57 protein-coding genes, 1 tRNA gene and 1 pseudogene (2 of these 59 cut by a window edge) are annotated in these 54,137 nt (G+C 70.2%); 28 read left to right on the top strand and 31 right to left on the bottom strand.

The genetic code is table 11. The features are described 5' to 3' along the window. The 7 genes from ACZ7NC_RS21635 to ACZ7NC_RS21605 form a co-directional block, all read left to right on the top strand. Positions 1-409 carry the final stretch of an alpha/beta hydrolase gene (locus ACZ7NC_RS21635; protein WP_471490443.1) on the top strand. 482 nt of this gene lie to the left of the window's left edge, so 409 of the gene's 891 nt are visible here — the last part of the coding sequence; the start codon falls outside the window, past its left edge; the stop codon is at positions 407-409. 24 nt (positions 410-433) lie between these two features. Beyond that, positions 434-1,711, top strand: a complete 1,278-nt coding sequence (locus ACZ7NC_RS21630; RefSeq protein ID WP_471490441.1) for an MFS transporter — start codon at positions 434-436, stop codon at positions 1,709-1,711. Next, positions 1,708-2,046 (top strand): phosphopantetheine-binding protein, encoded by a 339-nt coding sequence (locus tag ACZ7NC_RS21625; RefSeq protein ID WP_471490439.1) that lies wholly within the window; start codon positions 1,708-1,710, stop codon positions 2,044-2,046. Before ACZ7NC_RS21630 ends, ACZ7NC_RS21625 begins: the two co-directional genes overlap by 4 nt. Further along, positions 2,043-2,891 carry a 4'-phosphopantetheinyl transferase family protein gene (locus ACZ7NC_RS21620; RefSeq protein ID WP_471490438.1) on the top strand — a complete coding sequence of 283 codons (849 nt, stop codon included), beginning with the start codon at positions 2,043-2,045 and terminating at the stop codon, positions 2,889-2,891. Before ACZ7NC_RS21625 ends, ACZ7NC_RS21620 begins: the two co-directional genes overlap by 4 nt. Positions 2,892-2,896: 5 nt before the next feature. Beyond that, entirely contained in the window at positions 2,897-4,456 is a 1,560-nt protein-coding gene (locus ACZ7NC_RS21615) for an acyl-CoA carboxylase subunit beta (protein ID WP_471490437.1), read from the top strand. A 14-nt stretch (positions 4,457-4,470) separates the two neighbouring features. Beyond that, the gene (locus tag ACZ7NC_RS21610; RefSeq protein WP_471490436.1) at positions 4,471-4,692 is read left to right on the top strand and encodes an acyl-CoA carboxylase subunit epsilon; all 222 of its coding nucleotides are present in this window, start codon (positions 4,471-4,473) and stop codon (positions 4,690-4,692) included. 84 nt (positions 4,693-4,776) lie between these two features. After that, positions 4,777-5,262, top strand: coding sequence for a nuclear transport factor 2 family protein (locus ACZ7NC_RS21605; protein WP_471490435.1), 486 nt, complete (start codon positions 4,777-4,779; stop codon positions 5,260-5,262). 21 nt (positions 5,263-5,283) lie between these two features. Here the strand turns inward: ACZ7NC_RS21605 and ACZ7NC_RS21600 are convergent, their stop codons facing one another. Further along, entirely contained in the window at positions 5,284-5,943 is a 660-nt protein-coding gene (locus ACZ7NC_RS21600) for a TetR/AcrR family transcriptional regulator (RefSeq protein WP_471490434.1), read from the bottom strand. A 67-nt stretch (positions 5,944-6,010) separates the two neighbouring features. Between ACZ7NC_RS21600 and ACZ7NC_RS21595 the strand changes: the two genes are divergently transcribed. The 7 genes and pseudogenes from ACZ7NC_RS21595 to ACZ7NC_RS21565 all read left to right on the top strand — a co-directional run bounded on the left by ACZ7NC_RS21595 (position 6,011) and on the right by ACZ7NC_RS21565 (position 11,181). Beyond that, positions 6,011-7,552: an MFS transporter gene (locus tag ACZ7NC_RS21595; RefSeq protein WP_471490433.1), complete on the top strand. Its 1,542-nt coding sequence runs from the start codon at positions 6,011-6,013 to the stop codon at positions 7,550-7,552. A 5-nt stretch (positions 7,553-7,557) separates the two neighbouring features. Continuing rightward, on the top strand, positions 7,558-8,475 hold the full coding sequence (locus tag ACZ7NC_RS21590) for an aldo/keto reductase (RefSeq protein ID WP_471490432.1): 918 nt from the start codon (positions 7,558-7,560) through the stop codon (positions 8,473-8,475). A 96-nt stretch (positions 8,476-8,571) separates the two neighbouring features. After that, complete coding sequence (locus ACZ7NC_RS21585; RefSeq protein WP_471490431.1) at positions 8,572-9,177, top strand: NADPH-dependent FMN reductase; 606 nt, start codon at positions 8,572-8,574, stop codon at positions 9,175-9,177. A 106-nt stretch (positions 9,178-9,283) separates the two neighbouring features. Continuing rightward, entirely contained in the window at positions 9,284-9,634 is a 351-nt protein-coding gene (locus ACZ7NC_RS21580) for a DoxX family protein (RefSeq protein ID WP_471490429.1), read from the top strand. Between the two features lie 11 nt (positions 9,635-9,645). Continuing rightward, entirely contained in the window at positions 9,646-10,557 is a 912-nt protein-coding gene (gene metF / locus ACZ7NC_RS21575; protein WP_471490427.1) for a methylenetetrahydrofolate reductase [NAD(P)H], read from the top strand. Continuing rightward, positions 10,538-10,879 (top strand): annotated as a pseudogene (locus tag ACZ7NC_RS21570) (hypothetical protein); the annotation flags it as partial. The gene metF and the pseudogene ACZ7NC_RS21570, both read left to right, overlap by 20 nt. A gap of 80 nt (positions 10,880-10,959) precedes the next feature. Further along, positions 10,960-11,181, top strand: coding sequence for a hypothetical protein (locus tag ACZ7NC_RS21565; RefSeq protein WP_471490425.1), 222 nt, complete (start codon positions 10,960-10,962; stop codon positions 11,179-11,181). On the opposite strand, the gene ACZ7NC_RS21560 is transcribed toward ACZ7NC_RS21565, so the two are convergent. From ACZ7NC_RS21560 to ACZ7NC_RS21545, 4 genes are all read right to left on the bottom strand, one after another. After that, positions 11,123-11,560: an enoyl-CoA hydratase-related protein gene (locus ACZ7NC_RS21560; protein ID WP_471490424.1), complete on the bottom strand. Its 438-nt coding sequence runs from the start codon at positions 11,558-11,560 to the stop codon at positions 11,123-11,125. The genes ACZ7NC_RS21565 and ACZ7NC_RS21560 overlap by 59 nt on opposite strands. Before the next feature lie 51 nt (positions 11,561-11,611). Further along, on the bottom strand, positions 11,612-12,070 hold the full coding sequence (locus tag ACZ7NC_RS21555; protein ID WP_471490422.1) for a PIN domain-containing protein: 459 nt from the start codon (positions 12,068-12,070) through the stop codon (positions 11,612-11,614). Continuing rightward, entirely contained in the window at positions 12,060-12,329 is a 270-nt protein-coding gene (locus tag ACZ7NC_RS21550; RefSeq protein WP_471490420.1) for a type II toxin-antitoxin system Phd/YefM family antitoxin, read from the bottom strand. The genes ACZ7NC_RS21555 and ACZ7NC_RS21550 overlap by 11 nt, the downstream gene beginning before the upstream one ends. Before the next feature lie 203 nt (positions 12,330-12,532). Beyond that, positions 12,533-12,605, bottom strand: a tRNA-Arg gene (locus ACZ7NC_RS21545). A 320-nt stretch (positions 12,606-12,925) separates the two neighbouring features. On the opposite strand from ACZ7NC_RS21545, the gene ACZ7NC_RS21540 reads away from it, so the two are divergent. The 4 genes from ACZ7NC_RS21540 to ACZ7NC_RS21525 all read left to right on the top strand — a co-directional run bounded on the left by ACZ7NC_RS21540 (position 12,926) and on the right by ACZ7NC_RS21525 (position 19,286). Beyond that, a complete protein-coding gene (locus tag ACZ7NC_RS21540; protein WP_471490418.1) occupies positions 12,926-14,533 on the top strand; it encodes a dynamin family protein in 1,608 nt (535 codons plus the stop codon). 3 nt (positions 14,534-14,536) lie between these two features. Continuing rightward, the gene (locus ACZ7NC_RS21535) at positions 14,537-16,861 is read left to right on the top strand and encodes a YfjP family GTPase (protein WP_471490417.1); all 2,325 of its coding nucleotides are present in this window, start codon (positions 14,537-14,539) and stop codon (positions 16,859-16,861) included. Between the two features lie 265 nt (positions 16,862-17,126). Beyond that, a complete protein-coding gene (locus ACZ7NC_RS21530) occupies positions 17,127-17,588 on the top strand; it encodes a single-stranded DNA-binding protein (RefSeq protein WP_471490415.1) in 462 nt (153 codons plus the stop codon). Positions 17,589-17,849: 261 nt separating this feature from the next. Next, on the top strand, positions 17,850-19,286 hold the full coding sequence (locus tag ACZ7NC_RS21525) for a Cys-Gln thioester bond-forming surface protein (protein ID WP_471490414.1): 1,437 nt from the start codon (positions 17,850-17,852) through the stop codon (positions 19,284-19,286). Between the two features lie 272 nt (positions 19,287-19,558). On the opposite strand, the gene ACZ7NC_RS21520 is transcribed toward ACZ7NC_RS21525, so the two are convergent. The 12 genes from ACZ7NC_RS21520 to ACZ7NC_RS21465 form a co-directional block, all read right to left on the bottom strand. Next, a complete protein-coding gene (locus tag ACZ7NC_RS21520; RefSeq protein ID WP_471490412.1) occupies positions 19,559-19,858 on the bottom strand; it encodes a hypothetical protein in 300 nt (99 codons plus the stop codon). 340 nt (positions 19,859-20,198) lie between these two features. After that, positions 20,199-21,479 (bottom strand): tyrosine-type recombinase/integrase, encoded by a 1,281-nt coding sequence (locus ACZ7NC_RS21515; RefSeq protein WP_471490410.1) that lies wholly within the window; start codon positions 21,477-21,479, stop codon positions 20,199-20,201. Next, positions 21,479-21,676: a helix-turn-helix transcriptional regulator gene (locus tag ACZ7NC_RS21510; RefSeq protein WP_354714792.1), complete on the bottom strand. Its 198-nt coding sequence runs from the start codon at positions 21,674-21,676 to the stop codon at positions 21,479-21,481. Before ACZ7NC_RS21510 ends, ACZ7NC_RS21515 begins: the two co-directional genes overlap by 1 nt. Positions 21,677-21,678: 2 nt before the next feature. Next, positions 21,679-23,055, bottom strand: coding sequence for a replication initiator protein RepSA (repSA, locus tag ACZ7NC_RS21505; protein ID WP_471490408.1), 1,377 nt, complete (start codon positions 23,053-23,055; stop codon positions 21,679-21,681). Then, positions 23,048-23,242, bottom strand: coding sequence for a hypothetical protein (locus ACZ7NC_RS21500; protein WP_471490407.1), 195 nt, complete (start codon positions 23,240-23,242; stop codon positions 23,048-23,050). The genes repSA and ACZ7NC_RS21500 overlap by 8 nt, the downstream gene beginning before the upstream one ends. Before the next feature lie 89 nt (positions 23,243-23,331). Next, entirely contained in the window at positions 23,332-23,649 is a 318-nt protein-coding gene (locus ACZ7NC_RS21495) for a SpdD-like protein (protein ID WP_471490405.1), read from the bottom strand. A 24-nt stretch (positions 23,650-23,673) separates the two neighbouring features. Continuing rightward, positions 23,674-23,829: a hypothetical protein gene (locus ACZ7NC_RS21490; protein WP_354714796.1), complete on the bottom strand. Its 156-nt coding sequence runs from the start codon at positions 23,827-23,829 to the stop codon at positions 23,674-23,676. 13 nt (positions 23,830-23,842) lie between these two features. Further along, positions 23,843-24,034 carry a mobile element transfer protein gene (locus ACZ7NC_RS21485; protein WP_384156426.1) on the bottom strand — a complete coding sequence of 64 codons (192 nt, stop codon included), beginning with the start codon at positions 24,032-24,034 and terminating at the stop codon, positions 23,843-23,845. Positions 24,035-24,052: 18 nt separating this feature from the next. Then, the gene (locus ACZ7NC_RS21480; RefSeq protein ID WP_471490403.1) at positions 24,053-24,709 is read right to left on the bottom strand and encodes a DUF2637 domain-containing protein; all 657 of its coding nucleotides are present in this window, start codon (positions 24,707-24,709) and stop codon (positions 24,053-24,055) included. A 24-nt stretch (positions 24,710-24,733) separates the two neighbouring features. Continuing rightward, positions 24,734-25,195 (bottom strand): hypothetical protein, encoded by a 462-nt coding sequence (locus tag ACZ7NC_RS21475; RefSeq protein WP_471490401.1) that lies wholly within the window; start codon positions 25,193-25,195, stop codon positions 24,734-24,736. An 81-nt stretch (positions 25,196-25,276) separates the two neighbouring features. Next, entirely contained in the window at positions 25,277-26,632 is a 1,356-nt protein-coding gene (locus tag ACZ7NC_RS21470) for an FtsK/SpoIIIE domain-containing protein (RefSeq protein WP_471490399.1), read from the bottom strand. Positions 26,633-26,635: 3 nt separating this feature from the next. Continuing rightward, a complete protein-coding gene (locus ACZ7NC_RS21465) occupies positions 26,636-26,992 on the bottom strand; it encodes an SCO3933 family regulatory protein (protein WP_471490397.1) in 357 nt (118 codons plus the stop codon). 152 nt (positions 26,993-27,144) lie between these two features. Between ACZ7NC_RS21465 and ACZ7NC_RS21460 the strand changes: the two genes are divergently transcribed. The 5 genes from ACZ7NC_RS21460 (at position 27,145) to ACZ7NC_RS21440 (ending at position 31,451) form a co-directional block, all read left to right on the top strand. After that, the gene (locus ACZ7NC_RS21460; protein WP_471490395.1) at positions 27,145-27,516 is read left to right on the top strand and encodes a winged helix-turn-helix domain-containing protein; all 372 of its coding nucleotides are present in this window, start codon (positions 27,145-27,147) and stop codon (positions 27,514-27,516) included. 234 nt (positions 27,517-27,750) lie between these two features. After that, positions 27,751-28,965 carry a helix-turn-helix domain-containing protein gene (locus ACZ7NC_RS21455; RefSeq protein ID WP_471490393.1) on the top strand — a complete coding sequence of 405 codons (1,215 nt, stop codon included), beginning with the start codon at positions 27,751-27,753 and terminating at the stop codon, positions 28,963-28,965. A 19-nt stretch (positions 28,966-28,984) separates the two neighbouring features. Beyond that, entirely contained in the window at positions 28,985-29,473 is a 489-nt protein-coding gene (locus tag ACZ7NC_RS21450; RefSeq protein WP_471490391.1) for an NUDIX domain-containing protein, read from the top strand. A 440-nt stretch (positions 29,474-29,913) separates the two neighbouring features. Continuing rightward, the gene (locus tag ACZ7NC_RS21445; protein WP_471490390.1) at positions 29,914-30,840 is read left to right on the top strand and encodes a DUF4231 domain-containing protein; all 927 of its coding nucleotides are present in this window, start codon (positions 29,914-29,916) and stop codon (positions 30,838-30,840) included. Beyond that, positions 30,837-31,451: a TIR domain-containing protein gene (locus ACZ7NC_RS21440; RefSeq protein ID WP_471490388.1), complete on the top strand. Its 615-nt coding sequence runs from the start codon at positions 30,837-30,839 to the stop codon at positions 31,449-31,451. The genes ACZ7NC_RS21445 and ACZ7NC_RS21440 overlap by 4 nt, the downstream gene beginning before the upstream one ends. A 163-nt stretch (positions 31,452-31,614) precedes the next feature. Here ACZ7NC_RS21440 and ACZ7NC_RS21435 read toward each other — a convergent pair whose 3' ends face one another. Beyond that, positions 31,615-32,580 carry a toll/interleukin-1 receptor domain-containing protein gene (locus tag ACZ7NC_RS21435; RefSeq protein WP_471490387.1) on the bottom strand — a complete coding sequence of 322 codons (966 nt, stop codon included), beginning with the start codon at positions 32,578-32,580 and terminating at the stop codon, positions 31,615-31,617. A gap of 463 nt (positions 32,581-33,043) precedes the next feature. Here ACZ7NC_RS21435 and ACZ7NC_RS21430 point away from each other — a divergent pair, with 463 nt between their 5' ends. The 4 genes from ACZ7NC_RS21430 to ACZ7NC_RS21415 all read left to right on the top strand — a co-directional run bounded on the left by ACZ7NC_RS21430 (position 33,044) and on the right by ACZ7NC_RS21415 (position 36,669). After that, entirely contained in the window at positions 33,044-33,670 is a 627-nt protein-coding gene (locus ACZ7NC_RS21430; RefSeq protein WP_471490385.1) for a hypothetical protein, read from the top strand. A gap of 210 nt (positions 33,671-33,880) precedes the next feature. Beyond that, on the top strand, positions 33,881-35,545 hold the full coding sequence (gene ettA, locus ACZ7NC_RS21425; RefSeq protein ID WP_471490383.1) for an energy-dependent translational throttle protein EttA: 1,665 nt from the start codon (positions 33,881-33,883) through the stop codon (positions 35,543-35,545). Positions 35,546-35,551: 6 nt separating this feature from the next. Beyond that, complete coding sequence (locus ACZ7NC_RS21420; RefSeq protein ID WP_471490382.1) at positions 35,552-35,980, top strand: acyl-CoA thioesterase; 429 nt, start codon at positions 35,552-35,554, stop codon at positions 35,978-35,980. After that, a complete protein-coding gene (locus ACZ7NC_RS21415) occupies positions 35,977-36,669 on the top strand; it encodes a DUF8185 domain-containing protein (RefSeq protein ID WP_471490381.1) in 693 nt (230 codons plus the stop codon). The genes ACZ7NC_RS21420 and ACZ7NC_RS21415 overlap by 4 nt, the downstream gene beginning before the upstream one ends. 23 nt (positions 36,670-36,692) lie before the next feature. Here the strand turns inward: ACZ7NC_RS21415 and ACZ7NC_RS21410 are convergent, their stop codons facing one another. Next, a complete protein-coding gene (locus tag ACZ7NC_RS21410; RefSeq protein ID WP_471490379.1) occupies positions 36,693-37,106 on the bottom strand; it encodes a globin in 414 nt (137 codons plus the stop codon). 136 nt (positions 37,107-37,242) lie between these two features. Here ACZ7NC_RS21410 and ACZ7NC_RS21405 point away from each other — a divergent pair, with 136 nt between their 5' ends. Then, the gene (locus tag ACZ7NC_RS21405; RefSeq protein WP_471490377.1) at positions 37,243-38,229 is read left to right on the top strand and encodes a methyltransferase domain-containing protein; all 987 of its coding nucleotides are present in this window, start codon (positions 37,243-37,245) and stop codon (positions 38,227-38,229) included. Between the two features lie 69 nt (positions 38,230-38,298). Here the strand turns inward: ACZ7NC_RS21405 and ACZ7NC_RS21400 are convergent, their stop codons facing one another. The 12 genes from ACZ7NC_RS21400 to ACZ7NC_RS21345 form a co-directional block, all read right to left on the bottom strand. Further along, positions 38,299-39,798 carry an FHA domain-containing protein gene (locus ACZ7NC_RS21400; RefSeq protein WP_471490376.1) on the bottom strand — a complete coding sequence of 500 codons (1,500 nt, stop codon included), beginning with the start codon at positions 39,796-39,798 and terminating at the stop codon, positions 38,299-38,301. A 103-nt stretch (positions 39,799-39,901) separates the two neighbouring features. After that, the gene (locus ACZ7NC_RS21395; protein WP_471490374.1) at positions 39,902-41,248 is read right to left on the bottom strand and encodes a vWA domain-containing protein; all 1,347 of its coding nucleotides are present in this window, start codon (positions 41,246-41,248) and stop codon (positions 39,902-39,904) included. A 96-nt stretch (positions 41,249-41,344) separates the two neighbouring features. Then, complete coding sequence (locus ACZ7NC_RS21390) at positions 41,345-42,736, bottom strand: PP2C family serine/threonine-protein phosphatase (protein WP_471490373.1); 1,392 nt, start codon at positions 42,734-42,736, stop codon at positions 41,345-41,347. Between the two features lie 3 nt (positions 42,737-42,739). Continuing rightward, complete coding sequence (locus ACZ7NC_RS21385) at positions 42,740-45,250, bottom strand: serine/threonine-protein kinase (RefSeq protein ID WP_471490371.1); 2,511 nt, start codon at positions 45,248-45,250, stop codon at positions 42,740-42,742. Positions 45,251-45,272: 22 nt separating this feature from the next. Next, a complete protein-coding gene (locus ACZ7NC_RS21380) occupies positions 45,273-46,607 on the bottom strand; it encodes a hypothetical protein (protein ID WP_471490369.1) in 1,335 nt (444 codons plus the stop codon). Positions 46,608-46,712: 105 nt separating this feature from the next. Further along, positions 46,713-47,690 (bottom strand): glutamate ABC transporter substrate-binding protein, encoded by a 978-nt coding sequence (locus tag ACZ7NC_RS21375; RefSeq protein ID WP_471490473.1) that lies wholly within the window; start codon positions 47,688-47,690, stop codon positions 46,713-46,715. A gap of 122 nt (positions 47,691-47,812) precedes the next feature. Next, positions 47,813-49,273, bottom strand: a complete 1,461-nt coding sequence (locus tag ACZ7NC_RS21370; protein WP_471490367.1) for a hypothetical protein — start codon at positions 49,271-49,273, stop codon at positions 47,813-47,815. Positions 49,274-49,843: 570 nt separating this feature from the next. After that, positions 49,844-50,815, bottom strand: coding sequence for an N-acetylglucosamine kinase (locus ACZ7NC_RS21365; protein WP_471490365.1), 972 nt, complete (start codon positions 50,813-50,815; stop codon positions 49,844-49,846). Beyond that, positions 50,806-52,071 (bottom strand): 6-phospho-beta-glucosidase, encoded by a 1,266-nt coding sequence (locus ACZ7NC_RS21360; protein ID WP_471490364.1) that lies wholly within the window; start codon positions 52,069-52,071, stop codon positions 50,806-50,808. The genes ACZ7NC_RS21365 and ACZ7NC_RS21360 overlap by 10 nt, the downstream gene beginning before the upstream one ends. A gap of 7 nt (positions 52,072-52,078) precedes the next feature. Further along, a complete protein-coding gene (locus tag ACZ7NC_RS21355) occupies positions 52,079-52,969 on the bottom strand; it encodes a carbohydrate ABC transporter permease (protein ID WP_471490362.1) in 891 nt (296 codons plus the stop codon). A gap of 2 nt (positions 52,970-52,971) precedes the next feature. Then, positions 52,972-53,913 (bottom strand): carbohydrate ABC transporter permease, encoded by a 942-nt coding sequence (locus ACZ7NC_RS21350; RefSeq protein WP_471490361.1) that lies wholly within the window; start codon positions 53,911-53,913, stop codon positions 52,972-52,974. An 8-nt stretch (positions 53,914-53,921) separates the two neighbouring features. After that, positions 53,922-54,137: the final stretch of an ABC transporter substrate-binding protein gene (locus tag ACZ7NC_RS21345; protein ID WP_471490359.1), read on the bottom strand. The gene runs 1,146 nt beyond the window's last position; only the last 216 of its 1,362 coding nucleotides appear in the window; its start codon lies beyond the right edge, outside the window; its stop codon occupies positions 53,922-53,924.

Raw genomic sequence — 54,137 nt, 5'->3', positions numbered from 1 at the left:
ACTGCCCGACGAGCGCGGGCACGGCCACTGGACCCGCAACTGGGGCAAGCTGCGCCTGTATCCGCCGGGCACCTTCCGGCACAGCGACACAGTGGTCGCCCCCATGCCGGTACGGGAGCGGGAGGAGGCGGCGCGCTGGCCGGAGCGCTTCGCGTCGCTGGCCGGGCGGATCCGCGTCCCGGTGCGGCTCACCTTCGCCGAGTACGAGGCGTGGTGGCTGCACGACGACGACACCCTCGCGGCGCTGCGGGCCGAGTTCGGCGGGGCGCCGCGCGTGGTGGTCGACCGGCTGCCCGGCGCCGGGCACAACATCAGCCTCGGCTGGGCCGCCCGCTCGTACCATCTGCGCGCCCTCGGCTTCCTGGAGGAGTGTCTCGCCCTGCGCGAGTGCGCCCCCGGCGGGCGCTGACCCGCGGTGCCCACCATGGTCGGCATGACTCTCGCCAGCGGCTTCCGCTCCCTGTCGGTGCGCAACTTCCGTCTCTTCGCGGCCGGTCAGCTCGTCTCCGTGGCGGGCACCTGGATGATGGTCGTGGCGCAGGACTGGCTGGTGCTGTCCCTCACCGGCGACTCCGCCGCGGCCCTCGCCACCGTGACGGCACTGCAGTTCACACCGCTGATGCTGTTCACCCTGTACGGCGGCCGGCTCGCCGACCGGCACGACAAACGGCGGCTGCTGGCGTGGGCCAACACCCTCTCCGGCGCCCTGGCCCTGGCGCTGGCCCTCCTCGACCTGACCGGCACGGCCCGGCTGTGGCACGTGTACCTCTTCGCGCTCGCCCTCGGCAGCGTCAACGCGGTCGAGGTGCCCGCCCGGATGTCCTTCGTCAGCGAACTCGTCGGCGCGGAGCTGCTGCCCAACGCCTCCGCGCTCAGCGCCGCGTACTTCAACGTCGCCCGGGTCGGGGGCCCTGCCCTCGCCGGGCTGCTGATCGGGGCGTTCGGCACCGGGTGGGTGATGCTGCTGAACGCGGCGAGCTACGCCGGGACCGTGGTGGGGCTGCGCATGATGCGGACGGCGGAGCTGCACCGGTCGGGGCGGGCGGCCGGACGGGGCGGGGTGGTCGACGGGCTGCGGTACGTCACGACGCGTCCGGACCTGCTCCTGCCGGTCGCGCTGATCGCGGTCATCGGGCTGTTCGGCCTCAACTTCCAGCTCATCCTGCCCCTGCTCGCCAAGACCGTCTTCCACGCCGACGCGGCCTCCTTCGGCCTGCTCACGACGTCGTTCGCGGCCGGTTCACTGCTGGCCGCGCTGGTGGGCACCGGACGCCGCTCCCGCCCGCCGGCCCGTACGGTCGTCCTCGCCGCGCTCGCCTTCGGAGCCCTGGAGACGACGGCCGCGTGGGCCCCCGACTTCGGGTCGGCCCTGGTCCTGCTGGCCATGACCGGCTTCGCCTCCCTGTACTTCGCACAGGCCGCCAACCACCGCATCCAGCTGGGCAGCGACCCCGACTACCGGGGCCGGGTGATGGCTCTCTACACCCTGATCCTCCAGGGCTCGACGCCCCTGGGCGCGCTGCTCGTCGGCTGGCTCGCCCAGCAACTGGGGGCGCGCGCCGGGCTGTTGGCCGGAGGGCTGGTGTCGGTGGGGGCGGCGGTGGTGGCGCTGGTGGTGGAGCGGCGGGGGAGTGGCGAGGGCGTCCGGCCCACGGCGCAGGAGCGGCCGTCGCGCGAGCACAAGCACTCCACGAAAGGCGGTACGCCATGACACCCCGACCCGCCGGTACGGCCCCGGAACGCCCCCGGTACCTGCCCGCCACCGCCGCCCTGCGCGCCATGCCCGCCGACGCCCGCGTGCGCACCCTGGAGGCCTCTCTGCGCCGGGAACTGGAACTCCGCCTCCGCGTCCCACCCGCCCACCGCCTCAGCACCGACCGCCCCCTGCGCCGCCAGGGCGTCCACCCCCTGCTGGCTCTCCAGCTCACGCTCGCCCTGAAGCGTGAGCTGGACGTCGAGATACCGGCCGACCTGCTGTGCGAGGGGACGCTCGGCGAGGTCGCGGCACTCGCGGCGGCGGGGCTCGACGCAGGCGGCAGCTCATGAGCGTCCGGTCCCGCGCCCTCCCGCCGGCCGTCCCCCGACTCTCCCTCGCCCCCGGCGAACTGCACCTGTGGGCCCTGCGCCCGCCCGCCGACGCCGAGGAACCGCGGGCCGTCGCTGAGCTCGACGGCGAGGAGCGCCGCCGGGCCGCCGGTTTCCTGCGGCCCGACGCACGGTCCGCCTACCTGCACGCGCACATCGGGCTGCGCCGGCTGCTGTCGGCGTACACCGGCGTCGCCCCCGGACTGCTCCGGCTGCGCAGGGCCCCGTGCCCGTACTGCGGCGGCGCGCACGGCCGTCCCGTCCTGCCGGGCTCGCTGCACTTCTCCCTGTCCCACAGCCACGGCCTCGTCCTGTACGGCGTCGCGGGCAGCCCGGTCGGCGTGGATGTGCAACGGGTGCCGGACGCCTCGACGGTGGAACTGTGCCTGCCCCGGCTGCACCCGGCGGAGCGGCGGGAAGTGCTGCGGGCGCCGGACGAGCGCCGGCCGAGGGTCTTCGCGGAGCTGTGGAGCCGCAAGGAGGCGTACCTCAAGGGCGTCGGCACGGGACTGAGCCATGGCGTCGGCGACGACTACCTCGGCGTCCACGCGAGCGCCGGAGGGCACCGCGCACCGGACGGCTGGCTCGTGACCGACCTGCACGGCTGCCCGGAGCATGTGGCCGCGGTCGCGGTCGCGGCGACGACGCCCCACCGGGCCGTACTCCACGAACTCCCGGACCGGATCACGTGGTTGCCGCAGCGGGAGGCCGCCGAGCGGATCGCCGCCATGGAGCCGGTCCTGTCCATGGTCCTGCCCGCGCCGCCCCCACCGACAGCGACACCGACACCGACACACGAGGAGTGAGGGACATGGGGGAGACCACCACACCCCGCCGCGTCGAGGAACTCGGCCACATCAAGGAGGAGGCCCGCCAGGGAGCCGACCCGAAGGCCACCGAACGGCAGCACGCCAAGGGCAAGCTGACCGCCCGCGAACGCATCGGACTCCTGCTGGACAAGGGCAGTTTCACCGAGGTCGAGCCACTGCGCCGGCATCGCGCCGTCGGCTTCGGGCTGGAGGCCAAACGGCCGTACACGGACGGAGTGGTGACCGGCTGGGGCACCGTCGACGGCCGTACCGTCTTCGTCTACGCCCATGACTTCCGCATCTTCGGCGGCGCCCTCGGCGAGGCCCACGCGCAGAAGATCCACAAGCTGATGGACATGGCCCTGGCCGCCGGCGCCCCGCTGGTCTCCCTCAACGACGGCGCCGGCGCCCGCATCCAGGAGGGCGTGTCCGCGCTCGCCGGCTACGGCGGCATCTTCCGCCGCAACACCAAGGCCTCCGGCGTCATCCCGCAGATCTCCGTCATGCTCGGCCCCTGCGCGGGCGGCGCCGCCTACTCGCCCGCGCTGACCGACTTCGTCTTCGCCGTACGGGACATCTCCCAGATGTTCATCACCGGCCCCGACGTCGTCCAGGCCGTCACCGGCGAGCAGGTCTCGCAGAACGAACTCGGCGGCGCCGATGTGCACGGCGGTGTCTCCGGCGTCGCGCACTTCGTCTACGACGACGAGGAGACCTGCCTCGCCGAGGTGCGCTACCTGCTGTCCCTGCTGCCCGCCAACAACCGCGAACTGCCGCCCACGGTGCGCGGCGCCGACCCCGCCGACCGCTCCGGTGACAGCCTGCTCGACCTGGTCCCCGCGGACGGCAACCGCTCGTACGACATCCGCTCGGTGATCGAGGAACTCGTCGACGACGGCGAGTACATGGAGATCCACGCCACCTGGGCGACCAACCTCGTCTGCGCGCTGGCCCGCCTCGACGGCCATGTCGTCGGCATCGTCGCCAACCAGCCCGCCTCGATGGCCGGAGTGCTGGACATCAGGGCCAGCGAGAAGGGCGCGCGGTTCGTGCAGTTCTGCGACTCCTTCAACATCCCGCTGGTCACCCTGGTCGATGTGCCGGGCTTCCTGCCGGGCGTCGACCAGGAGCACGACGGCATCATCCGGCGCGGCGCCAAGCTGCTGTACGCGTACTGCAACGCCACCGTCCCCCGGGTCTCGGTGGTGCTGCGCAAGGCCTACGGCGGGGCGTACATCGTGATGGACTCCCGGTCCATCGGCGCGGACATCGCGCTGGCCTGGCCCACCAACGAGATCGCGGTGATGGGTGCCGAGGGCGCCGCGGGCGTCGTCTTCCGCCGCGAGATCGCCGCGGCCGAGGACCCCGAGGAGATGCGCCGCCGGAAGATCGAGGAGTACCGGACCGAGCTGGTCCACCCGTACTACGCCGCCGAACGCGGCCTGGTCGACGACGTGATCGACCCCCGCGAGACCCGCTCGGTGCTCTGCCGTGCCCTCGCCATGCTGGCCGGCAAGGACGCCGACCTGCCCCGCCGCAAGCACGGAAACCCGCCGCAGTGACAGGGGACGCAGCCATGAGCCGTACCACTCCCGCCCAGCTGTTCCGCGTCGAGAAGGGCAGCCCCGGCCCCGAGGAGCTGGCCGCGCTCACCGCGGTCCTGCTCTCCCGTACGGCCGCCGTCGGCGCCGAGCCCGACGACCTGTCCCGCCGCCACCGCGCCGTCGCCCGCTGGCGTCGGCTGGAGCGCGCCCAGGTCTTCGACGGCCCGCGCAGCTGGCGCGGCGCCGGCCGCTGAACCACCGCCCGTTCGAGCCGTTCCAGCCATTCGAGCCATTCGAGCTGTTCAAGGCATTCAAGGCATTCGAGAAGAGGAGCAGTCATGACCACCACCCACGACGAGTTGGCGGACCTCCGCGCCCAGGTGCGCACCCTCGCCGACCGCGCCGCGATCACCGAGCTGTGCGACCGCTACGTCCACCACCTGGACGCCGACCGGCACAACGACACCTGGTTCGACTCGGTGTTCACCCAGGACGTCCAACTCACCTTCCCCTTCGGCGAGTACAAGGGCTTCGAGGGCCTCGCGGGCTTCCAGCAGATGGCCCGTACGACCTTCGAGCGCACCCATCACCTCGCCGGGAACTACACGGTCGACCTCTACCCCGAGGGGGACGAGGACAGCGCTCGTGTGCGTGCCCACCTGATGGCGGTGCACGTACGGCAGCGCGAGGAGCCGGCCGCGCACTTCGACATCGGCGGTCACTACGAGGCCGAGCTGGCCCGCACCCCGGCGGGCTGGCGGATCCGGCGGTTCGTCTTCGACCTGGTGTGGAACGCGGGGCAGGGCCCCGACGCCGGGCACTGAGCGGGCGGTTGGGCCGTGGGCTCAGCCTCGAGGTAGATAGCCGTACAGGAAGGCGTGGACGCCGGCCGCCGCGATCTCGTGCGTGTCGGCGTCCGACAGCGCGTCCACGCCCGCCCGGTCCCGGCCCCAGGTGTTGGTGACCAGGACCACGAAGTGCTGGGCGGCCAGCTCGGAGTCCTGGACCTGCAGCAGTCCGCGCTCGGCGAGCCGTGCCATGCGGGCGGCGAGCGTGCGCTGCACTCGCAGCGGGCCGGCCTTCTGCCAGGCGTCGTGCAGATCGCCGGGGAAGTTCTCGCCCTCGGCGTTGATCCGGGCGACGATCGCGAAGTGGTCGGTGAACTCCGGGCGCGGCCGCACCCAGTCCTTGGCGAGGGCGATCAGATCGGCCTCCAGGCCGGCCGCGCTCGACGTGCCGCCGAGACATCGCTCGATCATCGCCTCGTGGGCCGCTGCGACCTGCTCCGAGCTCTCGATCAGCACCGTGGAGAACAGCTGTTCCTTGTTCTCGAAGTGGTTGTAGATCGTGCGCGTCGACACCGACGCCTCGGTGGCGATCATGTCGATGCTCGCGCCCTGGTAGCCGACCCGGCCGAACACCTTCCGGGAGGCGTCCAGGATGGCCCGCCGCTTCTCCGGGAACCCCTTGCGCGGCCTGTTCTGCCCGCTGTCTGCGCTGGCCATCGTGGCACCTCCTGGTCGATTACAACGACCACTTTACACAGTGCAATGCACGTTGTACTTTACCTTCATGAGCGCTTCCCAAGAGCTCGACCAGGCAGGGGTGCCGTCCGGTGCCGAGTCCCCTCCGGATTCCGGGGGCCGTGTCCGGGCCGCGCTGACCCTGGGGTCGGTGCTCCTCGGCTATCTGATCGTTCCGATGGCGATGTCCGGCACGAGCATCGCGCTCCCGCGCATCGCCGCCGACCTGGGCGGCAGCGGCGGGGCCCTGCAGTGGGTGGTCACCGGCTACTTCCTGGCCGCCTCCTGTCTGATGCTGGTGGCGGGCTCGCTCGGCGACCTCTTCGGCCGGCGCCGGATCTTCGCCGTCGGGGCCGTGCTCTACGTCGCCAGTACGGCCGCCGCCGCGTTCGCCCCGCATGTGCTGGTGCTGGACGCGGCCCGGACCCTGTCCGGCGTGGGCGCGGCCGGGGTGATGGCCGGCGGCGGCGCGATCCTGGGCAGCAGCTTCGAGGGGCCCGCCCGCACCCGTGCCTTCGCCATGGTCGGCACCACGGTCGGCGTCGGCCTCGCCTTCGGCCCGACCTTCGCGGGCTGGCTGGTCAGCGCCCTCGGCTGGCGCGCGATGTTCGGCGCCTTCGCGGTCGCGGGGCTCCTACTGGTGGCCGGCACGCTGGTCCTGAAGGAGTCCGCCGCCGAGCACCGGCCGAAGTTCGACCTGCCGGGCACCGTCACCTTCGTCCTCGGCATCATCGGCCTGATGTACGGCACCAACCAGGTGGCGTCGGCGGGCTGGACCAGCCCCAGGGTGCTCGGCTTCCTGGGCGCGGGTCTGCTCATGCTGGTGGTCTTCGTCGCCCTGGAACGGCGCACCGAGCACCCCGTCCTGGACCTCGCGCTGCTGCGCGGCGGCCCCTTCACCGGCTGGCTGCTCGCCGCCCTGACCACGGCCGTCGGCACCGTCGGCGTCCTGGTCTACCTGCCGACGTACCTCCAGGGCGCCGGCGACTTCTCCGCCGGTGACGCGGGCACCCTGATGCTGGCGATGACCCTGCCGGTCCTTGCGGTGCCCCCGCTGACCGGAAAGCTGGTGAACCAGGGCGTGTCCGCCCGGCTCCTCATCACCCTGGCCATCGCCCTGATCGCCGGCGGCAACGCCTGGATGACCGTGCTCACCCCGGGCTCGGGCGCCGTACAGCTCATCGGCCCGCTGCTGCTGATCGGCGTCGGCAACGGCCTGGCGGCGGCGCTCGTCGACGCCCAGGCGATGGAGCACGTCGCCCCGGACCGCATCGGCATGGCCTCCGGCCTGCTCAACACCGCGCGCGGCGGCGCCAACGCGCTCGTCCTCGCGGTCTTCGGCGCCGCCCTGATCACCCTGATGCAGTCCGACGTCGGCGGCCGTGAGCAGGCCGGCCGGATCGCCGCGGGCGACCTCGACGGCGAGTCCCACGCCTTCCTGGCCGAGCAGTACACCGACGCCTGGCATGTCGTGCTGTGGGCGGTGGCGGGCCTGTGCGCCCTGTCCGCCCTGGTGATCAACCGCCTCGTCGGCAAGACCGCCCGGGCCGCGGCACGCCCCGCCGAGGCCGCCGTAGCGGACAAGGGATGACAGGGATGCGTACGACACTCCCGACCACGCCGATGGGCGGCACCGGCCTGGTGGTCCCCGTCCAGGGACTGGGCTGCATGCGGATGACCGAACCGGCCACGCTCACCGGCCCGTCCGAGGCGGCCGCCGTCATCAACCACGCGCTCGACCTCGGCGCCACGATGATCGACACCTCCGACATGTACGGCCGCGGCCGCAACGAGGAGATGGTCGGCCGCGCCGTCCGCCACCGCCGCGACGAGGCCGTGCTGTGCACCAGGTTCGGGGTGGTCTTCGGCCCCGGCGACAGCTGGTCGATGCGCGGCGACGCCCCCTTCGTACGGGCGTCCTGCGAGGCGAGTCTCAAGCGCCTGGGCACCGACGTCATAGACCTCTACTACCTGGCCCGTCCGCAGGTGAACGTGCCGCTGGAGGAGACCATCGGCGCCATGTCCGACCTGGTCGCCGAGGGCAAGGTGCGCCACATCGGGCTCAGCGAGGTCAGCGGCGAGGAACTGCGCCGCGCCCACGCCGTGCACCCCGTCTCCGCCGTGCAGTCGGAGTGGTCGCTGGGCGCCCGGCGGATCGAGGCGATGGTGCCGGTCTGCGCCGAACTCGGCGTCGGCGTGGTGCCGTTCTCGCCGAACGGGCGCGGGCTGCTCAGCGCCCGGGGCGACCACTCGGCACAGCTCGCCCGCACCTTTCCGGGCCGGGAGGACCTGCCCGGCGTACTGCGCGACATCGCGGCCGGGCACGGTGCGCGCCCCGGTCAGATCGCGCTGGCCTGGGTGCACCACCGGGCCCGGGTCTGGGGGATCCCCGTCACCCCGATCCCCGGCACCCGGCGCCTGGACCACCTGGAGGAGAACGTCGCCGCGGCGGACATCGCGCTCACCGACGGCGAACTGGCCCGGCTCGACGCGGCATCCTTGGCGGGCGCGTGAGCCGAGGCCGACCGCTGAACCCCTGTCATCCCTGTCACCCCTGTCACCTCTGCTACCCCTTTCCGTCCTTTCTGCCGTTATGAAGGAGCACTCAGCATGTCCACGGAAACCCTGAAGCTCGCCGTCATCCTCGGATCGGTCCGCGAGGGCCGGTTCGGTGAGGTCGTGACCAACTGGTTCGCCGGGCTGGCCAAGGAGCACAGTGCCTTCGACGTCGAGGTCGTCGACCTCTCCGAGACGGTGCTGCCGCTCGCCCTTCCGGCCACGCCGCCCGCCATGGCGACCGAGGAGGTGCGGCCGGCCGAGATGCTCCCGCTCTCCGCGAAGCTGGCCGCGGCCGACGCCTTCGTCGTGGTGACGCCGGAGTACAACCACAGCTTCCCGGCCTCCCTGAAGGCGCTCGTCGACTGGCACTTCACCGAGTGGCAGGCCAAGCCGGTCGGCTTCGTCTCCTACGGCGCCCAGAGCGGCGGCCTGCGCGCCGTCGAGCAGCTGCGCCAGGTCTTCGCCGAGATGCACGCCGTCACCATCCGCGACGGGGTGGCCTTCCCGTTCTACTGGGAGGCGTTCGGCGAGGACGGCGCGCCGACCGACACCGAGGGCACGACCGGCGCCGTCAAGGTGATGCTCGACGAGCTCGCCTGGTGGGGCACCGCGCTGCACGAGGCCCGCGCCAAGTCCCCCTACAACCCGCAGGCCTGACGCCGGCGAGGGGCGGGGGCCGGTCCGGCGCCCCAGGCGATGGCCGTCCCCCGCCCTTCCCCGAACTCCCTTCCGCCGCTCACCACTTCAACTCCTCGGAGAAGTCATGTTCATCGCATACATCGTGCTGGCCGTGCTGGTGTCGTTCCTGCTGGTGTTCTCGGGCCGCAGCATGCTGGTCAAGGACAAGGACATCGTGGAGACGCTGACCCGGCTCGGCGTCCCGAGCAGCTGGTACACCATGCTGGCGCTGCTGAAGTTCGCCGGCGCCGCGGGCCTGCTGATCGGCATCTTCTACCGGCCGCTGGGCATCGCCGCCGCCATCGGCGTGGTGCTCTTCTTCATCGGCGCGGTCATCTCCCACCTGCGCGTCAAGGACGTCAAGGGAGCCCCGGTGCCCTTCGTCCTGGTGCTGGTCTCGGCCGCCCCGCTGGTGCTGGGCCTCGCCACGCTGTGACGGGCAGACGCATGACGACGACTCTGCGCGAGGTGCTGGCCCGCGACCTCGCGACCGGCACCCCCACCTTCTCCTTCGAGTTCTTCGCGCCGAAGACCGACTCCGGCACCCGCAACCTGTGGGACGCCGTACGCCGGATCGAGCCGCTGTCGCCGACGTTCGTGTCGGTCACGTACGGGGCGGGAGGGTCCTCGAAGGACCGTACGGTCGAGGTGACGAAGCGGATAGCGACCCAGACCACGCTGCGACCGGTCGCCCATCTGACCGCCGTGGGCCACAGCGTGGCCGAACTGCGCCACATCATCGGTCAGTACGCGGACGCCGGGGTCCATGACGTCCTCGCCCTGCGCGGTGACCCGCCGGGCGACCCGAACGGCCCCTGGATCCCGCACCCCGAGGGCTTCACCCACGCCCACGAACTCGTCTCCCTGGTACGGGACATCAGCGACTTCAGCATCGGCGTGGCGGCCTTCCCCGAACGGCACCCGCGCTCACCGGACTGGGAGAGCGACATCCGGCACTTCGTGGCCAAGTGCCGGGCGGGGGCGGACTACGCGATCACGCAGATGTTCTTCCACGCCGAGGACTACCTACGGCTGCGTGACCGGGTGACGGCGGCGGGCTGCACCACCCCCGTCATCCCGGAGATCATGCCGGCCACCGACGTCCGCCAGATCCACCGCTTCGCCCAACTCAGCCACGCCTCCTTCCCCGAGGACCTGGCCCACCGCCTGGAAGCCGCCCGCGACAACCCGGCCGAGGGCCACCGCATCGGCGTCGCCCACGCCACGCAGATGGCCGCCCGCCTGCTGTCGGAGGGCGCCCCGGGCCTGCACTACATCACCCTGAACCGCTCACCGGCGACATACGAGATCCACCGGAACCTGGGGCTGACACGGAGGCCTGCGGCGGTGGCGGCGTAGGCGTAGGGCGGGGGGGAGAGGGGGCGGGGCGGCGACGACGAAGGCCGTCACACAAGCGAGCGCTCCGCACCGGACCGGTCTGCCGGAACGTCACGTCCGCCGGCTCGTCAGAACGTGCTTCGCCATCGTCGGCGCCGCCGGATTCTCCCTGGCCGCCTCGCTGGCGGCGCTCGCCGCGTTCGCCGTCGGCGCCCTGCTGGGCGGCCGCTTCGCGCACCGCGCCCGTCACCGCGGGCGTCTGCTGCACCAGGCGCTGCTGCTGGAGACCCTCCTCATTCTGGTCGCGTACGTCATCGCCGAGACCGTCGCCGCCCCGTATGCGGGCGCCGTCCGCTACTGGCTGATCGCGCTCCTCGGACTGGGCCTCGGCGTCCAGAACGCCGGAGCCTCACCATCACCGGCATGGCCTCCGACAGCCGAGCCGCCGGGGGCAGCGGCGGCAGGGCCGGACGGCGCACCCTCTCCGTGGCGGCCATGTTCGCCGGCGGCCTCGTCGGCGCCACCGCCGCCCTGCACGGCGCCCCGGCCCCGCCCCTGCTGCTCGCCGTCGTGCTCCTCGTGACCGTCACCATCGCCGCCTTCGCACTGACCCGAACCGACAGCACGTGGACCGCTCCGGTGTGAAGAGACCCGGTGCGGATACGTACGTCAGGCCGGCGGCGATACGGTCACCCGCTTGACGTCCTGAACGGCCGGCGGCGGATTCCCCGCGATCTCCGCGGCCGTGCGGCGCGCGGCCGGCAACCAGCGCCTCGCGGTGGGGAAGTACTTGGCTGACGAGGCCGATCCGCAGGGCGGTAGCCGCGTCGAAGTCACGGCCGGGCAGGGCAAGTTCGCGCAGCTGCCCCTCGCCGACCACACCGACGAGACGCCGCAGGCCGCCTGCATCGGCCACGATGGCCAGGCGGACCTCGCGCATGCTGAAGCAGGCGTCCGCGCTCGCGAGCCGTACGCCCGCCGCGCTGATGAGCTCCACGCCGCCGCCCACGCACCACCCGGCCACCACGAAGTCCTCGCCGAAGGCATCGCTCGCCGGCGTCGGGCGGGCGCGGTACTACCGGCCGTGCAGGATCTCGGGCCGCGTCACGGGCACGATGGTGATCAGGTCGCCGAGGCCCTTGAAGTCATCGGGGTTGGTGGTGAAGAGGGGGAGTTCCTCGGCGGCCGCGATGGCGGCGATCATCAGGTCGGCCACACGGCGACGGGGCTTATGGCCTGCGGAGACGACGGCGGCGCAGACTCTGCCGTACATGCGGGCCGCTTCCACGTCGAAGGGGATGGGGTCGAACTCATTCTCGGCGCGCTGCAGGACGTCCATACGGCGGGCCCGCTCGGCGTGTTCGTCGTAGTCGCTCTGCTCGTCGCTGCCGCGTACCTGGTGGGGGCCTGCCGAGAGTTCCGCGAGGGTGATGGTGCTGATGGCCATCTCGGCGGGCAGCTCGTCGGCGTCGATCCACTTGCGCAAGATCATGATGTTGGTGTCGAGCAGGCCTTGCTCGTGCTCAACGGGCATACGGGTCGTCCAACTCCTGCTCGACGACGGCGTCCTGGTCGTCGCGGAAGGCGTCCACCGAGATGTCGGGGGCGGCGCGTGACATGGCCGCGAACTCGGCACGAGGAACGAAGCGGCGACGGCGGCGGAGCGGGATCAGCTCGCCGACACGGTGCCCGTCGCGGGTGACGGTGAACGCCTGTCCTCCCTGGACGGCATCCATGATCTCTTTGGAACGGGTCCGCAGATCGCGCTGAGTGATCTCGGGCTGCGCTGTCATGGAACCCACGATAGCGAAGGTGTGCTACCTGGTGCTACATCGTGCTCCGGGTGTGGATTCGCCGACGAGGGTTGCTGCCGCCGCGGCGCGGGGCCTGTCTCTGCCCGCGATCGTGTACAGGGCGAGGCGCTTGCTCACAGAGCGATGTGCGCGCCGTAAACGAAAGAGCCCCTCACGCGTATCCGCAGGTGAGAGGCTGTGTGCGCCCCCGGCAGGACTCGAACCTGCGGCCAAGCGCTTAGAAGGCGCCTGCTCTATCCACTGAGCTACGGGGGCCGGTTGTGTGGCCTCGTTCGTGGTGCCCGGGTGTGGGCCGATCCGTGACGTTGCCGGGGACAAGGATAGGGCTCCCGCGTCCGTGTCCCTGTTGCTTCGCCTCCGTGGCTCGATGTGGAGGTTCGGTGAAGCGGTCCTGATAATCGCAGGCAGGTACGAATCGTGCACCGCTTTTGGCCTCTCGGGCACCGGGTGTTGTGCACTCGTTATGCCTGGACTGTGCCTGTGTCCCAGTCGCCCCTTCCGTCCCTTGTGTCCTATCGGCGCGCAGACATGCTCATATGCTTCAGAATTCCCCTAAAATTGGGCATTCTTCGCATGTGGTGACCTTGGACGTACGGCCTCAGCTGCTCGACGCACTCTCCGCCCTGCGCGACCGTGTCGCGGCCGCACGCTTCCCGCTGCCCCTGGCGGGGGCGCCACGCGCGCGTGCCAACCGCGACGAACTGCTCGCGCAGCTCGACGACTATTTGGTGCCCCGCCTGAAAGAGCCCGAAGCGCCGTTGCTGGCAGTCGTGGGAGGATCCACCGGCGCCGGCAAGTCGACGCTCGTCAACTCTCTCGTGGGTCGGCGCGTGACGGAGGCGGGCGTACTGCGACCGACGACGCGAAACCCGGTACTGGTCTGTCATCCGGAGGACCATCACTGGTTCAGCGGAATGCGCGTACTGCCCGACCTCACGCGCGTGTGGGTACCCGAACACGACCCGGGCGAGGAACTGATGCTCCCCGGCGAGGACGCCGACCGCGTGCTGCGGATCGAGACCGCCGACTCACTGCCGGCCGGGATCGCCCTCCTCGACGCGCCCGACATCGACTCCCTGGTCGCCGACAACCGTGCCCTCGCCGCCCAGCTGATCTGCGCGGCCGACATCTGGATCATGGTGACGACGGCCGCCCGGTACGCCGACGCCGTCCCCTGGCATCTGCTGCGCACCGCCAAGGAGTACGACGCCACCCTCGTGACCGTTCTGGACCGGGTGCCGCACCAGGTCGTCTCCGAGGTCTCGCGGCAGTACGGCGCACTGCTCACCAAGGCCGGCCTCGGCGACGTACCCCGCTTCACCGTGCCCGAGCTGCCCGAGTCGGCCTGGGGCGGCGGGCTGCTGCCGGCCACCGCGGTGGCCCCGCTGCGCACCTGGCTCGTCCATCAGGCCCAGGAGCCCGCGGCCCGCGAACACGCCATGGCCCGCACGGCGTACGGCCTGCTCGACTCCCTCAAGGCCCGCATTCCCGAGCTCGCCGGTGCCGCAGCCGCCCAGTACGCGGCGGCCCTACGGCTCACCGCCGCCGTGGACAGCGCCTACGACAGCGAGTACGCACGCGTGCGTGCCCGGCTCCAGGCCGGCGCCGTGCTCGCCGGCGACGCCCTGAAGCGCTGGCGCGCCTTCCCGCTCGACTGCTCCGCAGGTGAGCTCCTCGACTCGCTGGTGGACAGCCTGAGCACCCTCCTGCTGTGCGCCGTCACCGCCGCCGACGAGCGCGTCGACGACGCCTGGCGGCGCGAACCGGCGGCCACCGCCCCGGAGCTGACGGACCGTGATCCGAAGGCGGCGAGCCTCGAACACCGCATCGGCATGGCCGTACGGCGCTGGCGGCGCGAGCTCGAGGAGTACGCCGAGGACGAGGTGAGCTACCTCGACCGCAGCGTCGCGCCGGACTCGGAGGTCGTCACCGCCCTCGTCGCCACCGCGCTGCTGGGCAGCCGCCGGGCGCGGTCAGCGGGGGAGGGGCTCGCCGAGCGGATCGGGGCGCACGGGGCGCTGCGGCTGCGCGACCGGGCCGCTCGGCTGCTCACCGAGCACCTGGACCGGGTCATGCACAACGAACGCGAGCGGCGGCTGGCCCCGCTCGACGCCCTGGAGGTCCACCCCGATCCCCAGGCCGAACTCATCGCCGCGCTGTCCGTACTGCAGAAGGAGAGGTGACCGGTGACCGCCGTCACTGACCAGGACCACACGGAACACGCCGATCAGCAGCAGGAGGACCGCCGCGTCAGCAAGGACGACGATCGCGTGAACGACATCCCTGTGCCGGGCGCCGCCGAGAACGGCCTCCCTTCGGCCGACGAACGCGCGCCGGGCGAGCAGCACGGCGAGAGCGAGGGCCCCATGGCCGCCGACGAGCCGGACAAGCGCAAGATCTGGAGAAAACTGCCGAAGTGGGAGAGCCGGGAAATCGACGACCACGCGCGCGTCGAGCCGCCCTCCGGTATCGGCGACCCACCCGCGCGCGAGGACGCCCCCGCCGCGGACGACAGCCGTCAGGGTGACGGCGACGGAGCCGCACGCGCGGGCGTGCCCGACCCGGGCGGTCGTAACTCCGACAACGGCAGCGGCAGGGACGGGGCCGAGCCCGCGCGGGGGAGCGTCCCCGACCTCGGTGGCCGTAAGGAGAGCGCCCCCTCCCGTCGTACGGCACCGCCCTCTCGTACGACACCTACCTCCCGTACGACACCTACCTCCCGTACGGAGTCCCCCTCCCGCGCCGAGCCGTCCTCCCGCGCGGACGCCTCGTCCCGGAAGGACTCCCCCTCCGGTGCCGACCCGGCGACTCCCTGGGACGACGGCCTGATCGCGCGGCGGGTGAACGACAGCGCCGCTGCCGAGCCGCCTGCCCATGTGGAGCCCCGAGCCTCCGCGGGGCCGCAGGCGGTGACGCCGCTCGCGTACGACGGGGCGCTGCGGTCGCGGCTCGACGCGTTGCGCGAACTGGTCGGGCTCTCGCGCACCCGGCTCGACGGCAGGACGCTCGGCGAGGCGGGCCGGGTGCTCGACGAGGCGGCGGCGCGGCGCAGGCTCTCCGGGCAGCACACGGTCGTCGCCATCGCGGGCGCCACGGGCAGCGGCAAGTCGCAGCTGTTCAACGCGCTCGCCGGAGTGACCATCTCGGAGACGGGCGTACGACGGCCGACGACCGCCTCGCCCCTCGCGTGCAGTTGGAGCGACGGCGCGGCGGGACTCATCGACCGGCTCGGCATCCCACCCCGGCTGCGGCGGCGCCCCGCGCAGAACGCGGCCGCCGACGGACAGCTGCGCGGACTCGTCCTGGTCGACCTGCCCGACCACGACTCGGCGGCCGTACAGCACCGTGAGCAGGTCGACCGTGTGCTGGCGCTCGTGGACGCGGTCATCTGGGTCGTCGACCCCGAGAAGTACGCCGACGCGGTCCTGCACGAGCGCTATCTGCGGCCCATGGCGGGGCACGCCGAGATCATGTTCGTCGTCCTCAACCAGACCGACCGGCTGCCCGGGGAGGCCACCGACCAGGTTCTCGACGACCTGCGGCGGCTGCTCGACGAGGACGGCATCGCGCTCGGCGAGCACGGTGAACCGGGCGCCGTCGTGCTCGCGCTGTCCGCGCTCACCGGGGACGGCGTCGGCGATCTGCGCGAGGCGCTCGGCGAGTTCGTCGCGGAACGCGGGGCGGCGGCGCGCCGGATCTCGGCCGATGTGGACGCCGCCGGGCTGGGGCTGCGGCCGGTGTACGCCGCGCGACGGCGGACCGGTCTCAGCGAGGAGGCGCGGGACGAGTTCTCCGCCCGGCTCGCGGACGCCATCGGCGCCACCGCCGCGGGCGAGGCCGCCGAGCGGGCGTGGCTGCGCAACGCCAACCGCGCGTGCGGGACGCCCTGGCTGCGGCTGTATCGCTGGTACCAGGACCGGAGCGAACCACCGACGGGACGGCTGTCCCTGCGGACCCAGACGGACGAGGAGGCCACCGCGCGCCAGCGTGTGGAACAGGCGGTGCGGACGGTCTCCGAGCAGGCGTCGGCGGGGCTGCCCACGCCTTGGGCACAGGCGGTGCGCGAGGCAGCCGTACGGGGGGCCCAGGGGCTGCCCGAGGCGCTGGACGAGCTGGCCGCGCGGGCCGGGCTGCCGCCGGGGCGGCCGCCGCGTCCGGGCTGGTGGCCGGCGGCCGTCCTGGTGCAGGCCGCCATGACGATCCTTCAGATCGTCGGCGGACTCTGGCTGGTGGGACAGATCATCGGGGTCATGGAGCCCAACCTGGGCGTGCCGGTGCTGCTGATGGCGGCCGGCATCGTCGGGGGCCCGCTCGTCGAATGGGGCTGCCGGATGGCGGCACGGGGGCCGGCCCGGCGGTACGGCACGGAAGCGGAACGACGGCTTCGGGAAGCGGCGGCCGGATGCGGGCGGGCCCGGGTGCTGGATCCGGTGGCGGCGGAGCTGCTGCGGTACCGGGAGGTCCGGGAGCAGTACGGCCGGGTGATGGGGGTGGGGGCCACGGGGAGGTGAGCTGAGGCACCGCCCGGGACGTTGAACTCACCCTTGTGGGTGGCGGAGATATCCACGGGCGGGCGGTGATCCACAGGGCTCTGCGGGCTCGGCCCGGCGGAGGCAGTCTGGCTTCGCGGCGATCGCGACGGACGCGGTCGATCGCGGTGACGGCGGCGCACCCGGAGGTGTCCGGGACGCGGCCGTCAGGTCGGACGCAGCCGTACGGGAAGGGCCCGTACGCATATCCGCCCGGCGCGAGCGGCCGGGCCAGGGAGGGTTCGAGATGAACGAGACGATCATCTGCGCGGTGGGCAATGTGGCGACCCAGCCGGTGTTCCGGGAACTGGCGACGGGACCGTCCGCCCGCTTCCGGCTGGCGGTGACCTCGCGCTATCTGGACCGGGGGAAGAACGAGTGGACCGACGGCCACACCAACTTCTTCACGGTGTGGGCCAATCGCCAACTCGCCACGAACGCCGCCGCGTCGCTGAACGTGGGCGATCCGGTCGTGGTGCAGGGCAGGCTCAAGGTGCGCTCGGACGTGCGGGAGGGGCAGAGCTGGACGTCGGCGGACATCGACGCGCTGGCGATCGGTCACGACCTCGCGCGCGGCACATCGGCCTTCCGACGCGCACCGAGGCCGGAGACGGTGCCCGCCGCACCCGCACAGCCCGAGCCCGACTGGGAGACACCGCCCGCCGACTCCGACCGCCAACAGGCCCCGGAACCAATGGCGGTGACGTGACGTCAGTCACTGGTGAGGACTGACCGAACTGCGGCTTATCGACGAATGCGCACCGAACGACCCCGGTGGATTTGTCGATAAGCCCTGCTCGCAAGGGATCTTGGCGATAACGATTCCGAGTCGGATCGGCCCTCCGACCAGATCACGGGGAAGCGTGCTGCGCCGCGTCCCTAGGATGCCGGGCATAGCTCTCGGAGCTTCAAGAAGCTGCTGGTGGGACCGTCCCCCCACATCAACGGGTCCTGCTCGAAGGGGAATTCTGTGTTTGCTGCGTTCTCAGCGTCGGCGCTGTCGGCGCGCGGGCGAGGGGCGGCACGCCTCGCCGCCGCGACCCTGGCGTCCGGGCTCGTCGCCGCCACCGTGCTGGCGGGCGCCGGCACGGCCGCGGCCGCGCCCGAGGCCGAAGGGACGGCGCCGGGCCAGGGCGGGGCGACCGCCACCATAGGCGGCCTGAAGACGTACGGCGCCGCGGTCGTCCACACCGACTCCGGCGATCAGGAGATCTCGGCCGGCCTGTTCGAGATGTCCGTCGACGGCGGTGGCATGCTCCAGACGTACTGCGTCGACATCCACAACCCCACCCAGCGCGACGCCAAGTACCACGAGACGCCCTGGAGCGGCACCTCGCTGGGCGCCAACAAGGACGCGGGCAGGATCCGCTGGATCCTGGAGAACTCCTACCCGCAGGTGAACGACCTCGCCGCGCTGGCCGAGAAGGCGGGCTTCAAGGGCGGCCTCACCGAGCAGGACGCGGCGGCCGGCACCCAGGTGGCCATCTGGCGCTACTCGGACGGCGTGCGGGTCGACGCCGCCGACCCGCAGGCCGAGAAGCTCGCGGACTATCTGGAGAAGAGCGCGCGGGACGTTGCCGAGCCCCAGGCGTCGCTGACCCTGGACCCGCCCGCGGTCTCCGGCCACGCCGGTGAGCGGCTCGGTCCGGTGACGGTGCGCACCAACGCGGACAGCGTGACGCTGACCCCGCCCGCGGACGCCGCCACCAGCGGGGTGCGGATCGTGGACAAGGACGGCAAGCCCGTCACGACCGCAGCGGACGGCGGCCAGGTGTTCTTCGACGTGCCCGAGGACACCCCGGACGGTCAGGCCGAGCTGACCGTGCAGGCTTCGACGACCGTGCCGGTGGGGCGTGCCTTCGCCGCCGAGAGCCGCAGCCAGACACAGATCCTGGCCGGCTCCAGCGAGTCGACGGTCTCGGCGACCGCGAGCGCGAGCTGGGCGGAGACCGGTGCGATACCCGCGCTGTCGGCGGCGGAGAACTGCGACAAGGGCGGTGTCGACATCACCGCGGCCAACCAGGGCGACGCGCCCTTCACCTTCGAACTGCTCGGGATCGAGTACAGCATCCCCGCGGGCGCCTCGCGCACGGTGACGGTCCCGCTCCAGGAGGACCAGGCCTACGACTTCACCATCGAGGGGCCGGGCGGCTTCCAGAAGCGGTTCACCGGTGTGCTGGACTGCATGACGCAGGCCGGCGAGGCCGACCAGGCCGGCACTGTCAGCCAGACCCTCAGCGAGCCGAGCCCCGCGACCGTCGGCACCACGTCCGACGACACCAACCTCGCCGCGACCGGCGGCTCCACGATGACCCCCCTGATCGCCGGCATCGCCATCGGCCTGGTCGTGATCGGCGGCGCGGCCCTGGTCGTCGTACGGAAGAGGGAAGCGTCGGCACAGAAGTAGGGGGACCCGGGCCCTCGCTCCCCTTCCTTCGGAACATCGATCAGGGCCCGATCCATGAAGACGGATCGGGCCCTGATCTTCCGGGGCGCCGGTGCGGCTCGGCCGGCCTCGGTGCGCCTTCTTCGGCGGAACAACCCATGGGCCGCCCGTCACGGCCCGTACTCCACCGGTAGGTCTCGCCTGGGGTGCACCGCTGCCGTGCCGCCCCACATCTCACGCCGCGATCATCACGGCATGAGACGTGTGCCGGCATCCCCGTTCTGAGCCGTGGCTCAGAAGCCGCTGTTGTTGCAGCCCATGGTCGAACCGATGTGGGTGGCCTGCGCACCGGGGTCGCCCTCGCCGTTGAGCGCGCTGCCGAGCGCGCCGTTGAGGATGCCGACCTGGCCAAGGACGTCGACGTTCAGGTCGTGCGACTTGCAGTTGGAGCTCTGCAGCACGCTGACCTTGTCCCCGCCCTTGCCCTTGTCGCCGTGCCCGTCGAGGCCCTGGGCCGTGGCGGTGCCGGTGCCCAGCAGACCGACGCTGCCAAGGGCGACGACCACGACGGCAGCCCTCTGAAGCTTGTGCATGTCATCTCCGATGGAGTGAGGTGGGTGCGATCTGTGAGAGATCGACTTCGTACAGTGACTAGAGGTTAATGTGAAAAATTAGGACATGTCCGCACGGCGCGCCGGGAATTCTGTCGCTCCTGTCCGAACGCGAGCCCACCCAAGTCCCCCGGGGTCGCCCGTCATCGACGGCGGCGCTGGCCGGGCCCACTGCCGCCGGTGACGAAGCCGCAGGTCAGGGGTCTTCTGGGATATGGGTTTCCGTCGTGGGCTGGACGTCGGGCAAGATGGGGTGTTACTTGCCGCGAGAGGGCATGAAAAGGCCCCTCACCAGCAGGTTTCCTGCCGATGAGGGGCCGTGTCAGGCAGCCTGGGCCGTCTCTGGGCCGTCGTGCGGCGTTGGGCCTTCATGAGTGTGACCGGCGGCCCGGTACATCGCGGTGATGGCGTTTCGAGTCCGGGTCTCGCTGGACGGCATGAGGTGCGTGTACACGCGGAGCGTGAATCCCGGGTCGCTGTGGCCGAGGTAGAGGCTCAGGGCCTTGATGTTCTCTCCGGCGTCCAGGAGGACCGAGGCGTAGAAGTGGCGTAGGGCGTGCATGCCGTGCTCGCGAGCCGCTGCGTACCGCTGGCCCTTCTTGGGAGCCGGGATGATGCCGGCGGATGCCAGCGCGGGCTTCCAGGACTGGTCGTTGAACCCCTGGCTCCAGATAGCGGAGTCGACGCCGCTCGTGAAGACGAGCCGGTGTGTCACCTTCGGGCCGTCCGGCCTGAGCCACGGCAAGGTCACCTCGACGGGCGGGAACCGCTTCATGTGCTCGTTCAGCGCGGTCGACACCTCGGCGTCGAGGGGGACGTCACGGAGCTTGCCCCGCTTGGGTGGGGCGAAGACGAGCGACCCGCGCACCTTCTTGACCTGCTGGCGGACGTAGAGCCAGCCGAGGTCCCCGATGTTGTCGACGGCCAGGCCGAAGATCTCGCCCTGTCGCAGGCCGCACCCGGCGCCGACATCGACCATGGCGCGGTAGCGCTCCGACAGGCCAGCGCGTACGCCGAACACCTGCTCAGCGGACCACGGATGGACGCGTGTCGGGACAGGGCGAGGTGCCTTGACCGATCGGGCACGGCAGGGGTTCGAGGCCAACAGGCGGTCATCCACAGCCGCGTTGAGCACAGAGGAGACCGCGTCGAAGATGAGGCGCCGGTACTGAGCCGACGCGACGGCCTCTTCGAGCTGGCGGTTCCAGTCGCGGATGTGCTCGGGCTGGAACGAGCCGATGGGGCGGGTGCCGAGGTACGGCAGGGCATGAAGGCGCAGCCTGCCTTCCACGGCGGCCCGGCTGGTGAGGTCGGTCGTGAGCGCGGCGAGCCAGCGTTCCGCGTACTCCCGAAAGGTGACACGGGCCGCTCTCGGGTCGATGTACTGCCCGCGCGCCATGTCAGCTTCGATGTTGGTCAGCCAGGTGTCGGCCAGCCGCTTCTGTTTGTCCGGGAAGCTCTTTGACTTCTCGGTGCCGTCGGGACCGATGTAGCGGGCGCGGTAGCGCATGCCCACGCCGTGGCGCTCGGTCTTGACCTTGCGGGGCTTGCCGCTCGGGCCGGTCTCGGTCCTGTACCAGCGGTCTTGGACGTGTCCGGCCATCAGGCGGCCTCCCCGAGCTGGGAGTCGACCCAGGCCCGTACGTCGGTCGGGTCGAAGCGGAGGTGCCGGCCGACGCGGAAGCCGCGGGGACCGGTGCGCTTGCGGCGCCACTGGTAGACCGTCTCGACGCTGGGCAGCTCGAACATCTCCACCAGGTCCTCGGGGGTCAGGAAGCGGTGCGGCAGTGCTGTCGCCATACTCAGCACCTCCTTTCGTCGGCGAGTTGGTCACGCAGGGCTTCGCGGGCGGTTTCGCGGTTGACCTGTAGGTCGCGGGCGATGGTGGCGGCGAGGGCGGATTCGCCGGGGGTGTGCCCGTGTCCGGCGTACTGCCAGTCGGCCAGGACCAGGACGGTGTCCGGCTCGCGATCGTCCAGGCTGAGAGCGGCTTGCTCCTGCGCAGCGCGGAAGTCGGCGCGGGCCTGGCGGAGGGCGCCGAGCGTGGTCGAGTAGCGGCGGGACTTGGAGGAGAAGTGTCCGCGGAAGCCAAGCATGTGAGCCCAGGCCCAGAGCCGCCGGTCTGGGTACAGCTCGTCGAGGTCCCGGCAAGCGGTGATCAGGCGGCGGGCGTGGTCGGGGACGCCGTGGCGGTCGAGTTCGGCGAGTTCGCCGATGCGTCGGTCGAGGGTGCCGGTGTTTTCGGCGGCCTTGGTGGCGTACTTGGCGACGTAGGAGGCGACGGCCTGTTCGGTGATGTCCGAGCCGTCGCCGAAGGCCTTCACGGGGCGGACGTCGAGCTGTCGGCCCCACTGGAAGGTGCGGGCGGGCTGGTCCCCGGCGGCTGGGATGCTCACGCTGCTGTAGGCGTGAGTGGCAGCTGCGCGGATCGCGTCTTCCAGGAGTGCGACCCTGGCCCATGACGGCGCCGGAGAGTTGGGCCCGTCCGGGCCGTCCAGGCGGATGACGGCATGGAAGTGGACGGCACCGCGCTTCTGGAACTCGGCGACCTTGCCGTACGAGACCCGGCAGACCTCCTTGAGTTCGCGCTGGGTGAGCCCGGCACGGGCGGCGATCTCGCGGCGGAGCCGGTTGACGAAGCGCACCCACAGCTCCCCCGCATGGTTGTTGAAGAGCACGGCGCCCGCGTAGTCGTACGTGGCCGGGTCCAGAGCCGTTCCGAGGGCGGGGTCATCCGGGGTGTGCCGTACGCCGCAGCGGCAGGTGCCGCGGTCGGGGCGGTTGTGGACCGGGCCGAAGGAGGGTGCTGTGAAGGTGGCGAAGACCCGCGGGTGATCGCGGACGGTTGCCGGGATGTCCTTGTCCTCGTCCCCGGCCAGTCCGGCTCGGATGAGCCGGTAGGTGTCGCCCGCGTACATCCAGGCGCAAGCCGGGCAGCGGGACGCGCGGCGGTTGCCGCATGCGACGCGAAGCCGTCCGCCCGGCTCGTTCTCAGTCGTGTAGTGGTGCAGCACCTCGCCAGTCGTCTTGTCCTTATGCAGCACCCAGCCGCGCAGGTGGATCGGGTCGGCGCAGCCACCAGTGCGGCGGATCTGGTCTTCCCAGCGTGCGTAGTCAGAGGCCGAAGCCACCCTCAGCAGGTCGCTGAGGGTGACCGGGTCAAGCAGCGTGTCAGGCACCGGCGCCCTCCCAGACGCGACGGATGGGCAGGGTCCCCAGGCCGTTGCAGGCCGGGCAGTGCGCGGTGATGGTGCGCAGGCGACCGCGGGTGTCACGGCCGCCGATGGTGATGGCTACGGCGGCGAAGCCGTCGCAGTTGTGGCAGATGCGTGCGTTGCTGGTCGTGGCCGGGGTGGGGCCGGTCATGATGGAGGTCCTTCCGGATTGTTGGGTTCGGACAGGAACGGCGCCCGGGCGGCGGATGCTTGGCGGTATCGGGGCCGCCCGGGGGCCGGTCAGCGTCGCTTGGCCTCGGAAGCCAGGAGGCAGCGCAGGACCACGGCGCACACGGCGACCGAGGCCCCGGTGATGGCGACCGCCAGGAGCAGCGAGACGAGGACGGCGCCGACGACCAGGACCACGGCGGTGCCGCCGCCGACGAGGGCGAGCGCGGTGCCAGGGGTGAGCTGCACGGTGGGCCGGGTGGGCACCGGGGCGACCGGGGAAGGCGGCGGGGTTTGGCTGCTGGGAACGATCGTGGTCGGCTCGACGACCACGGGCGGGACCGCGTGGCCGGTTGGCGTCGGGTTGGTCGGGATCTTCGGGCGGAGCATGGGTGAACTCCTCTCTGTGATCAGTTACTTGACGAAGCTGTCGATGGCGGGGGCCAGGACGCTGTCGGCGAGAAGGAAGCCGCCGAGCAGGAGGACGGCGATGAGCCAGGCGGGCGGGCGGATGAGCTTCACGCCGAGGTAGCCGACGACGAGCAGGGCGAACCAGAGCGGTACTTCCATGGCGGTGGCCTCCTCAGCGGACCTTGCAGCGGTGGGTGCGGGCGGCGAGCTGGGCGGCGGACTGGCTGGAGTAGTCGGCGGACCAGCCGCAGCGGTCGGCGGTGCACACGGCGGCGTACTTGGTGTGGCCGTGTCGGTCGCGGTGGGTGCCGATCTGCACCGGGCCGATGCGCATCACGGAGTGGAAGTGATCGCGGGCGGGCATGAGCTGTCTCCTCTTCTGCTAGGCGAGTTGAGCGGCGATGGCGTCGGCGAGGTGGGACGGGACGCCGAGGCGGGCGCGCAGGGTGTCGGGGTCGATCCGGGTCCCGGTGCGTGCTTCGTGGTCGGCAGCGACCTTGCGGGCGTGGTTGACGAGGGCGGCCGGGACCGGAACCTCGGCAGCCGGAGTCGGAGCCGGAGCGGGGGCCGGGTCGGCGGCGGGGAGTGCGGGTGCGGGCTCCGTCTCCATGGCCGGTGCCGGATCGGGCTGTTGCTCCGGTGCGGGTGCCGGCGGGACCGGTGCCGGGTCGGCGGCCGAGGTCGTCGTGTGGGCGAGCAGGGTGCCGCCGAGGAAGGCGAGGGCGGGCCATCCGGCGACGAGGATGCGCAGCCAGGCCGGGACGTGGTTGAGGTCGAGGAGTCCGGCGGTGGCGATGTTGGCGCCGAGGGAGGCGACCAGGGCGACGAGGAACCAGCACCAGGCCATCCGGGACGGGCCGTCGCTGCGGAGACGCCGCCACACGGCGACCAGGAGCAGGTCGACGGAGCCCGGGTAGGCCCAGGCCTTCCAGCCGGTCTGTCCTGCTGCGGCGGCGAGGTCGTGCAGGTGGGCGAAGGACAGCGCGCCCGCGATGACGGCCTGAATGAGGACGGCGTCCAGACGGATCGAGCGGGCCATGGGCTTCACTTCCCTTCCTGGTGATCAGGCCGCGTCGGGGCGGCCGTTGGCGGTGGCGATGGCATGCAGGACCAGGCGCAGGTTCGTGTCATCCAGGCCGCTGATGGCGTCGCCGAGGCGGACGGAGGTGTCGGAGGCCAGGGAGGCGGCCAGAGCGAGGACGCGCAGTTCGCTGCCGGAGCCGGGCAGGGCCGGGCTCTGGGCGGCGGTGGCGAGGGCGGGCCAGTCGAGGTCGTACACCTCGCCGCTCTCGTCGTCGGCGATCAGCACGTCCGGCAGCTGGACCAGGCGGGGCAGCCAGATGGAGTGCGCGGCGAGGAGCTCGACGGCGGCCGTCATGCCGGGGTTGCCGTCGGCGGTCTGGCGCAGAACGGTTTCCAGGTCTTCAGCTGTCCAGGTCTGGTCGGCGTACCAGGGGCAGTCGCGTTCGTCGTGGTCGGTGCCGGTCTCGGCGCCGTCGAGGTCGCCGCAGTGCTCGCAGAACATCGGCACTCCTTCGGGTTGCAGGCATGGAGGGGGTAGGGAACTGGCGCGATGGAGGTCGCGCCGACCGGGAGGCAGGGAGGATCAGGCGGTGGCCGGAGCTGACTCGACGACCGGAGCAGAAACCGGCGTCGGTGCGTCGAGGACGGGGCGGAAGGGGGCCAGGGCGGACAGGTGGGGGGTGAGATCGGCGTACCGGTTGCAGGTGTTGACGGCCTGTCGCAGGGAAGTGTGCGGGGCGCGAATGCGGTGCCAGCCACCGGTCGAATCGCCCGCGATGGCAAGCCCGCGCATCTCAGCGGGGATCTGGATCGCGGCCAGCACGGCGTCCGGAGCGATGTCGCCGAAGGCCATGTTGGCGGAGGTCTCGTCGTTGACACGGTGGGCGGTGCGGCCGGTGAGCTGGGCGCGGAGCATGGTGATGCCCTTGCCGAGTTCGGAGCCGAAGCGCTGCCCGCAGATTTCGAGGTAGATGCCGGCGGCGCGGCCGAGCTGGGCCAGCCGCACGAGCGCGGTGATGATGCGATCCCGGCGCTTCTCCTCCTCCTTGCTGGCGTACAGGGCGAGTTCGGCGACCTCATCGACCAGGACCACGACCGGCACCGGCCGCAGGTGGGCGGGCAGGCTCCAGATGTCGGCGGCGATCTCCGCATCGGGTATGTCCGCGGTGATGCGCTGCTCGGCGCGTATGAGCTGGTAAACGTCCTCCATGTGCACGACGAGCGCGTCGAGGAGCTCGGCAGCGGTGTCGGGGTTGTCGGCCAGCGCGGAGAACCGGCGGGCCAGCGGGAACAACTCCACACCCTGCTTGCAGTCGATACCGACCAGAGCCACGTCCTGTGAGGCGAGCCCTGCCACGAGGTTGCGCTGATAGACAGACTTGCCCGACTCGGTGGCGCCCAGCGTCAGGGCGTGGGGCACAGCCCGGTAGTCGCGGTAGTGCACCGAGCCGTCCTGGCGCAGAGCGACCGGGACGCGCATCGGAGCTGTGGCCGCCTCGGCGGGCATCTGGACCCGCTTGAGGACGTCATAGCCGGTCATCCGCACCTCGACGACGCCCGAACGCAGTTCCCGTGAGGTGACGCCGTACATGCCGAACGAGTGCCGCAGCCGATCGCAGGAGGCTGCGACGTCGAAGGCGTCCTGACCAGGCCGGAGCTTGAGCCGCAGTATCAGGCCGGTGCGGGTCGGCCGTATCCGCAGGATGCGCGGCGCACGGGATTCCGGCACAGGTCGGTTGGTCATCCGGGCCAGGGCCAGGCGCCAGCGGGACGGCGGGACGGTCAGCCCGCAGGCCTCCATGACGGACGCGTACCGGAACAGCACCCGCAGCACGGCGACTGTGACGCCGAAGGACATCCAGTACCAGGCGGGGCGCCGCCACCGCAGGAGACCCGCAGCGGCGACGACCAGCACCAGGGCGACGGCCAGCCAGGTCATGGCTCAGGCCGCCTTCGACTTCGCGGACGTGTCGACGAGCGAGGTAACCGCGACCGCGCGGAAGGCGATGCCGTGCCGCTTCTGGCCGTTGAACTCGTTCTCCCACGGCCGGGCGATCAAGCCGGTCAGGGCGACCGGGGTGCCCATACCCAGCTCACCGGAAATGCCCGGCTCGGGGACCGTGATGGACAGGATCTCGACCTCGTCGTTCGCCGCGAACATCACGTCGACCGTCATCAGCTTGGCGCCGGTCTCGGCGTCGGTGGCGATCTCACCAGTACGGCGGTCCTTGACCTTGGGCTGCGGGGTCTTGGCGACCATCACGGTCGCCGCGGAGGTGTCGACGGGGATCTGACGCATGAGCGGTCTCCTAGAGTCGATGAACTTGACGTACTTGGTACGTCATGTGCTTTCGAGATTGCACCTGTACTACTTGGTGTGTCAAGTGGCTTGGCCTCGACTCCTGTCCGAGGGATGTGCTGCACTAGGTACGACAACCACGGAGAGGGGCTATGGCCGACTTCACCGCCGGACGGGCCGCGTACTTGCAGATCGCCGACGAGTTCAAGCGCAAGATCCGAGACGGCGAACTCGCACCGGGGGACAAGCTGCCCTCAGAGGCTGACCTGATGGCCAAGCACGGCGTGTCTCGCACTGTGGCCCGCCAGGCGATCTCCCGACTCCGCGAGGACGGCTACGCGATCTCTCACCAGGGCAAGGGCAGCTTTGCCGCACTGCCCGGTGAGGGTGCCGCGGTGAAGCGGAGCCCGGAGTTCGAGCAGATCACGGAGTACCTGACGGAGGTCCGCCGGGATGTGCGCCGCCTCGCCGAACGGATGGATCAGCTTGAGGAGTTGGTACGGCAGCAGGCCCAAGCGCGGTGACCAACGCGTCTGCGCGGTCTGCCAGTTGTGCCACCTCGTCACCCAGCTCCCTTATCTGGTTGATCAGTTCCAACCGTTCTGCCGGGGTCAGCGCCATGACGGCCCCCTCATCGCACTCTCGGTCTGACAGCTCCTCGGGTTGTCAGCAACGCTAGGACCGGTCCGGCTCACCACCCCGGAAAAACTCTCCGGGGCCGCGCGAAGAGACAGGGGGACGCTCTTCCCATGCGAGGAATGACGACGAACCTGACGATCGGTGAGCGAGTCGCTTGGTACCGGCGCCGACGCGGCATGTCCCAGGAAGTCTTGGCCGGTCTTGTTGGCCGTACGGTCGACTGGCTGAGCAAGGCCGAGAACAACCGGCTGGAGCTGGACAGACTCTCGGTGATCAAGTCGCTGGCCGACGCGCTGGACGTGACCCTCGGTGACCTGCTCGCCGAGCCGACCTTGATGGAGTGGACGGCGGACAGCGGGACCCGGACAGTGCCGGCGCTTCGGTCGGCGCTGATGAACTACCGGCAGCTCACCCCGCTCTTGGGCGTGACCACCGAGGGCGAGCCGACACCTCTCGACGAGCTGAAGAACAGCGTGGCCGAGGTCTGGGACGCCTACCAGGATTCCCGGTACGGCTTCGCGACCCGGCGGTTGCCCCTCGTACTGGCCGATGCGCTCATCACGGTCCAGGCCCAGGGAGGCCGGGAACGTGAGCGGGCGCATGAACTGATGGCGATGACCTATCAGGGCGCCGCCATGGTGTTGACGAAGGTGGGGGAAACTGACCTCGCATGGATCGCGGCGGACCGCGGTCTGTCCGCGGCGCAGCAGTCCGACAACATGGCCGTGTCCGGGTCGCTGTTCCGCTCCGTGGCCCACTGTCTCTTGTCCAATGGTCGATTCGATGCTGCCGTGCAGCTCGTTGGCGATGCCGCCGACTACCTTCGCCCGGCACTCAGGGATGCCGATGCGGAGTTCCTGTCGATCTACGGGACGCTCTTCCTTGCGGGATCGATCGCTGCTGCGCGTTCCGACGACCGTGCCACCACTCGCGCATTTCTCGCCGAGGCGGACCAGGCAGCACAGCGGCTCGGGGGAGACGCCAACCACATGTGGACTGCCTTCGGGCCCACGAACGTTGACATTCACCGAGTCGCCGCAGCGGCCGAGCTGGGAGACATGCAGGTAGCCATGGATCTTGGCCCGCAGATCGACACCAGCGGCCTTCCCGTCGAGCGAAGGACCCGCCACAACCTCGAAGTGGCCCGCGCCCTCAGTGCGCACAACCGGACCGACGACGCCCTGTCGATGATCCTCGAAGCCGAGCAGTGGGCGCCGGAGCAGGTCCGCAGCCACTACCTCGCCAGGGAACTTGTCCTCACCTGGGTACGGAACCAGCGCGGCCGACCGAGCAGGACATTGGCGGAGCTTGCCGACAGGCTGCATGTCGTCTGAGGTGGGTACCCTCGGCCACATGGCAGTGAGCGAGCACGAAGCGAAGATGGCGCATCCGCGTATGGCCGCGGGTGCGCTCTTCTTTGATGCCGGCGGGCGCGTCCTCATGGTGCAGCCCACCTACAAGGAGTACTGGGACATCCCTGGTGGCTACGTCGAGGTGGGGGAGTCGCCCCTCCAGGCCGCCATCCGGGAAGTGGAGGAAGAACTAGGGATCACTCCTCCACTGGTGCGCTTGCTGGCCGTCGACTGGGCGCCGAACGATGCCGAAGGCGACAAGGTGCTGTACCTCTTCGACGGCGGCCAGCTCAGCCCGGAGACCCTGGCCGGAGTGACCTTGCAGGCAGACGAGTTGAAGGGCTTTGCGTTCCTGGCCCCCGACGAGGTGGCCGAGCGGACGATTCCGCGCTTGGCTCGACGGATCCTTGCCGCCGTTGAGGCCCGATCATCAGGTGCGGCACCGATCTACCTCGAACACGGGCAGCAGCCAAACGGCGTTGCCGCATAGCGACACGGAGGAGTCCGCCGCTCCCTGAGCGTGGTGCGGTGGAAGTTTCCCTACGTTCATCAAGGCCCGCGCACGGCGCGGGCGCGCGCCGCCTCTGCGGCGCGGCCTGCCTCCTGTCTCCGCCCCGGCTGGCCGCGCCCGGCGGCGCGCTGGCGAGCTGCGGCATTGGGAGAAACCCTCTGTGGCTGGGGCGGTCGGCTCCACGGCTTTAGGCAGCCACTTTGGCGCGAGCCTCGAAGATCATGGCCCCAACGTCGTGCTTTACCGGGCAGGTCCACAGACTGCCCGACGCGCCGGAAGCTTACGGGGCCATGATCACTCGCGCCAAAGCAGCTCCAGCCCAAAGCCGCTCCGCCAACCTATGATCCACCCGCGGCCCTGTCAGCCACCGTAGGCGCTAACCTTTGCTCTCAACTGGGGTTGCTAGGACGGGGGATCAGGTGTCGGCAACACAAAGCTCTCTAGGCCAGGAAGATCTTCCTGGCGTCTTCAGGTCCGCCGATGAGATCTCGAATCAGTCACAGAAGGAATACTTGCGATGGACTCGCGGACGGCTTCAGCTGGCCGTCGTAGCAGCTACCGCAGGAATATTCACGGCCAGCAGCGCGGACGGGAGCTGGGGCCAAAAGGTCTCCGCAACCCTGGCTTTGGCGTCCTTCGCTGCTGCCCTATTGCTCGAAGTCTATCTTCTTCGTGACAGACCCGAAGAAAGATGGTATCTCGGAAGAGCATTGGCGGAGTCCGTTAAGACACTAGCTTGGCGCTACATGGCGATAGCAGACCCATTCCCGTCAAGCCTTCCGCCTGAGAGAGCTGATGAAGTGCTGTTGGCGCGGATTCAGGATCTATTCCGGGATGCATCCTTGAGCCTTCCTGGCCTCTCCGTAGGTTCAAGCCAAGTCACTCCTAAGATGCGCCAGATCAGGGAATCCCAAATGACTTCCCGCAAGGCGACGTATCTCGAATTTCGAGTCTTGGAACAGAAGTCCTGGTATGAGAGGAAAGCTAAGGAGAACGAGAAAAATTCGCACCGTTGGCGACTCACTCTGATTTCGTTCGAACTTATCGGCATCATTGTGACTGTCATAGCTTTGCTCGACGTGTCAGACGTTGATGCGGGGGGCGCGGCTGCAGCAGCCATCGCTGCTGCGGGTGCTTGGCTTGAGGTTAAGCAATACGACAACCTGGCTTCAGCCTATTCGCTTACTGCCGCAGAGCTCAATTTTGTTCATGCGACGGGTGGTAGCGTTCGGGACGAAGGCAAGTGGTCGGACTACGTAAATTCTGCTGAGCAAGCCATCAGCCGCGAGCACACGATGTGGTTGGCTCGGAGGGTGGGACTCAGGGCGGCAAGGGGGAACGTATGACTCTCGGATACCAGAACAGAATAGCCCAGGCGCGTCTAAGCGAAATTTCACGACAGTTTGAGCACAAAGCAGATTCACCCGTTCGCCACAAATGCTTTCTGAGCTATCACGCAGTGGACGCGGAAGAAGTGCTCGCCTTCGTGGAATCATTCGGCGACTACTTCATTCCGCGGGCAATCGGCGTATCTGAGAACGATCCAGTAATTCAAAGCGACGACAATGATTACATCATGGATCGAATCAGGACCAAATACCTAGCGGATTCTACAGTGACGATAGTCATGGTGGGGAAGTGCACATGGTCGCGGAAGTTTGTGGATTGGGAGATATACAGTTCTCTGCGCAAGGATAGAGTTAATCGACTAAATGGCCTTATGGCAATCCAGCTGCCTTCAGCTAAGGCGGCTGGAGCATCTCTCCCTCCGCGGGTAAGTGACAACGTTATGAGAGAGGAAGGAAAAGATGTAGGGTACGCCAGGTACTACGCGTACCCTAGCAGCGGATCGATTCTCAGAAACTATATCCAAGACGCATTCGATGCACGCCGGGCCAGAGACCTGCTTATCCGCAACAGTCGCGCGCGAAAGGTCAACAATTCTTACTGTGGGTAAGTGCAGAGCGCGGTGGCCGGCGAACTGGGTGACGCTTGCGGCCACCTGGCCGTCCGCGTGTCCAGCCCATACTTGTCGGCACTGGGCGGATAGCGAGCTTGAAGGGTGCCGTCAAGGCGGCCGCATCAACTTGCCGGTGCTGAATCCCTCACCGGGCCTGACGCTATCGCCGTGCTATCCTGTCCCGAATGTAGTCATACATGACGGACGCCTTTGAGCGGGGCTTGATCTCTTGTAGCCTGGTGTTTCCCGCCGCAAGTGTGAAGGTGATCGATAGTAGGCCGCGATCCACATTCAAGATGTGGCTATAAGGAAGAAAGTATGCCGGAATGTCCTTCCGCCACGGGATGTACACGAGCCTTCGCTGAGTTAGTGCACAAAGGCCCCGATGGGTTTCCGTGGACAGAATGGCTTTCACTAAAGTGTCATGCTCATGGGCGAAGTTCCCGAGCGCCAAATGGGCAATGTCCTCATCCGGGTCGACAGTGTCGGTTAGCGCGTCGAGTTGTTTCCTGCGGGCACTGGGCTGAATGAACGGGTCGTGGCGGTACCGGAGATCATTGAAGTCATCAAACAATGCGCGGTACAGGCGATCGATTTCGGTGAATCTCGCTTCCCGGCCTCGCTCAATCCGTTTTGCGTGATCCCCTTCGAACACCCCCACTGTCGGGAAATCGATTGTGCCGATCAGCTTACGAACGTCCTCGCTAAACGAGCTATAGGAGAGGCTGAAGCAGTTCTTGTTGCGAATCCGTCCCAGACTCGGGGGTAGCTTATCAGGGCTCGGCAACAATGTGCCATCAACGAGAAGGGGAATTACTGTAATTCCTTGGTCCAGGGCCGATTCTATCTCCAGGCGTACCCAGTCATTCGCTTCTTGGATTCTCGCCCCACCGTTGGATGTGGAGCCCACCCATGCGGGGCCAATAAGGGCAACCAGAACGTCGCATGACGATATAGCCTGAGCGATAATCCGAGGGAAATCTGCGCCCGGCTGTAAGTACGCTACGTCCATGAAGATTTTTGAGGCCCCGTAGTGCTGAGCAAGTCGGTCTTGTAGCCACCCCGCATAGGGTGCCGTGTCGTCACGTCGGTAGCTGATGAAGATTTTCTTTTCCTCGCGTGACATCCCTCTCGCCCTCTACGTCGTTGACAACACCGTGAAGTTAACTTAGCCATTGATCAGTCATCCCGCACTCCTTGTGGCTTAGACGCTTGGGGCATTGATAGCTTTCGGCGCGCCCCGCTGTGCTTCAATGCGCTCCCGGCACCAGCGGTTTGCAGGCGTGGACGCTCGAGGATCGTCAGCGCAGGTGGAAGGCCATCAGTCCAGGCAGGGGACCCACCTACCCTCATGGCGAGACTGCGACCGACAGCGTGTTCAGTCGCATGACGGTTGGGTGCCTATCGAAGGTATGTCGCCGCAGACGCCGTCACTCACCTCAATAGGCCATCTTCCAAGCCCGCTCCAAGCCTGTCGGTGCACCAAACAGGCTCCTTCGCGCCGTGTGGCCGGATCCGCTCCCTTGTTGATGCTTCATGTACGTGTCACACAGTTGGTAGGCGGGGTGTCTGGGTGAGGGGGACTCTGTATGTCCGTGCTGGGTGGCAAACACAGTGAACCGTCGGACTGGGCCGTGGAGCGGTTCGGGCAGCATGCCGGCACGCTCGTCGAAGCGATTCCGGAGCAGCTGGCCAGGGCCCACACGCGAGCTCATGCGGTTCACCTCACCGCGAGGCTGAAGAAGCGCAGCCCGTACGGCGCCACCCTGGCCGAGGCAGTTCGTGAGAACCTCGCGGATACGGCTCGTGAGTTGGACGAAGCCGTGCGGGACGTGCGCGGGTATGAGTACGCCGTCATCAACGACCACGCGCTCTTCCCATTTAAATACGCCGACCGCCCCAAGCCCCTCGAACGTGCGCGACTGGCAGCCAACGCTTCCCCTACGCGCCGGCGGATGCTCCTGAGCCATGGGCCGGCGCCGCAAGACGGCCTCTTCCCTCTTGACGACGAGCTCACGACAGAGGAGTTCGAGGAGCTGCACGAGACTTTCGAGGCCCTCGGCGCATCCACGAAGCTCGTGTGCCTCTTCTTCACGGCCGACCCGGAGAACGGCATCCACGTCATCCACTGGGGAGACGCCCACCTCGAACCCGACCGCACCTTCACCTGGCTCCATAGCGAGCAGCTGCGGGTAGCGGTCCAGCCTCTTGAGTGAGCACCCCCGATGCTGGGCCGTCTCTGGGCCGTGTGAGGGCGCCCGAGGCCGACCGACGGCGACCGACATTGACAGTCGAGCCAGAGCCGCCATCAGCGAATCCCCAGGTCAGGGCCCCCCGCCCATACCCGTTTCCCCCCAGGGGTGGCGATCCGGCAAGATGGGGTGTATCTGCCCACTGCCTGATTTCAAGCTGCCGGACGGTTTCTCTTGGCTGAGTTCATTTACACCATGCGCAAGGCGCGCAAAGCGCACGGCGACAAGGTGATCCTCGACGACGTCACCCTGAACTTCCTCCCCGGAGCGAAGATCGGCGTCGTCGGCCCGAACGGTGCCGGTAAGTCGACCGTTCTGAAGATCATGGCGGGGCTTGAGCAGCCGTCGAACGGTGACGCCTTCCTGTCGCCCGGTTACAGCGTCGGGATCCTGATGCAGGAGCCCAAGCTGAACGACGAGAAGACCGTCCTGGAGAACGTCCAGGAGGGCGTCGCCGCGGTCAAGGGCAAGCTCGACCGGTTCAACGAGATCGCCGAGCTGATGGCCACCGACTACTCCGACGCGCTCCTCGACGAGATGGGCAAGCTCCAGGAGGACCTCGACCACGCCAACGCGTGGGACCTCGACGCCCAGCTCGAGCAGGCCATGGACGCGCTCGGCTGCCCGCCCGGTGACTGGCCCGTCGTCAACCTCTCCGGTGGTGAGAAGCGCCGCGTCGCGCTGTGCAAGCTGCTGCTGGAAGCCCCTGACCTGCTGCTGCTCGACGAGCCGACCAACCACCTCGACGCCGAGTCCGTGAACTGGCTGGAGCAGCACCTCGCCAAGTACGCGGGCACCGTCGTGGCCATCACCCACGACCGGTACTTCCTGGACAACGTCGCCGAGTGGATCCTCGAGCTCGACCGCGGCCGCGCCTACCCCTACGAGGGCAACTACTCCACGTACCTCGAGACCAAGCAGACCCGTCTGAAGGTCGAGGGGCAGAAGGACGCCAAGCGGGCGAAGAGGCTCAAGGAAGAGCTCGAGTGGGTCCGCTCCAACGCCAAGGGCCGGCAGGCCAAGTCCAAGGCGCGGCTGGCCCGCTACGAGGAGATGGCCGCCGAGGCGGACAAGATGCGGAAGCTGGACTTCGAGGAGATCCAGATCCCGCCGGGCCCGCGGCTGGGCAGCATCGTCGTGGAGGTCAACAACCTCAGCAAGGCCTTCGGAGAGAAGGTCCTCATCGATGATCTCTCGTTCACGCTGCCTCGCAACGGCATCGTCGGGGTCATCGGTCCCAACGGCGCCGGCAAGACGACCCTCTTCAAGATGATCCAGGGTCTGGAGACGCCCGACGCCGGCGACATCAAGGTCGGCGAGACGGTCAAGATCTCCTACGTCGACCAGAGCCGCGAGAACATCGACCCGAAGAAGACCCTGTGGGCCGTGGTCAGCGACGAGCTCGACTACATCAACGTGGGTCAGGTGGAGATGCCGTCGCGGGCGTACGTGTCCGCGTTCGGGTTCAAGGGTCCCGACCAGCAGAAGCCGGCCGGCGTCCTCTCCGGCGGTGAGCGCAACCGCCTCAACCTCGCGCTCACCCTCAAGCAGGGCGGCAACCTGCTGCTCCTCGACGAGCCGACCAACGACCTCGACGTCGAGACGCTCTCCTCGCTGGAGAACGCCCTGCTCGACTTCCCGGGCTGTGCCGTCGTCGTCTCCCACGACCGGTGGTTCCTCGACCGTGTCGCCACGCACATCCTCGCCTACGAGGGTGAGTCCAAGTGGTTCTGGTTCGAGGGCAACTTCGAGTCGTACGAGAAGAACAAGGTCGAGCGGCTCGGTGCGGACGCCACCCGTCCGCACCGCGCCACCTACAAGAAGCTGACCCGGGGCTGATCGATCTTGCGCCACATCTACCGCTGCCCCCTGCGCTGGTCCGACATGGACGCGTACGGACATGTCAACAACGCGGTCTTCGTCCGCTACCTGGAGGAAGCCCGTATCGACTTCCTGTTCCGTCCGGAGAAGGACTTCAAGCAGGGGTCGGTGGTGGCGCGCCACGAGATCGACTACAAGCGGCAGCTCGTCCACCGGCACCACCCGGTGGACATCGAGCTGTGGATCACCGAGATCAGGGCCGCGTCCTTCACCATCACCTACGAGGTGAAGGACGACGACCTGGTCTATGTCCGGGCCTCGACGGTGGTCGTGCCGTTCGACTTCGAGGCGGAACGCCCGCGCCGGCTCACCGCGGAGGAGAAGGAGTTCCTCCGCGAGTACACGGACGACGCGGACGATGAGAACGACGAGGAGGAGGCCGTCGCCGCATGACGGTGCTCCACCTCGCCGACGAGGGGGAGGCGGCGGATCTCGCGGCCTTCCTCTCCCGGCTGCTCCACTACGACCGTGGGGCCGCGGTGCGCGTCCAGGCGGCCGGCACCGCGCTCGCCGTCTTCGGGCGGCCGCCGTCCTTCGAGGTGCTGGCGATCCGCGCGGTACGGCTGGCGAAGCCGTACGAGAGCGGACTCGACGTCACGCTGGACGTGACCGTCTCCGCGGGTGAACTCCTGGAGTCCGTCGACGAGCCGGCGGCCACCGCTACCGTCCCGGCCGCGGTCACCGGCCCGCCGTGGGCGGGTGTGCTCCCACCGCGCGGCGGCTGGCGGCGTGAGACGGGACTGCCGGCACCGGGCGAGCTGCGCACCATGGTCGGCACCTCGGTCGCCGAATTCCGGTCCCGCACCCAGGAGTTGGCGCCCGAGCTGCGCACCCGGGCCGAACTCGACCGGATCGGTCGGGAGATCTGGTCCCGCACGGTCGCGGACACCCTGCTCCCGGTACGGGCCGTGCACGCGGCCCAGTCACTGGGCTTCCTGCGCGGCCGGGGCGACGCGCCAGCGCCCGACGAGGCGCCGGTCGGCCTCTTCTCGTCGGGGGCGTGGCTCAGGCTGCGTACGCCGTACGGATCGATCGCCGTGCGCAGGGCGGGGCTCGGGGCGCTGGACGTCAGCGTCCGCTGACGTCCTCGGGAGGCCCGGCAGGCTCAGCCCTCCGTGTTCACCATCGACGCCGCCGCGTACGTCAGGTAGTTCCACAGCGTCCGCTCGTGCTCCTCGGAGAGGCCGAGCTCGTCGACGGCGACCCGCATGTGCTTCAGCCAGGCGTCGTGCGCCGCGCGGTCGACGGTGAAGGGGGCGTGGCGCATGCGCAGGCGGGGGTGGCCGCGGTTCTCGCTGTACGTCGTCGGGCCGCCCCAGTACTGGATCAGGAAGAAGGTCAGGCGCTCCTCGGCCGGGCCCAGGTCCTCCTCCGGGTACATGGGCCGCAGCAGCGGGTCCTCCGCGACACCCTCGTAGAAGCGGTGGACGAGGCGGCGGAAGGTCTCCTCCCCGCCGACCTGCTCGTAGAAGGTCTGCTCCTGCAGTGTGCCGCGCCGAATCTCATTCACGCCCTCCATGCTCTCAGACGCGGCGACCGAGGACTCCAGGCTTAGGACCAGCCGACAGATCACGAGAGTCCGGCCCCGAGTGACGCGTTCCGGATCGTCCGGCGAGGTGCTCGCCTCACACCGTCTCGGGCAGGACAGTGGACGTATGGGCGCACACGCTCTCGACAGGGACCTGGACGACGTCGCCGCCTCGGCGCGGGCCGCACTGGTGCGCGAGATCGACAGGAGCGGGGCCTGGGCAGACGACCCCGTGTGGCGGGAGGCCTTCGCCGCCGTTCCCCGGCATCTGTTCGTGCCGTACTACTACGTCGGTGTCGTGGGCGGATACGAGCGCCGCTGGGGGGAGAGCCCCGACCCGGCCGCACGGGAGCGCTGGGTGCGCGGCGCCTACGCGGACACCCCGCTGGCCACCCGGCTGCGCGACGGCGAACTGCTCTCCTCCAGCAGCCAGCCGTCCCTGATGGCGATGATGCTGGTCGCGCTGGAGGTGGCGGACGGCAACAAGGTGCTGGAGATCGGCGCGGGCACGGGCTACAACGCCGCCCTGCTCGCCCACCGGCTCGGCGACGACGATCTCGTCACCACCATCGACCTGGAGCCCGAGATCACCGAGTCGGCACGACGGCATCTGGAGGCGGCCGGCCACCGCCCCGCCGTCGTCACCGGTGACGGCGCACGCGGCGTGCCCGAGCGCGCCCCCTTCGACCGCGTCATCGCGACCTGCACCCTGCCGTCGATCCCCCGCGCCTGGCTCGCCCAGTGCCGCCCCGGCGCCCGTGTGCTGACGCCGCTCGCCACCGGCCTGGTCGCCCTCGCCGTACGGGACACCGAGCACGCCGAGGGGCGCTTTCTGCACACGCCCGCCTACTTCGTGCCGCTGCGCGGCGGCAGCCGCAACGAGCCGGAGCCGGCGCACATGGGCGGGCTGCCGCGCCGGGCCAGGGAACACGAACTGTTCCGCTTCCTGCTCGCCCTGACCCACGGCAGACTCGACCCGCAGGAGGCGTACGCGCTGTGGGAGCGCGAGGGGCAGCCCCAGCGGGAGCGGTACGGGATCACGGTGCGCGGCGAGCACGAGTGGGCGTGGCTGGACGACCCCGAGGGGCCGTACGCGTGGCCGCTGCCCGGTTGAAACGCCGGGAGGGGGCGGTCGTACGGCGAGAAAGTGCCGTACGACCGCCCCCTCCCGGTATCGAGAGACCTAGCCTCGCCGGATCGTGATCGTCGTCCACGCCCCGACGTGCACCCGGTCGCCGTCCTGCAGCGGTACCGGGACGAAGGGCTGGATCGGGTCCTCGGAGCCGTTCACCGTCGTGCCGTTCGTCGAGTTCTGGTCGACGACCGCCCAGGTGCCGTCCGGCTGCTGGACCAGGACCGCGTGCTGGTGCGAGACGCCCGGGTCCTCCGGCGGCACCGACAGGTCGATGTCGGGGGTGTCGCCGGTGGAGTGGCGGCGGCGGCCGATGGTGACCTGGTTGCCGGTGAGCGCGCGCTGCTGCTCGGGCGAGTACGCGGGCAGGTTCAGGCCCGCGGCCTCGGGGCCGGAGCGCTGCATCATCGCCATGAAGTAGTCACGGTCCGGACCGATGGTCGCCATCCAGGTCATCGGCTGCTGCTGGTAGCCGGGGCCGGGCGGCGGCGGGGCCTGGGTCGCGCCGGGCGGCGGGTAGCCGTAGCCGCCCTGCGGGGGCGCGCCGGGGCCCGACGACGGCGGGGAGATCACCCAGTCGTCGTCACCGCCGCCGAAGGACGGGCCGCCGGGCTGCGGACGGTTCGGATCCTGACCGAACCCGGGCGGGGCCGGCGGTGCGGAAGGGCCGGGGCCGGCCGGATGGAACGCCTGCGGAGCGCCGCCGGTCGCGCCGGGACCGCCGGGCGGCGGTGGAGCCTGGCGCGACGGGTCGCCGCCGAAGCCGGAGGGGGCGTTCATTCCAGGGCCGCCGGGGCCGCCGGGACCACCGGGGGCGCCAGGAGCACCCGGTCCGCCCGGTCCGCCGGGGCCACCGGGGTTCGTGTTGCCGGGGCCGCCGGGGCCGCCGGGGCCCGCGCCGAAGCCGCCCGGTCCGCCGGGGCCAGGGCCGCCGAAGCCCGAACCGGGGCCACCCATGCCGCCGGGGCCGGGGCCGGGGGCCGGGCCGGGAGCGCCAGGGCCACCCGGTGCGCCGGGTCCGCCCGGTCCCTGCGGCTCCGCGCCGAAGGGCGGGATCGGTTCCGCCGGGCGGTTCACCTGGGACGGGCGCGAGCCCTGGTACTCGTACGAGTCACCGCCGCCGAACGACGGCGGGGGCCCGGACTGCTGCTGGAAGTGGGACGGCAGGCCAGGTCCGCCGGGCGCCGACGAGCGCGGCGCGGCGGGCGTGTAGGACGTCGCCGTGTTGGTCAGGAAGTTCCACCGGCATTCCTCGCAGAACGGCGCACCGCCCTCACGCGGCGTACGGCACTGCGGGCAGAGCTCGGGCTCCGGGGGGCCGGGCATGGGCTGATGACCGCCCGGCTGACCGATGTTCGGGCCACCGGACGGACCACCGGGACCGGGACCGGGGCCGGGACCGCCGGGGCCGCCGGGCGGCGGGAAGCCGTAGCCACCGCCGGGCGGGGGCGGCGGCGGAGGGGGTGGAGGTACGGCACCGGCCATGCGGTGACCGCAGACCTCGCACCAGTCGTCGGAACCCGACTGGTGTCCGTTCGGGCAGGTCGGCATGTCGGCGCTTCCCCCTCTCCTTTCCGGTCGCTTTCGACCGGATTTCTCCAACCCCGAGGGGCCAGGCTCGCTCTTTTCAGGGTCCTGCAAGGGTCCTGCTAGGTCACTTCTTTACACGAACAGTCTTTGTCGACCGTGTCTCGAGAGTCATCTCGTCGGCCTCCGCGACCTTCGCCTTCAGTCGCACAGTACCCGCCGCGGCATCGACAACGTCCACCACCTTCGCAAGGAGTTTCGCGGTATCCGCGTTTCCGGAGGCGCTGGCGAGCTGAACGGCCCGGCCCAGTTTGGCCGTTGCTCCATCGATATCGCCCGCTTTGCGAAGATCGAGCCCTTGTTGAATGGCCTGTGCCAGTTCGGCCTGGCCGGTGTAGTGGGCGACCTGCGGATTGATCGACGTCGAGGCGACCATGTCGTCGGTCCATACGGCCCGTACGAGGCCCTGCGCGCCCAAGTTCCCCGCGCTGCCGTCGGGTTGCGGGACGACCAGGGAGACCCGGGCGGCGAGCATCTCCCGGCCGATCTCCGCGGCCGGGACCTCGACGCAAACGTGGTAGTCACGGGACTCGTCGCCCCAGGAACCCGTGGGGTAGTCCCCGGCCCGCGGACCCGCCTCGGTGCGCCGGTCGGTCAACTGCTCGACCGTCGGCGCGACTTGCTTGACGAACTTGATGGTCGTGCCGACCGGCGTCCACAGCCGCAGCGCGACGTCCGCGACCTCCTTGCCCATCGCCGTCTCCATCATCTGTGTGAAGTCGGCGGCCAGGCCGGCCGGATCGGCGACGATGTCGGCGCTGCCGAGCAGGGCGGAGGCGATTCCTGTGACTTCTTTCACTTCCCAGTCGGTGCCCACGCCACGGGCGTCACAGGTGAACCGCCCGGCACAGGAGTCGAGCGCGGCCCTGAGGTCCTCGGGCGACTCGTGCTCATTGCGGCCGTCGGTGAGCAGGATGCCGTGCCGGATGGCGACATCGGCCGAGGACAGCAGCCGGTCGGCGAGGCGCAGCCAGGTGCCGATGGCCGTGCCGCCGCCCGCGCTGAGCCTGCGCAGCGCCTGTTTGGCCTGGTCGCGGGTGGTGGCGTCGGCCACCGCGAGGCGGCCGCCGCCCGGATACACCTCCTTGGCCACGTGTGTGCCGCCGATCACCGCGAAGTGCACACCGTCGCGCAGGGTGTCGATCGCGGCCGCCGTGGCGTCGCGGGCGTTGCGCATCTTGGTCGGCGGGTAGTCCATCGAGCCCGAGCAGTCGACCATGATCGCCACGGCCGCGGACGGGCTCTGTCCCGTCGCGTACAGATGGGGCGCGGCGACCGCGCTGCCGACCGTGCCGCCGCCGGTCGAGGTGACCGTGACGATCGCGTTGACCTCGCGGCCGCCCTCCGGCAGGTACTCGTTCTGGTACACGTCCACCGAGAACTGCGGCACGCTTGATTTCGAGAAGTTGGCCATACGTTCTCAAATCCCCCTAAAGAACCCCATGGCAGGGCCATGGCTGTCGACGGACCGGTCCCCTCCGGTCCGATGAGGCCGTCCCCGCAGTAGGCCTCAGGCCGATCCTGCCCCTATCGGCGGCGCCGGGAACGGCAGGACGGCCACTGTTACGTTGTCGTGGCCCCCGCCGTCGAGCGCGTGTCCGACGAGCACCTGGGCGCTGTGCAGGGGGCGCGCGGCGGCGTCGAGGGGTACGACGTCGGCCATGTCCTCGGCCGCCTCCGCGTAGTTCCACAGCCCGTCCGTGCACACCACCACTACACCCGGACGGTCGGGCTTGAAGGAAGCGGTGTGCGGCTCCAGTTCGTAGGCGTCCGCGCCGAGCCAGCCGGTGATGGCGTGGGCGCGCTCGTCGGCGTACGCCTCGGCCTCGTTCATCAGGCCCGCGGCGACCATCTGCGCGGCCCAGGAGTCGTCCTCGGTGAGCCGGGCCGGGGGAGTGCTGCGGTCCACCGGCACCCAGTAGGCGCGGCTGTCCCCGACCCAGCCGACGACCAGCAGGCCGGCGGTGACCACGGCGCCGACGAAGGTGCAGGCCGGAGCGTTCTGGTGCGGGGCGTGCTCGCGGGCCGTGGCGGGCTCGGCGGCGAGCGCGTTGACCGAGTTCGAGGCGGCGATGATCGCGTCGTGCATGGCCTGCTGCGGGTGCGTGCCGCGCGGCAGGGCGGTCAGCAGCGACTCGCTCGCGGCCCGGGACGCGGCCATCGAGGCGGCGTCGGGGCGGGTCGCCGAGGACACGCCGTCGCAGACGATCGCCACGACGGCGGGACGGCCGTCGGGCAGCGCGGTGCAGCCGATGGCGAACGCGTCCTCGTTGCGGTGATGGCGCAGACCCCGGTCGCTGACGGCGGCGACCGGGCCGGCGTCCAGCTCCATGTGGTCGCGCTCGCGCGGCTGGGCGTGCCCGCAGTTCTCGCAGTAGCCGTCGTGATCCACACGCCCTGCACGGCACGCGACGCACACCTTGGTGCCCTCGGGCGGGGTCGGCAGGTCGGCGGCGATGCGCGGGTCGGGTGCCTGCAACGGGTACTCCTCGGGCTCCGGCGGACGGTCGAACCGTACGCCGGAGGCTGAGGACACGGGCGAGCCGGTCGGCGCGGGACCTGCCGGGGCCGGCGGCACATCGGGGCCGACCGTCGCAGGGGGCGCCGGCGCGGGGATCGGCGGTGCCTGCGGGGGTGGGGGAGTGCCCGGGGGCGGATCCGTCGGCAGATGCGCGGGCGCCGGGGCGGAGGAGCCGTCCGGTGCGGGGGTGACGGGCCAGTCCATGCCGGGCGCAGCCCCGGCGGGGGGCGGCGTCGAGCCGTTCAGGGCGATGGTGGGGTGGTCGTCCGGCCGTACGGGCACGGCGGACAGATCGTATCCACACGCACCGCAGAAACGGTCACCCGACTCGAGCGGCCATTCGCAGCTCGGGCAGGCGGACAACTGGGGCATCTGCGACATCAACTACACCCACGTCCGGGGGCGGTAACGGTTGGCACGTTCCACCAGGTCGATCCTCTCCTCGCCGCCCCGCGCGAGCCGGGCCAGCATGCGGTACGAACGCTCCAGACCGAAACGCAGTCCCCGCTCGTCCAGGCCGCTGCCGAGCAGCGTCCGTCCTCCGGCGGCGGGAGGGGCGGAACCCTGGCCCCCGGAGAGTATCCAGTCCAGCGCGCAGCCGAGGACTTCCGCCGACAACTGCTCCCTGCGCGCCGGGTCCAGGCCGTACGCCTCCAGCGCCTCCACCTGCCCCGCGGCGGCGGTCAGGTCGTCCAGAAACGGTACGTCACCGGCGACCGCCGTGCGTTGACGCAGCCGGGCCCGGACGGCCGCCACCCGCGCGGCCGTGTAGTGGATGGAGCTCTCCGGCACCGACTCCAGAGTGCCCACGGCGCCGCGGCGGTCGCCGGTCGCCAGCTGGACGCGGGCCAGACCGAAGGCGGCGCTGACATAGCTCGGGTCGGTCGACCACACGAGGCGGTAGTACTCGGCGGCGTTGTCCAGCTGGCCCAGCACCTCCGCGCACAGGCCGAGGGCCAGCTTGGGGGCGGGTTCGCCGGGGAAGGCGTCGTAGATCGCGTCGAAGGCGAGCGCGGCGCCCTCCTGGTCGCCGGTGACGAGCGCGGCCACGCCGCGGTACCAGACGACCCGCCAGTCGTCCGGCCGCTCGTCCTCCAGCTTCAGCAACGCCTCGTGCGCGGTGGCCGTGTCGCCGTTCTCCAGCCAGGCCCGCACCTGCCTGAGCCGGGTCTCCGTCGACGGCGCGGGTGCGGCGGCCGCCGCGCCGAGCAGCTCGGCCGGCGCGGTGGTCATCAGCGCCGCGAGAAAACCGGCGTTGGGGTCGGCGGGATCCACGCGGGGGACCGGCAGGGCGAGGGCGGCGGCGGGCGCGCCCACGGGTTTGACGATGCCCGTGCCGGTCTCCAGGGCAGCGGGACCGGGGGCGGTGAGCTGCTTCCGGGCGGGCGCCACGCGTGCCCCCAACCGCGAGACCTCCCCGTCCAGCTTCGGGAACAACTCCGTGTCCGTCACCCGCACTTCGGGCCCGAACAGCGTCGACAGCGACGGCCGCGCCCGCCCCGACTGCAACGACACGACCTCGCGCAGCACACCCGTCAGCTGCTCCGACATCTCCTGGGCCGAGGCGAAACGGCGGGCCGGGTCCGGGTCGGTGGCGCGCACGAGCAGACGGTAGAAGGACTCGTACTGGCGGAAGACCTCGATGTGGTCGGGGTCGGGCAGCGAGTCGACGTAGACGTTCGTATAGCCCTGGAAGTCGAAGGTCAGCACGGCCAGGGTGCGGGCGACCGTGTAGAGGTCGGAGGCGACCGACGGGCCGACGTCCGCGACCTCCGGCGACTGGTAGCCCACCGTGCCGTAGATGGCCGACTCGTCGTCGTCCATCCTGCGCACCGCGCCCATGTCGATCAGCTTGAGCTGGTCCTCGGTCTGGATGGCGTTGTCGACCTTGAAGTCGCAGTAGAGCAGGTTGCGGGCGTGCAGATGGCCGAGTGCCTCCAGGGCCTCGATGCCGTACGCGCACGCCTGCTCGACGGGCAGCGGATCGCGCCGGCCCGTCTCCGTGCGGCGGTCGTTCGCGATCTCCTTCAGGGACTTGCCGCCGACGTACTCCATCACGATGTAGCCGTCGAGGGAGCCGGTGCGCTTGTCGAGGTGCTCGACGAAGTTGTAGATCCGCACGATGTTGGCGTGCTCGATCTCCGCGAGGAAGCGCCGCTCGGAGATCGCCGCCGCCATCGCGTCCTGGTCGCCGGTGTCGAGCAGGCCCTTGAGCACCACCCAGCGGTCGGAGACCGCGCGGTCCACGGCCAGATAGATCCAGCCGAGGCCGCCGTGCGCCAGACAGCCCACGACCTCGTACTGGCCGTGCACGATGTCGCCGGACTTCAGCTTCGGGACGAACGAGTACGGGTGCCCGCACTTCGTGCAGAAACCCTCGGTACGGCCCGGCCGCTCGCCGCGGGCCCGGCCGACCGGTGCGCCGCAGTCCGAGCGGGAGCAGAACCGCTTGCGCTCGGGCACCTCCGGATTCTCCAGCACCATCGCGCGCGGATCGGGCCGCGGCACGTCCGGGACCTGCACCAGACCGGCGCCGAGCCGGCCGCGCCCGCTGGAGCCGGCGCTCGAACCGGAGCTGCGCACCGACACCGAGCGGCCCGTGGAACGGCCCGACAGCGAGCGCGACAGCCGCCCCGACACCGAGCGCCGGGACTTCGACGAATGGGACGACGTACGCGAACTGCCGCGGCTGGTGGAGCGGGAGCTGCCGCTGCCCGCCGAGCCGCGTGAATCCTTGCCGCCGCTCGTCACGCCGGTGGGCGGCGAGCCGACCATGCCGGACGCCGAGACGACCGGGGCGAGACCGCAGGTGTCGCAGTACAGCTCGCCGCCGCCCATGTCCTCGTACGTACCGCCGCAGTCCGGCCGCTGACAGCTCTGCTGTGCCTGACTCATGACGACGACTCCCCCCTGCCCCTCATGATCCCGGCCCCCTCCGGTCCTCGGGCCCGCGCGGCCCCGGCACGCGGCCGCCCCCGCCGAGCAGTTCGGCCGCCGCCTGCTGGTAGCGCAGGACCGCCTGTTCGGCGACGCGCAGATCGCAGGGGGCGCTCCACAGCATGCGGCGGGCCGCGTCGTAGCGCTCGATGAGGAACGGGTCCTCCGCGAAGCCGTGCCGGGCGACCTTCGCCTTGTACGCGTCGAGGCGCCCGCGCAGCTCGGCGCGGACCGCCAGCGGCGCGGTGACCGCGGTCAACGACTCGCGGGCGCGCAGCAGTTCGTCCTCCGCCTTCTGCTCCAGGGACTCAAGGAGCGGGGAGAGGCGGTGCCACTGGGCGTGTCTGCGGTACTCGGCGGCCGTCGCCAGCTGCTCCTGGAGCACGGTCGGCGGGCCGCTGACGACCGGCACCTCCGTGGCGGCGATCTTCGCCAGCACCTCGCCGCGCGCGGTGCGGGCCTCGGCGAGCGTACGGTCCGCGCGGGAGAGCACGTCACGCAGCTTGACCAGGCGCTGCTCGGCGTCCTGACGGACCGTCAGTACCGCGTCGATCTCACGGCGTACGTCCTCCAGGGCGCGCGCCTCGCGGTCGTACACGGTGGTGTCGGGCTTGCCGCCGCCCGGCGCCGAACTTCCCTTCGTGGGCAGCCAGTACGCGAGCGGGTCGGACACCACCTGCGCGCGCAGCCTGGTGAGCGTGCGCGTGATGCGCTCCAGGTCGTCGCCCGAGGGGTGCTCGCCGGGGCGTACTCCGACGGAGTGGGCGAGTTGACGGGTGCGCTGCAGCTCCGCGGCGAGTAAATCGATACGGGCGGGCAGCGCCGACCAGACCGCGTCGGCGGCGACGACCATGTCGAGCGAGGTCGCGTACAGCTCGTTCATCCGGTCCACCAGGGTGACCAGCGAGAACTGTTCGCTGAGCTTGCTCGAACCGCCTTGCAGGGTCGTGGCGTTGGCGGCCGCCGCGGCGCTTCCGGCCACCGTCACGGACTCGCCGCGCAGCAGCTCCGTCAGCTCCACCAGGTCGTCACGGCTGGACCAGCGGCGACGGGAGCGGATGTCACGTGCGGAGCGCAACGCGTCCGTGTACGCGTCGAAGTACGCCCACAGCAGCGTGATCGACGCCTCCGCGGCCGTCCAGCGGTCCTTGGTGACGCCCGTGAGCTCGGCGCCCTCGAGAAGTCTGCGGCCCGCGTGGTCCTGGAGGGCGAGGAGGGAGGTCTCGATCGCCTCGTGCTCCGCGCCGAGCCGCGCCAGCGCACGGTCCACCTCGTCCCGGTCCATCACCGGCCCGGCGGGGTCCGTGACGCCCATCGATCACCTCTCGCTGCGTTGTGGTTCGTTGCGGTCCGTTGTGGTCTGTGGTCGCGTATGGCGGTCTGTCCTGTGTTGTCGTAACACCCGTCCGTCGATGGTCCGTCACTTGTAGCGGGCTTCGGGAGGGGTCGCCGACACCGACTTCTTGTCGCCCTGGTCCATGGTCGGGTGCAGCCACTTCTCGTACGACGCCTTCCAGCCGCCGTCCTTGACGTAGTTCTCCAAGGTCCGGTTGACCTGGCGTACCAGATCGTCCGAGCCCGACTTCATCGCCACGCCGTAGTACTCGTCGGTGAACAGGCCACCCTTCAGTTCGACCGTCGGGTCCTGCGCGGCCTGACTGGCGGCGAGCGCGCCGTCGGTCACGACCGCGTCGACCTCGCCGAGCTGCAACTTCACCAGACAGTCGAGCTGGTTGGGCACGGTGGTGCTGATGTCGGTGGAGTCGGGGAGGTCGCCGGACTTCCTGCCCTCCGCCAGGTTGTCGTACGCGGTGGAGCCCTCCGCCGAGCACACCTTCCGCTCGGCCAGGGTCTTGTCGAACCCGGTGATCGTCGAGGTCTTGGCGGCCAGGACCTGCTGGCCGGTGACGAAGTACGGGGCGGAGAAGGCGACTTGCTCGATCCGGTCGCAGTTGATCGTCATGGTGCGGACCACCATGTCGACCTCGCCCTTCTGGATGGCCTCGATCCGGCGGCTGGTCGGGATCGCCTTGAACTGCACGGCGTCACGGTCGCCGAGGATGTCCTCGGCGATCCGGTGGACCAGGTCGATGTCGAAGCCCTCCAGCTCACCGGAGGGGTTGTTCGGGTCGAGGTAGCCCCAGCGGTAGCTGTTGGTGTCGACGCCGACGATCAGGCGGCGGTCCTTGCGGTCCTTGATGGCGTCCAGGGAAGGGGTGTCGCCGTTGCCGCCGGACGGGGACAGGCTCTGGTCCTGCGGGTTCTCGCACTCCTCGGCCTTGGCCGGGCTGCTGTGGGCGACGCCCTGGCCGGCGGGCTCGGCGCCGTCGCCGCCGTGCTGCTGGGACAGGGGCAGCAGCAGCGCGAAGGCCAGGGCCAGGGCGCACAGGACGGCCATCCCTCCGACGCCGCCCCAGCCGCGCAGGCCGGCGCGCAGGCGCCGCCAGGGGGTGGCTCCGCTCGGTGGCGTGCCGTGCGTCTTCGGCGTCGTGCCGCGTGCGTTCATCGTCGTGCCCCCTCTCACCGGTACTCCGACAGCCTGCGGCCGATGCCGAGGACCGCGCCGGCCGCGGCCAGGACCGCGAGGACCGCGGCGCCGGTCGGGAGGCCGGTCAGCGAGTCACGGCCGTCGCTCGCGGCCTGCCGGAACTCGTTCTGCTCATGGGTGAGCGCCGTCGCCAGGGCCTTGTCGACGTTGTCGAAGCACACGCTCGTCGGCTCCTTCGCGGCGCCGATGACGCGGTCGCGGGCGGCCTGGTAGTTGCCCGAGTTGTTGTCGTCGCGGGCTGCGCTGTGGCGGTCCTTCCAGACCTTCATGAAACCGTTGGCGTCCTGTACGGGCTTTAGTCCCGCCGTGTCGTCGGCGAGGTCCTCGGCTCGGGTGAGCGTCTTGCCGAGTTCGTCGATCTCCTTGTCGTAGCCCCACTCGTACGCGTCCACGACCGTGCCGTCGGCGAGGCTCTTGGTGTCCGCGCCCCTTCGGACCAGGGTGAGGTTCTCGTCGCTACGGGCGGTGAGGGAGGCGATGCGGGCCTCGTGCAGGACGTTCAGGGAGCGGACGCCGTGGTCGTAGGAGTCGTTCAGGTCGGCGCGGGCGATGACGTGGCCGACGGTGAGCCAGAGCAGGACCACTGTGGAGGCGGCCGTCGCGGTGACCAGGCCGTGGTTCAGGACCCTGTTCGTGCGCTGGTAGTTGCGGTGTTGGGCCCAGGCGAGGGCGGCCAGGGCGAGGACGCCGAGTCCTGCGGCGGCCCAGGGGAAGGACTTCGCGTCCGCGTAGTCGTCGCGCAGGCGTTGGTTCTCCGTCTGGTGGAGCTTCTGGGCGGCCGGCAGCATCCGTTGCTGCATCATCTCGTTCGCCGCGCGCAGGTAGGCGCCGCCCACGGGGTAGCCCTGGCGGTTGTTCGCCCTCGCCGTTTCGACCAGGCCCTTGTACTCCGGGAGCAGTCTGCTGAGTTCGGCGATCGTGTTCGCCGAGGTGGAGCCCGGTTCGGAGTTGGCGGCCGCGGTGACGAGTTTGGCGGCGGCGGTGCGGATGTCCGTCTCGTAGCCCTCGCGCATGGCGGGCTTCTCCTGCAGGCCGGCGAGGTAGCCGCTGGCTGCGGCGGTGTTGGCGTCCGCCAGGGAACGGTAGATGTCGGCCGCGTCGGAGGTGAGGGGCTGGCTGCGGTTGAGGACGTCGTCGGCCGCGGTCGCTCGCTCGGTCATCTGCCAGGCGGCGATGGCGCCGAAGGCGATGACGAGGAGGGCGAGCAGGGCGCCGATGATGCGTAGGCGGCCTGGTTCGGTGGTGGCGGCCGCGCGGAGTTGGTCGAGGCCCTCGGCGAAGGCGGTGCGGCGCGGCTCCGTGCCGGGTGTGGGCGGTGCGGGTGTGGGTGCGGGTGCGGTGCTCCGGCTGGCGGCCTGGGGAGGTACGGACGGCATGGTGGGCGTGCCGGCGCCCGGTGGTGGTGGCGCACTGCTCTTCGGCGTCTGTGTCACTGCTGACCTCCCCCGTGGTCATCCGTCGCGCCAAGTATCGCTGCCGGGACTGACATCCGCACCGGCCTTCGCTGGATCTTGATCGGATCGCAGCGCGGACATCAGGCTCAGCGCACCGGAACACGCCCCGCACCACCCCCTGCCCATGTATACGCCGGGGGAATCGGTTCGGTTCCAGGTTCGAGGGTGGGGATGCCTGCGGCGGCCTGTGGGGGTGGGGTGGGGGTGCGCGTAGCGCCAACGGTTGGTGGGTGGGTCGGGGTCGTGCCGGGGGGTGTCCGTCCTCGGTCGGGCGGTTGCTGTTGGCAGGGTGGATGGCGTTTGTTGACGCCCGCCGCTGCGGGCGGACACCCCCCGGCACGTCCCCTTGCCGCCGTACGCGACTGCCGGCCGGTGGGGGTACGCCTCCTCCTCGACGCCGGTGCGCATCATCCAGCCCGTCCGGCGTTTGAGGACGAGGCCCTTTCGGGGCCGATTGGGGGTCCAGGGGGCGGAGCCCCCTGGTGGGGTCGAAGGGGCGGAGCCCCTGGGGATGGGACGGGTAGGGGCGGCGGGGGCGAGAAACTCCGGTCAGGGCTCGAAGTGTTGGCGGAGGCGTGTGTGTACGTCCATGTGCGCCCCCACCGCGTCCAGCCCCAGCAACGCCGCCCCCAGCACCGGACTCGCCGTGACCACGGTCGGCACCGCTTTGGGGGCGCGCGAGGACAGCAGGTCCCGGATTCCGTCGATCAGTTGGGGGTGGCGGGCCGCCAGTACACCGCCGCCCAGCAGGACAGGTGTCTCCTCCTCCAGTAGGCCGAGGCGGGTCAGGGCGACCGTCGCCATCGTGACCACCTCGTCGGCCAGGCGGTCCACGATTCCGCGGGCGATCGGGTCGCCGGCAGCCGCGGTGGTGAAGAGGACCGGCGTCAGCTCATGGCGGCGGATCTCCTCGATGTGCTCCAGGTGGAGGGCCTCGATGAGGGCGTACATCGTGGGGAGGCCGAAGTGGGCGGGAAGGGTTCGGGAGAGGGACGTGGGCGCGCCTCGGCCGTCCTCCGCTCGGGCCGCGTGCCACATGGCCTCTTCCGCCAGGCCCCAGCCACCACCCCAGTCACCGGAGACACGGCCGAGGGCCGGGAAGCGGGCCGTGCGGCCGTCGGGGCGCATGCCCACGCAGTTGATGCCGGCGCCGCAGACGACGGCCACACCGCGGGGCTCCGTCACACCCGCCCGGAGGATCGCGAAGGTGTCGTTGCGGACCTCGACGCTCGTGCCCCACGCGCGTGCGCGCAGCGCGGCCGCCAGGGTCTCCTCCTCCACCGGGAAGTCGGCGTTCGCCAGGCAGGCCGAGACATGGTCGACGGACGTCACGCCTGCGGTCGTGAGGGCTTGTTCCACGGCCTTGGCGAGGGTGTCCATCGCCTGCTCCACGCCCACCGCCGGGGGCCGGAACCCTCCGCCGCGGGCGGCGGCCAGGACGGTTCCGTCGGCCGCCACCACCGCCACGTCGGTCTTGCTGTTGCCCGCGTCTACGGCGAGGACACGTGCGGTCATGCCCACGCGAGATGCTCCCGGTTGTGTGCGATCAGTCGGTCGGTGAGCTGCTCCGCGTACTCGTACTGGCCGACGAGGGGGTGGGAGAGCAGTGTCTTGAAGACCCGGTTGCGGCCGCCGCGCAGGGCCGCGTCCAGCGCCAGGTCCTCGTAGGCCGTCACCTGGGCCATCAGGCCCGCGTAGAGCGGGTCCGTGGTGGGGACCGAGAGCGGGACGGGGCCCTGTCGGCCCACCGCTGCCTGTACCTCGATCACCGCGTCGTCGGGGAGGAAGGGGAGCGTGCCCCTGTTGTACGTGTTGACCACCTGGTAGGGGCTGCCCGCGCCGCTCAGCAGGGCCGCCGCCAGGTCCACCGCCGCCTCCGAGTAGTACGCGCCGCCTCGTTTGGAGAGCAACTCCGGCTTCTCGTCGAGGGACGGGTCGGCGTAGAGGGTGAGCAACTTTCTTTCCATTTCGGCCACTTCCGCGGCGCGGGACGGTTTGGTCCGCAGCTCCCGTACCACCTCGTCGTGCGCGTAGTAGTAGCGCAGGTAGTAGGAGGGGACCACCGCAAGCCGGTCCAGGAGGACGCGCGGGAGGTGCAGGTCCGCGGCGATCGTGTCGCCGTGGTCGGTCAGGAGCTTCGGCAGGACGTCCTCGCCCTCGGGGCCGCCCAGGCGTACGGCGGTCTCCCAGGTGAGGTGGTTGAGGCCCACGTGGTCGAGGTGGACGTCGGAGGCGGACACGCCGAGCATCGCCGCGAACTTGCGCTGGAAGCCGATCGCCACGTTGCACAGGCCGACCGCCTTGTGGCCCTCCTGGAGCAGCGCGCGGGTCACGATGCCGACCGGGTTGGTGAAGTCGATGATCCAGGCGGTGGGGTTGGCGCGGCGGACGCGGTCCGCGATGTCGAGGACGATCGGGACCGTGCGCAGGGCCTTCGCCAGGCCGCCGGCGCCCGTCGTCTCCTGGCCCACGCAGCCGCATTCCAGGGGCCAGGTCTCGTCCTTTTGGCGGGCCGCCTGGCCGCCCACCCGGAGCTGGAGGAGGACCGCGTCGGCGCCGTCCACGGCCTCGTCCAGGTCCGTGGTGGTGGTGATCGTGCCGTTGTGGGCCTGGCGGGTGAAGATACGGCGGGCCAGGGCACCGATCAGTTCCAGGCGGTCCGTCGCCGGGTCCATCAGGACCAGTTCCGCTATGGGGAGCGTGTCCCGGAGGCGGGCGAAGCCGTCGACGAGTTCGGGGGTGTAGGTCGAGCCGCCGCCGACCACGGTGAGTTTCATAGGTCGTTCAACCCTTTACTCCGGTTAGTGTGACGCCCTCTACGAACGCCTTCTGGGCGAAGAAGAACACGACGATCACCGGGGCCATCACCAGTACGGTCGCGGCCATCGTCAGGTTCCAGTCGGTGTGGTGCGCGCCCTTGAACGACTCCAGGCCGTAGGAGAGCGTCCAGGCGCCCGGGTTCTCGGACGCGTAGATCTGGGGGCCGAAGTAGTCGTTCCACGCGTAGAAGAACTGGAACAGGGCCACAGCGGCTATGCCCGGTTTCGCCATGGGAAGGACCACCCGCAGGAGTGTGCGGAGTTCACCGCAGCCGTCGACCCTTGCCGCGTCCAGGTACTCGTTCGGGATGGTCGTGAGGAACTGGCGGAGGAGGAAGATCGAGAACGCGTCCCCGAACGCCATGGGGATGATCAGGGGCCAGAGGGTGCCCGAGAGGTCCAGCTGCTTCGCCCAGAACAGGTACATCGGGATGATGACCACCTGGGGCGGCAGCATCATCATCGAGATGACCAGCATCAGGGACAGGTTCCGGCCGCGGAAGCGGAACTTGGCGAGCGCGTAGGCCACGGGGACGGACGACACGACCGTGAGGACGGTGCCGAGGCCCGCGTAGATCAGCGTGTTCTTCCACCAGGTCAGAAAGCCGGGTGTGTCGAAGACCTTGGTGTAGTTGCTCCATTCCCAGGTGTCCGGGACCAGGTCCCGGGTGAGCGCCTGCTGGTCGCTCATCAGCGAGGTCAGGACGACGAACACGAAGGGCAGGGTGAAGAAGAGCGCCGCCGCGATACCGAGGGAGTGGACCGCTATCCATTCCAGGAGCGCCCTGCGGCGGGCCGTGCGCTCGGCGGTGGCCGGGGTGTTCAACCGCACCGGCTTGTCCAGCACTTGGGTCATGGTCAGTCACCTGCCTGGATCAGTCCGCCCCGGCGCCGCATCAGCAGCGCGGTGAACGCCATGGCGAGGGCGAACAGTACGAGCGCGACCACACAGGCCGAGCCGTAGTCGAAGCGCTGGAAGCCGAGGTTGTAGACGAGCTGGGGGAGGGTCAGCGTGGACTTGTCCGGGTAGCCGGGCTCGAACTGCTGGCCGGAGCCGCCGATGATGCCGGAGGCGACCTTCCCGGCCACCAGGGGCTGTGTGTAGTACTGCATCGTCTGGATCACGCCCGTGACGACGGCGAACATCACGATCGGCGAGATGTTCGGCAGGGTGACGTACCGGAACCGCTGCCAGGCCGACGTGCCGTCCAGCTCCGCCGCCTCGTACTGCTCCTTCGGTACGTCGAGCAGCGCGGCCATGAAGATGACCATGAGGTCGCCCACGCCCCACAGCGCGAGCGCGGTGAGGGCCGGCTTGGACCAGGCGGGGTCCGTGAACCAGCCGGGGGTCGGCAGCCCCAGGCTGTCCAGGACCGAGTTCACCGGTCCGGTACCGGGGTTGAGGAGGAAGACGAAGGCCAGGGTCGCGGCGACCGGTGGGGCGAGGTAGGGCAGGTAGAAGAGGGTGCGGAAGATGCCCGTGCCGGTCTTGATCTTCGTGATGAGCAGACCGATGCCGAGGCCGAACACCACCCGGCAGGTCACCATCACCAGCACCAGCCAGAGCGTGTTGCGCAGCGCCGGCCAGAACAGCGGGTAGTCGTTGAAGACGTAGGCCCAGTTGCCCAGGCCGCGGAAGGCCGGTGTGCCGAAGCCGTCGTACTTCATGAACGAGAAGTACACGGTGGACACCAGTGGATAGGCGAAGAAGACGCCGAAACCGATGAGCCACGGTGACAGGAAGGCCACCGTTCGAAGCGCCGACCTGCGGCGCTTCGCGCGGAGAGTGTGCGTGGACATCGGGCGCGCTACTTCGCCTGCTCGATGTCGGTGTCGATCTGCTCGGCCGTCTTCTCCAGGCCGGCCTCGAGGTCCTTCACCTTGCCGGACTCGTACTGGTAGCCGAAGTCCTGCAGCGTCGTCTGGTACGTGGAGCCGTTGACGGAGGCCGGCGGGGTGTTCGACTTCGGGTTCTGGGCGATGTCCAGGAACGTCTTGAAGCCGGGGTCCACCGTCAGGTCGGG

Source organism: Streptomyces sp. NPDC111802, from assembly GCF_055634335.1.
The sequence above is the reverse complement of the archived record's forward strand: the minus strand, read 5'-3'. Positions and strand labels throughout refer to the sequence as shown.

Excerpts from the sequence above, each read along its gene's own strand:
- ACZ7NC_RS21630 (WP_471490441.1), top strand. The coding sequence starts at position 434 with ATGACTCTCGCCAGCGGCTTCCGCTCCCTGTCGGTGCGCAACTTCCGT.
- ACZ7NC_RS21625 (WP_471490439.1), top strand. The coding sequence starts at position 1,708 with ATGACACCCCGACCCGCCGGTACGGCCCCGGAACGCCCCCGGTACCTG.
- ACZ7NC_RS21620 (WP_471490438.1), top strand. The coding sequence starts at position 2,043 with ATGAGCGTCCGGTCCCGCGCCCTCCCGCCGGCCGTCCCCCGACTCTCC.
- ACZ7NC_RS21615 (WP_471490437.1), top strand. The coding sequence starts at position 2,897 with ATGGGGGAGACCACCACACCCCGCCGCGTCGAGGAACTCGGCCACATC.
- ACZ7NC_RS21610 (WP_471490436.1), top strand. The coding sequence starts at position 4,471 with ATGAGCCGTACCACTCCCGCCCAGCTGTTCCGCGTCGAGAAGGGCAGC.
- ACZ7NC_RS21605 (WP_471490435.1), top strand. The coding sequence starts at position 4,777 with ATGACCACCACCCACGACGAGTTGGCGGACCTCCGCGCCCAGGTGCGC.
- ACZ7NC_RS21600 (WP_471490434.1), bottom strand. The coding sequence starts at position 5,943 with ATGGCCAGCGCAGACAGCGGGCAGAACAGGCCGCGCAAGGGGTTCCCG.
- ACZ7NC_RS21595 (WP_471490433.1), top strand. The coding sequence starts at position 6,011 with ATGAGCGCTTCCCAAGAGCTCGACCAGGCAGGGGTGCCGTCCGGTGCC.
- ACZ7NC_RS21590 (WP_471490432.1), top strand. The coding sequence starts at position 7,558 with ATGCGTACGACACTCCCGACCACGCCGATGGGCGGCACCGGCCTGGTG.
- ACZ7NC_RS21585 (WP_471490431.1), top strand. The coding sequence starts at position 8,572 with ATGTCCACGGAAACCCTGAAGCTCGCCGTCATCCTCGGATCGGTCCGC.
- ACZ7NC_RS21580 (WP_471490429.1), top strand. The coding sequence starts at position 9,284 with ATGTTCATCGCATACATCGTGCTGGCCGTGCTGGTGTCGTTCCTGCTG.
- metF (WP_471490427.1), top strand. The coding sequence starts at position 9,646 with ATGACGACGACTCTGCGCGAGGTGCTGGCCCGCGACCTCGCGACCGGC.
- ACZ7NC_RS21565 (WP_471490425.1), top strand. The coding sequence starts at position 10,960 with ATGGCCTCCGACAGCCGAGCCGCCGGGGGCAGCGGCGGCAGGGCCGGA.
- ACZ7NC_RS21555 (WP_471490422.1), bottom strand. The coding sequence starts at position 12,070 with ATGCCCGTTGAGCACGAGCAAGGCCTGCTCGACACCAACATCATGATC.
- ACZ7NC_RS21550 (WP_471490420.1), bottom strand. The coding sequence starts at position 12,329 with ATGACAGCGCAGCCCGAGATCACTCAGCGCGATCTGCGGACCCGTTCC.
- ACZ7NC_RS21530 (WP_471490415.1), top strand. The coding sequence starts at position 17,127 with ATGAACGAGACGATCATCTGCGCGGTGGGCAATGTGGCGACCCAGCCG.
- ACZ7NC_RS21520 (WP_471490412.1), bottom strand. The coding sequence starts at position 19,858 with ATGCACAAGCTTCAGAGGGCTGCCGTCGTGGTCGTCGCCCTTGGCAGC.
- ACZ7NC_RS21515 (WP_471490410.1), bottom strand. The coding sequence starts at position 21,479 with ATGGCCGGACACGTCCAAGACCGCTGGTACAGGACCGAGACCGGCCCG.
- ACZ7NC_RS21510 (WP_354714792.1), bottom strand. The coding sequence starts at position 21,676 with ATGGCGACAGCACTGCCGCACCGCTTCCTGACCCCCGAGGACCTGGTG.
- ACZ7NC_RS21500 (WP_471490407.1), bottom strand. The coding sequence starts at position 23,242 with ATGACCGGCCCCACCCCGGCCACGACCAGCAACGCACGCATCTGCCAC.
- ACZ7NC_RS21495 (WP_471490405.1), bottom strand. The coding sequence starts at position 23,649 with ATGCTCCGCCCGAAGATCCCGACCAACCCGACGCCAACCGGCCACGCG.
- ACZ7NC_RS21490 (WP_354714796.1), bottom strand. The coding sequence starts at position 23,829 with ATGGAAGTACCGCTCTGGTTCGCCCTGCTCGTCGTCGGCTACCTCGGC.
- ACZ7NC_RS21485 (WP_384156426.1), bottom strand. The coding sequence starts at position 24,034 with ATGCCCGCCCGCGATCACTTCCACTCCGTGATGCGCATCGGCCCGGTG.
- ACZ7NC_RS21480 (WP_471490403.1), bottom strand. The coding sequence starts at position 24,709 with ATGGCCCGCTCGATCCGTCTGGACGCCGTCCTCATTCAGGCCGTCATC.
- ACZ7NC_RS21475 (WP_471490401.1), bottom strand. The coding sequence starts at position 25,195 with ATGTTCTGCGAGCACTGCGGCGACCTCGACGGCGCCGAGACCGGCACC.
- ACZ7NC_RS21470 (WP_471490399.1), bottom strand. The coding sequence starts at position 26,632 with ATGACCTGGCTGGCCGTCGCCCTGGTGCTGGTCGTCGCCGCTGCGGGT.
- ACZ7NC_RS21465 (WP_471490397.1), bottom strand. The coding sequence starts at position 26,992 with ATGCGTCAGATCCCCGTCGACACCTCCGCGGCGACCGTGATGGTCGCC.
- ACZ7NC_RS21460 (WP_471490395.1), top strand. The coding sequence starts at position 27,145 with ATGGCCGACTTCACCGCCGGACGGGCCGCGTACTTGCAGATCGCCGAC.
- ACZ7NC_RS21455 (WP_471490393.1), top strand. The coding sequence starts at position 27,751 with ATGACGACGAACCTGACGATCGGTGAGCGAGTCGCTTGGTACCGGCGC.
- ACZ7NC_RS21450 (WP_471490391.1), top strand. The coding sequence starts at position 28,985 with ATGGCAGTGAGCGAGCACGAAGCGAAGATGGCGCATCCGCGTATGGCC.
- ACZ7NC_RS21440 (WP_471490388.1), top strand. The coding sequence starts at position 30,837 with ATGACTCTCGGATACCAGAACAGAATAGCCCAGGCGCGTCTAAGCGAA.
- ACZ7NC_RS21435 (WP_471490387.1), bottom strand. The coding sequence starts at position 32,580 with ATGTCACGCGAGGAAAAGAAAATCTTCATCAGCTACCGACGTGACGAC.
- ACZ7NC_RS21430 (WP_471490385.1), top strand. The coding sequence starts at position 33,044 with ATGTCCGTGCTGGGTGGCAAACACAGTGAACCGTCGGACTGGGCCGTG.
- ACZ7NC_RS21415 (WP_471490381.1), top strand. The coding sequence starts at position 35,977 with ATGACGGTGCTCCACCTCGCCGACGAGGGGGAGGCGGCGGATCTCGCG.
- ACZ7NC_RS21410 (WP_471490379.1), bottom strand. The coding sequence starts at position 37,106 with ATGGAGGGCGTGAATGAGATTCGGCGCGGCACACTGCAGGAGCAGACC.
- ACZ7NC_RS21405 (WP_471490377.1), top strand. The coding sequence starts at position 37,243 with ATGGGCGCACACGCTCTCGACAGGGACCTGGACGACGTCGCCGCCTCG.
- ACZ7NC_RS21400 (WP_471490376.1), bottom strand. The coding sequence starts at position 39,798 with ATGCCGACCTGCCCGAACGGACACCAGTCGGGTTCCGACGACTGGTGC.
- ACZ7NC_RS21395 (WP_471490374.1), bottom strand. The coding sequence starts at position 41,248 with ATGGCCAACTTCTCGAAATCAAGCGTGCCGCAGTTCTCGGTGGACGTG.
- ACZ7NC_RS21390 (WP_471490373.1), bottom strand. The coding sequence starts at position 42,736 with ATGTCGCAGATGCCCCAGTTGTCCGCCTGCCCGAGCTGCGAATGGCCG.
- ACZ7NC_RS21385 (WP_471490371.1), bottom strand. The coding sequence starts at position 45,250 with ATGAGTCAGGCACAGCAGAGCTGTCAGCGGCCGGACTGCGGCGGTACG.
- ACZ7NC_RS21380 (WP_471490369.1), bottom strand. The coding sequence starts at position 46,607 with ATGGGCGTCACGGACCCCGCCGGGCCGGTGATGGACCGGGACGAGGTG.
- ACZ7NC_RS21375 (WP_471490473.1), bottom strand. The coding sequence starts at position 47,690 with ATGGCCGTCCTGTGCGCCCTGGCCCTGGCCTTCGCGCTGCTGCTGCCC.
- ACZ7NC_RS21360 (WP_471490364.1), bottom strand. The coding sequence starts at position 52,071 with ATGAAACTCACCGTGGTCGGCGGCGGCTCGACCTACACCCCCGAACTC.
- ACZ7NC_RS21355 (WP_471490362.1), bottom strand. The coding sequence starts at position 52,969 with ATGACCCAAGTGCTGGACAAGCCGGTGCGGTTGAACACCCCGGCCACC.
- ACZ7NC_RS21350 (WP_471490361.1), bottom strand. The coding sequence starts at position 53,913 with ATGTCCACGCACACTCTCCGCGCGAAGCGCCGCAGGTCGGCGCTTCGA.